This is a genomic window from Micromonospora sp. NPDC003197, from assembly GCF_053590565.1.
This window is the reverse complement of sequence record NZ_JBSFTE010000005.1, coordinates 1-56,495: the sequence shown is the minus strand read 5'-3', so window position 1 is coordinate 56,495 and position 56,495 is coordinate 1. Positions and strand designations below refer to the sequence as shown.

The following is a 56,495-nucleotide window of genomic DNA, read 5'->3' as shown; positions in this document are numbered from 1 at the left end:
GGCGGCGGTCGCCGGAGGCGATCGACTGGTGACCCACTTCTTCGAATGCCGCCTCCCCGGCTACCGGGGCTGGCGGTGGGCGGTCACCGTGACCCGGGTGCCGCGCAGCCGGAACGTCACGATCTGCGAGACGGTGCTGCTGCCCGGCTCGGATGCCCTGCTGGCCCCGGGGTGGCTGCCCTGGCAGGAGCGGCTCCAGCCCGGCGACCTCGGCCCCGGCGATCTGCTGCCGACCCCGCCGGACGACGAGCGGCTCGCCCCCGGCTACGTACTCTCGGACGACCCGGCGGTAGAGGAGACGGCCTGGGAGTTGGGCTTCGGCCGGGTCCGGGTGATGTCCCGTGAGGGACGGATCGACACCGCCCAGCGTTGGTACGACGGCGACCACGGCCCGGCCGCGCCCATCTCGGTAGCCGCGCCCGCCTCCGCCCGCTGCGGTTCGTGCGGGTTCTATCTGCCGATCGCGGGCACCCTGCGGCAGAGCTTCGGGGTCTGCGGCAACTACTACGCGCCGGACGACGGTCGGGCGGTCAGCGCCGATCACGGCTGCGGGGCGCACTCCGAGGCGTTGACGGACTCCCCGGAGACGCCGGCCGACGAGCCACCCGCGGTCTACGATGACAGCGAGGTGGAGACGGTTCCGGTGATCCGGCCGGCCGGATCGGTGGGGACCGACGAACCGGTCGAGCCCTACGGACACGGCTGACCGGACCGTACGACACCACCCCGGTCAGGTTGCATCGGACGGCACCGACGGCCGGTGCAGGATGGCCGGCCCGACGGTCAGGTCAGTCGACCGGACTGGTGTGGCCGGCCGCCCGGCGACGACGGCGGTTGGCATCGTGCCTGAGCATCACCGCCAGGCCGGGGAATCCGAGTAGGAACCCGGCCAGGCAGGTCCAGAGCCAGTTTTCGTGCCCCTGCTCGGTCAGCCAGTCCCGGAAGAAGATCAGTAGTACCAGTCCGGCAACCGCCCAGGCGGTGATACCGGCGATCGCGAACGGCACCATTGGGGGGTCGAGGGGCTGGGGGCGGGGGGGTTGCTCCTTCGGCACGTGGCCAGGGTACGGGATCAATTTTCCGGGTAGGCCCGTGATCTGCGACGATGCGCGCGGCAACGACGGATCGCCTGCGAGGATCTGATGAGCAAAACCCCGACCAAGTTCGACAAGACAGAAGAAGCGCCCAGAGCCCGTAACGGCTTCGACCGGTTCTTCGAAATCACCGCCCGTGGCTCGACGCTGGGCCGCGAGGCCCGTGGCGGCCTGGCGACCTTCTTCACGATGGCCTACATCGTGGTGCTCAACCCGCTGATCCTCGGCAACGCCGTCGACGGGGACAACAAGAAACTGGCCATTCCGGCGTTGGCTGCCGCCACCGCACTGGTGGCCGGCGTGATGACCATCCTGATGGGCGTGGTCGGGCGGTTCCCGCTCGGGCTGGCCGCCGGGCTCGGCGTCAACGCCATGGTGGCGTACGAGATCGCCCCGCAGATGACCTGGGCCGACGCGATGGGTCTGGTGGTGATCGAGGGCCTGCTCATCTCGCTGCTGGTGCTGACCGGGCTGCGTACCGCGGTCTTCCGTGCCGTGCCGACGCAGATGAAGACGGCGATCGGCGTGGGCATCGGCCTGTTTCTGACGATCATCGGCCTGGTCAACGCCGGGTTCGTCCGCCGGATCCCAGACGCCGCCAACACCACCGTGCCGGTTGGTCTGGGCATCAGCGGCAAGTTGGTGAGCTGGCCAGCGCTGGTGTTCGTGGTCGGTCTGCTGGTGACCCTGGTGCTGGTGGTCCGCAAGGTACGCGGTGCGATCCTGATCGGCATCCTGGGCTCCACCGTATTGGCGATCATCGTAGAGGCGATCACCAAGGCCGGGCCTTCGATGATCGACGGCAAGCCGAACCCCACGGGCTGGGCGCTGAACGTGCCGGAACTACCAGCGAAACTGGTCGACCTCCCCGACCTGTCGCTGCTCGGCCAGTTCAACGTCCTCAACTCGTGGGAGAAGGCCGGCCCGCTCGTCGTGCTGATGTTCATCTTCACGCTGCTGGTCACCGACTTCTTCGACACCATGGGAACGATGGTTGCGGTCGGCCAGGAGGGTGGCCTGGTGAACAAGGAGGGCATGCCGCCCCGTACCAAGCAGATTCTGCTGGTGGACTCGGTGGCGGCGGCGGCCGGCGGCGCCGCGAGCGTGTCGAGCAACACGTCGTTCGTCGAGAGCGCGGCCGGGGTGGCCGAGGGGGCCCGTACCGGGGCGGCCAACCTGTTCACCGGCGGGTTGTTCCTGCTGGCGATGTTCCTCTCACCGCTGGTTGTGGTGGTGCCCTTCGAGGCGGCATCCATCGCCCTGGTGGTCGTCGGGTTCCTGATGATGGCCGAGGTACGGACGATCGACTGGTCCGACTACGAGATCGCCGTTCCGGCGTTCCTGGCCATCGTGCTGATGCCGTTCACGTACTCGATCTCGAACGGGATCGGTGCCGGCCTCATCACGTACGTCGTGGTCAAGATCTTCAAGGGCAAGGCCCGTCAGGTGCACCCGCTGATGTACGGGGTAGCCGCCCTCTTCACCCTGTTCTTCCTGCGGGGCCCGATCGAGGCGCTGGTCTACTAGTCTGCACGCGGGATCGATGTGATCCATGGTGACTGCTGTCATAAAGAGTGGTCGTTAGCCTGGCTTATTAGTTAGGCTAACGATCGTGACGGAGCGGACGGTGATGGCGAAACGCGTACCGGCTGCGCAGCTGGCGACGATGCTGCGTGACGCCATCACCCGGCTCAACCGGCGGGTCCGGCAGGCCCGCCCGGTAGGTGACCTCACGGTGACCCAGATCTCCGCCCTGACCAGCCTGCGGCTGGCCGGTGCGCTGACTCCCCGTGAGCTCGCCGACATCGAACGGGTTCAACCACCGACGATGACCAAGATCGTGGCGAAGTTGGAGGATCGCGGCCTCGTGCAGCGCACCCCCCATCCGACCGACGGTCGGCAGGTCATCCTCGCGGCGACCGAGACGGCCCACGCGGTGCTCGCCCAGACCGAGCGTGCCCGCGACGAGTGGCTCGCCCAACGGCTCGCCGAGTTGTCCGCGGAAGACCGCGACACGCTGCTGCGTGCCGCTGATCTTCTGCAACAGGTGGCCCGCGCCTAACCGGCGCTGATCACCTCCCGGGTCTGCTTCGTCCACTGTGGATGACGCGTACCACCCGAGGAGGCGGCACACCGAGTGCGGGCAAAGCTAAACACGACGTTCCAGTCCCTACAGGTTCGCAACTACCGGCTCTTCGCCACCGGTCAGCTGATCAAACTGATCGGCGTCTGGATGATGTTCATCGCCCAGGACTGGCTCGTCCTCGAACTGTCCGGCGATTCGGCGAGCGCCCTGGGCATCGTCACCGCGTTGCAGTTCACGCCCGTATTGCTGCTGACCCTGCTCTCCGGCCGCCTCGCCGACCGGTACGACAAGCGCCTGCTGCTCTTCATCGCCAACGCGACCTGGAGCATGCTCGCCCTCGGCATGAGCCTGCTGGTGGTCACCGATCTCGTCCAACTCTGGCACGTCTACCTCTTCGCCCTGCTCCTCGGCGTCGCCAACGCCGTCGAGACCCCGGTCCGGCAGTCGTTCGTCTCCGAGCTTGTCGACACCTCGCTGCTGCCCAACGCACTCTCCCTGTCGGCGGCCACCTTCAACTCCGCGCGGATCATCGGCCCCAGCCTCGCTGGCCTGGCCATCGCCGCCTTCGGCGTCGGACCGGTCTTCGTCTTCACCGCCATCGTTTCGGTGGCCCCCCTGGTGAACGTGGTCCGGCTGAACCCGGCAGAACTGAACCGGGCCGCCCTGCCGCCCCGCGACGAACGGGACTCGGCCCGGGTGGTGGACGGACTGCGCTACGTCTTCCAGCGAGCCGACCTGCTGCTGCCGATGCTCCTGATGGCCGTGATGGGGATGGCGCTGTTCAACTTCCAGCTCACCCTGGCCGCCCTCGCCAAGACCGTCTTCAACACCGGAGCTGCCTCGTTCGGCCTCTTCTCCACCGCGTTGGCCGTAGGGGCGCTGGTCGGAGCCCTGGCCGGCAGTGGTCGGCGTAGCCGCCCCTCGGTCTGGCTGGTCCTCGGTGCCGCCATCGCCTGCGCCATCTCCGGCACGATGGTCGGCCTGGCCCCGACATACTGGCTGGTCGTCGCGGTACTGCCGGTCGCTGGCTTCTTCATGGTCTTCTTCGCCCAGGCCGCCAACCAGCGGGTCCAGCTCGGCACCGACGCCGCCTTCCGGGGACGGGTGATGGCCCTGTGGGTGCTGGTGTTCCTGGGGACCAACCCGATCGGTGCGCCGATCATCGGCTGGGTGGCCGAGAAGTACGGCGCCGGGGCGAGCATCTGGATGGGTGGTCTGATCTCGCTGGCCGCCGCCACGCTGGCCCTGGTCTGGCAACTGCGGCGCTCCGGTGCCCGGATCCGGCTACGGTTCGTCCCGCTACCCCGCTTCTACGTCGTCCCCGCCGAGAGCTGAGGTGTAAGGAAGGGCCCCTTATTATCGGTTTCTGTATAGGAAGGGGCCCTTCCTAACCCCCGAAATCGGTGGCGAGCCCCTCTGCCGCCGCCTAGCGTCGGAGGATATGGCCGTCGTGCACGCACTCGTGCTGGCGCTGGCACTCCTCGCGGTGGTGTGCCTGCCCGCTGTCATTGCCGCGATCATCTGCGCCGACGAGCTGATTGCGCGAATTGTCCGTACTCTCGTTCGACGGCGAACAGCCTGGCGGGATCGGCGTACCATCCGACGGTTGGACCGCACCGTCGAGGCCGACTCGCTCTCCCGTGACCTGGATCTGACCGCGTTCGACCAGGCGGATCGGATGTCCATCGAGCGGATCGCCGCCGACCTGCACCGCCTCGGTGGGCAGCGGCTTGGCCGGCGCCGCCCACACCTGGCCGTCGGTCGCTCGTCGTACTGGCACGAGGGGCTGTTGCGGGCGTACGACGAGCGCCTCCGGATGGCCAGCCGGGCACTGGGAGTGGCGGAACACCTGGACGACCTTGACGGCTTCGACCTGGAGATAGAGCGGATCCGGGTGGAGGGTGAACTCCAGGCGGCCGGTCTGCATCTGCCCACCGCCACCGCCGACCGGCGGCGGGAGCAACGATGAGAAATCGGCGGGAGCGGCTATGAGGCGTTGCCGGGAGCAACACTGAGACCTGGGATGGCACCTTGCGACTCTTTGTGGCGCTCTATCCCACTCCCGAGGCGTTGGACGACCTCACCGCGCAGGTAACTCGGCTGCGGATCGGAGAGCTCGCTGCCACCGGGGTGAACGTCCGGCTCACGAGCCGGGAGACGTACCACGTGACCCTGGCCTTCCTGGGGGAGGTCGACGACGCCCGCCTGCCCGACGTCGAAATGGCGCTGGGCCGGGCCGCCCGGAGCTGGCATGGCCCGGTAGGGGTACCCGTGACCGGTGGAGACACCCCACCCCGGCTGCGGTTGGCCGGTGGCGGTCGGTTCGGCCAGGACCGCTCCACCGTGCTGTGGGTGGGGCTACGTGGCGATCTCGTGGCGCTGCGCCGGCTCGGTGCCGCCGTACGGCGTGAGCTGCGGCGGGTCCGGGTGTCCTACGACATCCGGCCGTACCGCCCGCATCTGACCGTGGCCCGTCCCGGTGAGCGGGCGACCCCGGCCCTCGTCGAGGCCGACCGGGAAACCCTGGACGGCTACTTCGGACCGTCGTGGCCGATGTCCGAGATGGTGCTGGTACGTAGCCATCTCGGACATCGATCACTTCACCATCGATTGGCGTCCTGGCCGCTCTGAGGCGCGTCAGGCGTGTTCACCAGGCGTGTTCACCAGGCGTGTTCACCAGGCCCAGGCCTCGGGGCCGGGACCGCCCTGGCCGACTGGCGGGAACAGTTCGTCCAGTTTGGTCAGTACCTCGTCGGAGAGCCGTACCTGTAGCGCGCCGAGGCTCGCGTCGAGCTGTGCGACCGTACGGGGGCCGACGATCGGTGCGGTGACGCCGGGGCGGGACAGTAGCCAGCCGAGGGCCACATCCGCCGGGTCGTGGCCGAGGTCGGCACAGAGCTTCTCGTACGCCTCGATGGTCGGCCGGTGTTCGGCCAGGGCGTCCGCCGCGCGGCCGCTCTTGGCCCGCTCCGCGCCCCCCTCGGACAGTTTGCGGATGGCCCCGCCGAGCAGCCCGCCGTGCAGCGGCGACCAGGGGATGATGCCGAGGCCGTAGTGCTGCGCGGCCGGCACCACCTCAAGCTCGACGTGCCGGGTCATCAGGTTGTAGATGCACTGCTCCGATACCAGACCGAGGAAGTGTCGCCGGCTGGCTGACTCCTGGGCGGCGGCCAGGTGCCAACCGGCGAAGTTGGACGAGCCGACGTAGAGCACCTTGCCCTGGGCGACCAGGGTCTCCATGGCCTGCCAGATCTCCTCCCACGGAGTGGACCGGGAGACGTGGTGCATCTGGTAGAGGTCGATCCAGTCGGTCTGCAACCGACGGAGCGAGTCCTCACAGGCCCGAATGATGTGCCGGGCAGAAAGCCCCTGCTCGTTGGGCCAGTCGCCCATCTTGCCGTACACCTTGGTGGCCAGGACGACCTTTTCTCGCCGGCCGCCGCCCTGGGCGAACCAGCGGCCGATGATCTTCTCGGTGATGCCTTCACCGGTCTGCCAGCCGTAGACGTTGGCGGTGTCGTAGAAGTTGATCCCGTGGTCCAGCGCTCGATCCATGATCTCGAAGCTGTCCGGCTCACTGGTCTGCGGCCCGAAGTTCATCGTGCCCAGACAGAGCCGGCTGACCGACAGACCGGTACGTCCCAGGTTCGTATAGTCCATCGGTCCACCCTGCCACGAGGACCGGCCACGCGCCGGCCAGGAAGCGATGAGTACCGGTCAGGAACTCACGATAGGTGCGAACTCCCGTGTGGGTCAGGAACTCTCGCGCGCCGCCGGGCCGCCACCGAAGAGTACGTCGTCCCAGCTCGGCAGGCGCTTGCGCGGCTTGCCGGAGGCGTCACTGGACTCACCGGCCGCCGCCGCGCCAGCGGCACGACGCGGACGGAGTACCGCCAGCGAGGGCACCGCCGGAACTTCCTTGGGCGCGTCAGCGTCGTCATCGAAGGCCGAACCCTGGCCGCCGCCGAGCAGCGCGGCCGCACCGCCACTGACCGCCCGCTTGCGAGGCGTCTCCTGACCAGCGAGCGCGGCCGGTGCCGTCGGGTCCAGACCCCGCCCGGCGCTCGATCCGAGCGGCCGGTCGAGGGAGGCGAGCAGGGCGTCGCGCCCGGCCCGGATCGGGTCCCGGGTCTGCCGAGGCTCGGGGGCCGCCGTCGGCAGGCCGTGTCCACCCCGACTCGGCTCGCCACGCGATGGGCCCGGCAGCGCGTGCCCGCCGGCCCGTTCCGCCGCTGGCTCCTGACCGAGGATCGGCGCGGCTGGCCGCTCGGTGCAGAGGTATTTCGCCATGTCGTCGTGCGGCGTGACGAACTGTCGGGTCTTGTCGAGATCCCAGACCGCCTGCGCGGTGGCCTTGCCAGACGGCCAGGTGGCGACGATCCGCCAAGTGCCGTCGTCGCGGCGGAACGCGTCCCAGGAGATCTTCTCGGTGTCGATGCCGTGCTGGGCCAGCCGGCCATCCACGACCTCCGCGAGCGGGACGCTCTTGTCGGAGGTCCGCAGCCGGGTACGGCGGGCGTGCTGGGCGAGCATGGCCCGCTCCTGGAGCACCGGTCCGGCGTAACGCAGCACCCGATCGACCGGTACGCCGGCGATGCGCGCGACGTCCTCGGCGGACTCGCCGGCTCGGATCCGGGCCTGGATGTCCCGCGGAGACAGGGAAGGGGCGAAGTCGTTGGCGGTGGCCACACTGAGGGGAACCCCGCCCGGCTCGGCCTGGAGAACCGTGGCCACCCGCTCGTCGATGGGCAGCGCAAGAAGGCGACCCACCTCGTCGGTGAGCACCAAGGCCTGGCCGTCCTCGGAGAGGGCGACGAAGCGTACTGGCCGCATCTCGTTGCCTCCGTCCGCGTCGCTGGACCCACGCCGTCCGCGGGCATCACGCCACGAGTCAGCCACCCGGGCGTCCTTGACACGGTACGCCGGTGTGTCACCCGGTGGGGGGAGGCCACGCCCGCATGTCGTCGGTGAGCTGCGTGGATCGATCTCTAGCCGAGGCTCGTCCGGCGGGTATCCGACAGCTCGGACACCCGCCGGACCTGGCGTCAGAGCTGCTCGACGACGTAGTCGATGCAGCGGGTCAGCGCCTCGACGTCGGCCGGCTCCACCGCCGGGAACAGCGCGATCCGTAGCTGGTTGCGGCCCAACTTGCGGTACGGCTCGGTGTCGACGATGCCGTTGGCGCGCAGTGCCTTGGCGATCGCGGTGGCGTCGACACCGTCAGCGAAGTCGATGGTCGCCACCACGTTGGAGCGTAGTGTGGGATCGGTCACGAACGGGGTCGCCACAGCGGAGCGCTCGGCCCAGCCGTACACGATCCCGGCGCTCTCGGCCGTGCGCTTGGCCGCCCAGGCCAGCCCACCCTGCGAGTTCATCCAGTCGGTCTGCTCGGCGGCCAGGAAGATCGTGGCGAGCGCCGGCGTGTTGTAGGTCTGCTCCAACCGCGAGTTGTCGATCGCGGTGACCAGGTCGAGGAAGGCCGGGATGTAACGGCCGGACTCCTTGATCGCGGTGGCCCGGGCCAGGGCGGCCGGGGACATCAGCGCGATCCAGATGCCACCGTCGGAGCCGAAGCACTTCTGCGGGGCGAAGTAGTAGACGTCGCTCTCCCGTACGTCGACGTCGAGGCCGCCGGCGGCGGAGGTGGCGTCGACCAGCATCAGTGCGCCCTCGTCGGCCCCAGCCACCCGACGGATCGGTACGGCCACACCGGTCGAGGTCTCGTTCTGCGGCAGGGCGTAGACGTCGACCCCGGCCTCGGCGACCAGCGTCGGAGCCGAACCCGGGTCGGCCTTGTGAACGGTGGGCTCGCCGAGGAACGGTGCCTGCTTGACGGACTTGGCGAACTTCGCCCCGAACTCGCCGAAGCTGGCGAACTGGGCTCGGTCCTGGACCAGGCCGAAGGTGGCGACCTCCCAGAACGCCGTGGTGCCACCGTTACCGATGATCACCTCGTAGCCCTCGGGGAGGGAGAAGAACTCGGCGATCCCGCGCCGCAGTCGGGCAACCTGGTCCCGGACCGTCTTCTGCCGGTGTGAGGTGCCGAGGTAGGTCGTGGCCACCTCGGCGAGGGCGGAGACAGCCGCCGGACGGACCTTGGACGGGCCGCAGCCGAACCGTCCGTCGGCGGGCTTGATCTCGTCAGGAATCCGAATCGTCGGTACGTCAGCCACGGTACGAAGATCCTTCCGGGTGGGCCGGCGGGCCCGCTGAGCTGGCAGACCTGGCCTACGGTTCCACCAGCGCGGACACGCTGCGGAGCCGGGAGTCAGGCGGATGACCGGCGGCGCTGCCGGAGGGCTCCATCCTGTCATCCAGCCCCCGCCGTACACCCGTTGGTCCCACGGCGAGGGCTGAGGTGTAGCCCACAATTCGGCCGCAGATGTTAGGAAGGGCCCCTTCCCAGCGTTTTTTGCCGGGGAAGGGGCCCTTCCTAACCACTTACGGGCGACGCGCTCAATCACTTACGAGCGACGTGCTCAGACGCCGTGCGGGATGGCGTCCCAGCCCTCCACCCCGGCAGGCTTACGGGGGGCCGGCCCGATGTAGCGGGCGGACGGCCGAATCAGTCGGCTCAGCCGCTTCTGCTCCAGGATGTGCGCGCTCCAGCCGCCCATTCGGGCGCAGGTGAACATCGAGGTGAACATGTGCGCCGGCACCTCGGCGAAGTCGAGCACGACCGCCGACCAGAACTCGACGTTGGTGGCCAGCACCCGGTCGGGCTTGCGGTTGTGCAACTCCTCCAGGGCCGCCTTCTCCAGCGCCTCGGCCACCTCGAAGCGGGGCGCGCCCAGCTCCTTGGCGGTACGCCGCAGCACCCGGGCCCGGGGGTCCTCGGCCCGGTAGACCCGGTGGCCGAAGCCCATCAGCCGCTCACCCCGGTCGAGTACGCCCTTGACGTACCCCTCGGCGTCGCCACTGCGCTCGACTGCCTCGATCATGTGCAGCACCCGGGACGGCGCACCACCGTGCAGCGGGCCGGAGAGTGCCCCGATGCCGGAGGAGATGCAGGCCGCCGCGTCGGCACCGGTGGAGGCGACGATCCGGGCGGTGAAGGTGGAGGCGTTCAGGCCGTGCTCGGCAGCGGAGATGAAGTAGGCGTCGACCGCCTTGACGTGCCGAGGATCCGGCTCGCCGCGCCAGCGCTTCATGAACCGTTCGACGATGGTGGACGCCTTGTCGATCTCCTTCTGCGGTACGGCCGGCAGGCCGAGACCACGCGCCGACTGGGCGACGAAGGAGAGTGCGGTGACCGAGACCCGGGCCAGGTCCTCGCGGGCCTGCTCGTCGGAGATGTCCAGCAGCTGGGACAGCCCCCAGTACGGGGCGAGCATCGCCACCGCGGACTGGACGTCGACCCGGATGTCCCCGGAGTGCACAGGTACGGGGAACGGCTCGGCCGGAGGCAGGCCGGGGCCGAACCGGCCGTCGACGAGCAACGCCCAGACGTTGCCGAACGAGACCTGACCGATCAGATCCTCGATGTCTACACCGCGATAGCGCAGCGCGCCGCCCTCTTTATCGGGTTCGGCGATCTCGGTCTCGAAGGCGATCACGCCCTCCAGGCCCGGCTTGAAGTCGGACATTCTTCTCTCCTGGATCTGGTTGTCCGTGCACTCTGGCTCGTCCGCGTGGTTCGGAAAAGCTCCTTAGGCGACCCTCAGGGATGTATTCGTGTCATCTTGCCTGCTGAGTAACCCGGTTGCGACCCTGCCCAGGTGTGCTATGTCCAACAGTGCGGACCGTGATCCAGATCAACGTCGGTAGGTTTCTCAGCCGCCTGACTGGTCCGACAGCAGGCTCACCAGGCCATCGGGCGGTGGGACGAATCCGGGAGAGTGTGATGGGGGACACGGTGCGCCCAGCAGGCATGCGCGACGACTACACGGGGGAAACTGGGCTGTCCCGGACCGGCCTGGCCGTTGACTGGTGGACGCAGTTCGACCGGTGGTTCACCGAGGCCGTCGAATTCCGGCTGCCCGAACCGAACGCGATGGTGTTCGCCACCGCCGACGCCGCCGGGCGCCCTAGCAGCCGGACCGTCCTGCTCAAGGGGTACGACCGGCGGGGATTCGTCCTCTACACCAACCACGAGTCGCGCAAGGGTGTCGAGGCGCTTGCCAACCCGTACGCCAGTCTGGTGTTCCCCTGGTTTCCGATGCACCGGCAGGTGGTGGTCTGCGGTGGCGTGACGCCGATCGACCGGGCCGAGACCGAGGCGTACTTCGCCAGCCGGCCGCGCGGATCGCAGCTCGGTGCCTGGGCGAGTCCACAGTCCCGGGTACTGCCGGACCGGGCTGACCTGGACGCGCGTTTCCAGGCCACCATGACGCGGTTTCCGGAGGGTGAGCCGGTGCCCCCACCGCCGCACTGGGGTGGGTTGCGGGTCGAGCCGGAGACCGTGGAGTTCTGGCAGGGGCGGGCCAGCCGACTGCATGATCGATTGCGCTACCGTCGCATCGACGAAGGAGCGTGGATCATCGAGCGGCTTGCACCTTGACCAGTGTTAAAAAGGGCCCCTTGTACGACAAAAAGCGAGAAGAAGGGGCCCTTCCTTCGCGGTGGGCGATCGACGTACGTCCGCTGCGCGTGCCGCCGTACCGGCGGATGTGGCTGGGCAACGCGGTGTCGATGTTCGGGTTCCAATTTACGGCTATTGCCGTACCTGTGGAGATGTACGCCATCACCGGCGGCTCGTTCTGGGTAGGGCTGCTCGGCCTGGCCGGTCTGATACCGCTGCTGGTGTTCGGCCTCTGGGGTGGTGCGGTCGCCGACGTCGTCGACCGGCGTCGCCTGCTGCTGGCCAGCTCGACCCTGATGTGGCTTTCCACGCTCGGGCTGCTGGCCCAGGCGCTGGTCCGGGTGGAGAGTCCGGTGCTCCTGCTCGGCCTGGTCGCCGCCCAGTCCACCGCCTTCGCGGTCAGCTCGCCGGCTCGCGGTGCGATCATCCCGCGTCTGGTGCCGGCCACGCTGGTGCCGGCCGCGAACACCCTCAACTACACCACCCACCAGGCGTGTGCGGTATTCGGCCCGCTCACCGCCGGCCTGATCTTTGCGGCCTGGTCGTACGACGTGGCGTTGCCGATCGCGTACGGGATCGACGCACTGCTCTTCTCCGTCTCCATGTGGGCCACGATCCGGCTGCCGGCCATACCGCCGGAGCCGGAGCCGGAGCCTGAGAAGGAGCTGAAGCAGGAGGGCGACGCGTCGGCCAGCAGTGGGGCCGGAAAACCGACCGGACGGCGGCCCTCCGTCGGCCTGCGCGGCATCCTGGACGGGTTCCGCTATCTGGCCACCACTCCGGTGCTGCTGCTGTCGTTCGCCATCGACGTCATCGCGATGGTGCTGGCGATGCCCCGGACCCTGTTCCCTGAGGTGGCGCAGGAACGGTTCGGCGGCGGTACGGCGGTGGGCTGGCTGTACAGCGCCATCGCCATCGGTTCGGTGCTGGGTGGGTTGACCTCGGGCTGGATCGGTCGGGTACGCCGCCAGGGAGTGGCCCTGGTGGTTGCGGTGGTCGGCTGGGGCTTGGCGGTCTCACTCGCCGGACTGGCCCAGCAACTCTGGCTGGTGGTCGGGCTGCTCGCCTTGGCCGGCGCGGCGGACCTGGTCAGCGCGGTCTTCCGGCAGTCGATGTTGCTGGTCTACGTACCGGACCGGATGCGGGGGCGGCTCCAGGGCATCAACACCGTGGTGGTGGCCGGCGGGCCGCGGCTGGGTGACCTGCGGGCCGGGGCGAGCGCCGCCGCCTTCGGTGTGGGCATCGCCTGGGTGGGCGGCGGGGTGGCGGCGGCGATACTCGCCGTGCTGCTGGCGCTGGTCTTCCCCGCACTGCTGCGCTATCGGGTGGCCGCAACGGAACGGTGACCGGTCGGGCCAGCGCGGCGCGGGGTCGACCGGGAAACGTTATGGTCCAACCCATGGACAACATCGACGCGGGCTCCCGACCCCCGTCTGGTGCACAGTGGACGATCGCGGCGGACGGGCACGAGGCGGTCGTGGTGGAGGTCGGCGGCGGACTGCGCGCCTACCGGGCCGGCGGCGTCGACTATCTCGACGGCTATGCCGAGGACGAGCTGTGCGTCGGTGCTGCCGGGCAGGTGCTCGCCCCGTGGCCGAACCGGATCCGTGACGGGCAGTACAGCTTCGCCGGCCACTCGTTGCAGGTGCCACTGACCGAGCCGGCTCGGCACACGGCAATCCACGGCCTGGTCAACTGGCTGCCCTGGCGGATCGTCGCGCACGAGGCCGACTCGGTGACCGTACAGGGAGATCTGCCGGCGCAGCCGGGTTATCCCTGGCCGCTGGCACTGCGTACGGTCTGGCAGGTCGGTACGGACGGCCTGCGGGCCACCCACGAGGTGACCAACCTGGGGGATGATCCAGCCCCGTTCGGTCTCGCGGTCCACCCCTACCTGCGGCTACCCGACGTGGCCGTCGACGATCTGTGGCTCCGGGTGCCGGGTCGCCGTCGGCTGCTGGTCGACGGGCGCGGGTTGCCGATCGGCGCGGCGGCGGTGGCCGGCGACGGGTACGACTTCACCACGCCCCGACGGATCGGTGGCCTGGTGCTCGACACGACCTTCGGCGATCTCGACCGGGAGTCCTCCGGCGGATCCAGTGTCACCCTGGCCAGCGCGGACGGTGTCGCTGAGGTGAGTGTCTGGGCCGATCCGGCGTTCGGTTGGTGGCAGATGTTCACCGCCGATTCGCTGGCTGGCGAGCGACACCGTCGGTCGGTGGCGGTCGAACCGATGACCTGCCCGCCGGACGCCTTCCGTTCCGGGCAGGACGTGATCACGTTGGTGCCGGGCGAACCCTGGCGGGCCAGTTGGGGCATCCGCCCCGGCGGCCGGCGCGACTGACAATGGGCGGTATGGAGTTCACGCAGGTCGTACGGCGCCGGCGGATGGTGCGCGACTACGACCCGGATCGGCCGGTTCCGCCCGAGGTGGTGGAGCGGCTGCTGGATCACGCGGTACGTGCCCCATCGGCCGGTTTCACCCAGGGCTGGGGTTTCCTGGTGCTGGAGGCGGCGGCGGACCGGGAACGGTTCTGGGCAGCGACCAGCCCGGAGCAGGATGCCGGCAGTCGGGGCCGTGGCCGGTGGTTGGCTGGCATGCGGCGGGCCCCGTTGATCGTGGTGCCACATGCCAACCGCTCCGCCTACCTGGACCGCTACGCGGAGCCGGACAAGGGCTGGGCGGACCGGGACGAGGGGCGCTGGCCGGTGCCCTACTGGTTTGTCGACGCCGGCTTCGCCTCGCTGTTGATGCTGCTCACGGCGGTTGACACGGGGCTGGGAGCCTGCTTTTTCGGGATTCCGCCACAGCAGGTCGCGCCGTATCGGGCGGCGTTCGGCGTACCGGACGAATTCGCTCCCGTCGGTGCCATCACCGTCGGTTATCCGGCCCCGGGCCATCGATCACCGTCCTTGAAGCGGGGACGTCGGCCGGTTGAACAGGTCGTGCATCGGGGGCGGTGGAGCTGAGACCCTAACCTGGACAGGGTTCAAGCGTGGATGGTCGCAGTAACGAAACTGACATCCGGCAACAAACCGTGTTGTCGTCGGCGGTCGCTAGGCTGGCACGGGTCGCACGGTGCGGCGTGTCGGAACGGGGTCGGGTGCCGACAGCGCCAGCGACCCGGTAGGTCAGCTCGGCCAGGGGAGGGGAGCGTGCCGTCGTGATCTTCAAAGCGGTTCGGGATGGGCGTCCCTACCCCGAGCACGGGCTCACACTCAAGCAGTGGGCCGAGATTCCGCCGCGCCCGCTGCGGCTCGACCAGTTGATCACCACGAAGCGGGAGTTGGCCCTCGACAAGCTCCTCGCCGAGGACAGCACCTTCTATGGCGACCTGTTCCCGCACGTCGTGCAGTGGAGCGGGGGCCTCTACCTGGAAGACGGGCTGCATCGCGCCCTGCGCGCCGCGCTCCAGCAGCGCAACCAGATCCACGCTCGGGTGCTGCTGCTGCCCGCGTCGTGACGAGCCGCCACCTGAAGGCTCGTTAAGGTGACGATCGTGAGTGTCGCCCCGCTTGATCTGCTCGACCTTGACACCTCCCTCACCAGCGAGGAACTACAGGTCCGTGTCGTCGTACGCCAGCTCGTGGCCGACCGGGTCCGCCCCGAGGTGGCCCGCTGGTACGAGGACGGTGCCGCGCCGGTCCGCGAGTTGGCCGGCGAGTTCGGTCGCCTCGGCCTACTCGGCATGCACCTGGCCGGGGTCCGCGTTCATCTGAACCGTACTGAACTGCCTGACCCGGGTCGCGAGGTGCGCTCCGATTCGCGGGTGTCGTACCGGGGCCGTACCGTTTCCATTAGACGGTTGTCTGATGAGGACGGTGAGGGGCGATGTCCCGTAACGGAGATGTCAACGAGCCCACCCGGGAATTCCCGGAATATGCAAAAGGCCAGGCTACGCCTGGTCTCGCCAGCAGTTCTATGGTCGAGGACGAGCGTCCCGACCTGACCGGTGACCCGTCGACGGCGACGGCTCAACCGGAGTTGGTCGACTCCCCGTCGGGCGGACGCGGGCGAGGGCTGTTCTGGCTCGCCGGGATCATCGGGCTGGCGATCGTCCTGGTGCTCGGGGTGCAGGCGACCGGCTTGTGGCCGAGCTGGCGTAACCCGTTCACCCAGGAGCAGACCGATCGCAGCCAGCCGCCGCTGCTCAAGTCGATCCAGGATCTCAGCCGCTACGTGGCCGCCGAAGGCACCTTCCAGGTCGTGATCGACCTCCAGAAGGACCGCAAGTACGTGCCGGACTTCCTGCTCGGCGAGCGAACCCTCTTCGTCGGCGCGGGCCGGGTGGAGTCGTACGTCGACTTCGGAAAGATCGCGGAAGGGGCGGTGGTCGAGTCGGCCGACCGCAAGACCGTGGAGATCAAGCTTCCGGCTCCGCAGCTCGGCGAGCCCAACCTCGACCTGGCCAACAGCTACGTCTTCGCCGAGGACCGGGGCCTGATCAACCGGATCGGTGACGTCTTCAGCGGCGATCCCAACCGGCAACGCGAGGTCTACCAGCTCGCCGAGCAGCGGATCGCCGCCGCCGCCCGGGACAGTGGGCTCGGCACCCGGGCCCAGGAGAACACCCGGAAGATGCTCGAAGGTTTGCTCCGGTCCCTGGGCTACGAAACGGTCACCATCACCTACCTGGTTCCCTGAGCTTCGGCCAGCGGTTGGTGGGTCCGGCGGAGCATCCGGCCGGACCCACCATGCAGGTCAGCTTGATGTCGACCGGGCCAGCGCCTCCAGGTCGAGGCGGTACACCGTTGTCTGGCCAGCCTGGTATGCGACCTTCACGAACGGCGAGCCGACCGGAACCTGCGGGGCCTTGGCGCCCGACTTCAGCTTTGTCTCGTCGACGATCACCCAACGAACCCGCAGCGCCAACACTGAGGCGTCGACCTTCGGATTGGATCCCAGCTCGCCGAAGTGTGAGATCAGGTAGTTGCGGTCGCGCATCCGGTACACGGTGCTGCTGTATGCGACCGCTACCGGCGTCCCGTACTGTGCGTAGCCCCAGGGGCTGCCGTCACTCCACTGGTTGAGGGCCCGTTCGCCTGGCTGGGATTGATCGGCCACCCAGCGTGCGGCTTCCATTTCGGTCGGTGTCACGAGCGAGGGAGTGGTGAGCGCCGCCGTGTATGTGCGGTTTGTCGGTACGGCGACGACAGCGGCCGCGACACCGGCGACCGCCAAAACCGCGATCATGATCCGCTGGCCGGTGCCCCTGACCCGGGCCACGAGTACCGAGGCCAACCCAGCCAGCAGCAGAGCGCCGACGAAGGCGAGGATGTCGGCCAGGCGGTACCAGTCGGTGAACCAGACCCCGGTGAGGGTTCGCCGAAGTTCGTCGTTCTCAGAGCCGGCGGCTACGACGTACAGCCCCGCCGTCAGCAGCCAAGCTCCGGCCAACCAGCGGGGTATGCGACCGATCACCGCCAGGACGAGGCCGAGGACGACACCGACGCAGAGGACCCAGTTCGTCGTCCTTCCGGGGTCGGACATGAGTAGTACCCGCAGCACACTTTCGGATAGACCCATGGTCCGCGCCCGGGTGGCTTCCAACGTGTCCGAGACCTTGGCCAGGGTGACCAGTAGCCACGGCAGGGCGACCAGACCCGCGGCCATTCCCAGGAGCACCACGGCACGTATCCGTCGCCACGAGATACGGCGCTCGCCCACGGGGCGCCGCCAGAGTTGCACCAGGGCATATGGGATGAGGACGACGAACATGGAAAAAACGGAAGCCGGCTGTACGAGCCAGAGACCGGCGATCGCCACTCCGGCGAGGATGGTGCGGGTGGGGGTCCAGCCGGTCCGTTGCGCGTGTACGACGGCGGCGAACGCCCCCGGCAGCATCGCCATACCCATGTTGTAGGACGGGATGCCTGCGTTACGCACCTGCCACCAGGACATGAGCACGATGACCACCGGTGCGACCACGAGCGCGATTCGGTCACGCCCGTACACCTCCCGTGTCGCTACCAGCGTGCCGATGGTGGCAACGAATGCCGCGCCAGCGATCTGGGTGGCGTTGATTCCACTCGCGACAGAGGAGAAATCGCCCACTAGTGCGGCTACGAGGTGGAAACCGTATGGGTAAACATCGACGGGCTCGGTTATGTACGGATCCAGTGGGCTTAACTCGAATGGACTGGCGAGCCCGCGACGCATGATCGTGCCGACGAGATAGCCATGCCAGATGCCGTCCCAGTACTGGGGGATCCCGGAGACCCACCGCTGGCTGGAGGCCCAGATCGAGATGGTGAAGGCTCCGGCTGCGCCGAGGCCGAGCAACTCACTCAACCGGGGCCGAGGCCAACTGGAGTCGGACCGGATCGCCGGGTCGCGTCGCTGCCGCAACAGCCGTACGACGAGCAACAGCACCATCGGTGTTACCAGTCCAAGGGCGACCGAAAGCGGCGAGAAGCGAATGTCCACCAGGTTCAGCATGAGGCCGAGCCAGGACAGCAGGGCGAAGGACACTGGTGGTGCGATGGCGAAGTCGATCGCGCGGATAGATCCGACGGCGGCCCATCGGATAAGTAGGTACGGGCCAAATAGCAGCGATGCTGCCAAGAGGACTGCGACAGGCGCTGGCAAGTCGACCCCAATCGCGAGATCGTGCGAATCTTCGGGCTACAGTGACGCCGAGAAATGCTAGCGAACGCTCGGGCCTTTTGTGCTGCCCCGTCCAGGGCGCAGGCTGCCGGGAGTCCGGCCGGCGTCAGCGAGCCTGGGACCTATGCCGGGAGAAATCGTGGGAAACCCTGCCTTGAGGCAAGTGTTCGACGTCCCGCAGACTACGAAAGAGGCCCCCGTCGAGGATCAGGCTGCCCAGGCCGAATCCTCCGAGGGCACCAGTGAGGCGGTCGCTGGGCGCGGCAAGGGCCGCAGGCTGGGTCGATGGGTCAATGCGGGCACGGTGGCGGTGGCCACCAGCATGCTGGCCGTCCCGGTGGCCTTTGTCGTGCCCAACCTGACCCGGCTGGATCCCTTCACCACCCGCGCTGCGGCTCTCTCCATCGCAGCCGCTCTGTTGCTGGCCGCTGCGTTGTTCATCGTCGCGATTCGCTGGTCGACCGAGCTGATTGCCGGGGTAGCCGCCGGTCTGGCGACCGCGTGGTCCGTGCTGATGCTGCGGGTCGGCCTGTATGGGACGCCATTCGGGTTCGGTGGACTTACCGGGGACGCCGGGCGGGTCACCGGTTCGGCGACTCGCTACACCACCACCATTGCAAGCTCGGACACCTTGGTGCCGTCGCTGCCGTCGGAGTATCCGCCGTTCTACACCTGGTTGATCGGGCGTGCTTCGGTGCTCCTCGACGTGCCCGCATGGAAGCTGGTCGCGGACTTCCAGGTGCTTTTCATCGCTGCTGCGGTACTTGTCCCATTCCTACTGTGGCGGCGGCTGGCGGGCAGTTGGGTCGCGCTGGCGATAACCGCCGTGGCCCTGCTTACCTGGCTGGACCCGCGTAAGGGATACGAAGTGCTGACCCTCGGCATTTTCGTGCCGTGGATGCTCGATGTCTTCGCGCGACCGATCCGTAGCCGGATGCACTGGCTGCTGGCGGGCCTGATCGGCGGTTTCATCGCCATCACCTACCAGGCGTGGGTCGTGTACGGCGTCTTCGGCCTCATCGTCCTCATGGTGATCGGCTGGCGTACCGAGCCGGACCGGTGGGCTTATGTACGCCGGTTGGGGCTCATCGCGGCCGTCGCCTTCGTGGTTTCCTCCTGGTACGTCGTCCCGTTCCTCTGGGGTGTGGCGACCATCGGCGGGGAACAGGTCCATGACCTCTACGTCTTCACATCGAGCAACACCGAGCTGTTCCCGTTCCTGTCGCTGACGCCGGTCGGTTTCCTGCAACTGGTCGGGTTGGTCGGGCTGGTGTGGTTCTGGCGTTCGACCTGGTGGGCGCGGCCGATCCTGGTGATGATCGTTGCGGTCTACGGCTACCGGCTGGTGGCGATGCTCCGGTTCGTCGCGACCGGACACGAGAGCTTCCTGCACTACACCTCTCGGCTGTACGGCATCCTCCTCACCGTCGCTGGGGTGCTGGTCCTTGTCCATGCCGTCCCGATCATGCTGCGCCGGCTGCGGCTCAACCCGCCACGGATGGCCGCTGCTGCCCTGATGGCGGTGCTCCTGGCCTGGTCGGGCACCAGCATCGCCCTCCAGTGGACGCCCAGCACGCTGGCTTCGATGCCTGTGACGGCCAAGCAGGCCGCCACGGCGCACACCGAGCCGCTGCCCGGCGGTGGATACCCGCAGTACGCCCCGGACGAGGGGCGGCGTCCGTGGTTCCCGATGACCGCGATCCAGCAGGCGGTGGAGCGCGAGCTGGGACCCGATCCGCAGCCGGTCACGTTGTCGGTCGATGAACGGCTCTTCGCGTATGTGCCGTGGCCGGGCTATGCCGGCAACGACCCGGTCGTCAACAGCACCCTGTCCCATGGCAAGGAGCGGCATGCCGAGGTCAAGCGGCTGGCCGGCATCACGGACCCGGCTGCGTTCGCCACCGCCTCGGCCAACACCAAGTTCGGCCCCGTCGACGTCTTCGTCCTCTACGAGCGCGAGGATGGTTGGGCGTGGCGGGGTAACCGGTTCAAGCCGGCACAGTTCTCCTCACAGCACTGGGCGGTCGTCGATGATCTGCCGGAGGGCATCGTGGTGGCGATCCGGCGGTAATCCCCCGGAAGCGCGACCGTTCCGGCGGTAACTCGCCGGAACGGTCGGCTGGGGGCTGGTTGGCCGGAACGGTCGGCTGGCTCAGTGCGCACTAGCCAGGTAGCGGTCCTCGTTCGGCATGATGATCCACAGCGCCAGGTAGATGATCACCTGACTGCCGGGGATCAGCAGGGAGAGCAGGAAGAGCAGGCGCACCATCCCGGTGGAGATGCCAAAGCGGCGGGCCAGGCCGGCGCAGACGCCTGCGATCATTCGTCCGGCCCGGGGGCGTACCAGTTTGCGGCTCATGATGTCCTCTCCCAACCCGCGGCGGTCCGCTGCGGCTGAATTCCACGGTAGGGACGGCGGGTCGCGGGGCCCTCCGACCGGAGGTGGATTTGCCGTCCCGTCACCCGTAGGTGCCTACCCCGAATGGCGAGCGACAATGTCAGTCAGGGCACCAGCGGGGTAGGCTCGCCGGTCGGCAGCCGCTCGGCGGGTCCGGCACCCCGGCCGGAGCCGTTACCCGCGATGGCCGGGAGGGGGCATCGATGATCAGTGCTTTCGACCTGTTCACCGTCGGGATCGGGCCCTCCAGCTCGCATACGGTGGGGCCGATGCGTGCGGCTCGTACCTTCGTAGCCGGGCTGAAGGCGGACGGACTGCTCACGGACACCGCACGGGTCCGGGCCGAACTCTTCGGCTCGCTCGGGGCTACCGGGCACGGCCACGGCAGTGATCGGGCGGTGCTGCTCGGACTCGCGGGCGAATTGCCGGAGACCGTCGACACCGACCGGGTGCCGGAGCTGGTCGCCGAAGTGCGCACGACCGGACGAATTGCCCTACTCGGTACGCACGCGATCGACTTCGACGCCGGCCGCGATCTGTTGTTGCACCGCCGCCGGTCGTTGCCCTTCCATCCCAACGGCATGACCTTCGCGGCGTACGACGCGCTCGGGGGCGAGATCCGGGCCCGCACCTACTACTCCGTCGGCGGCGGGTTCGTGGTGGACGAGGCGGCGGCCGGGGCGGACCGGATCAAGTCGGACGCCACCCGGGTTCGCTACCCGTTCTCTACCGGTGCCGAGCTGTTGACGGTCGCTACCGAGGCCAACCTGTCGATCAGTGACGTAATCCTCGCCAACGAGTGTTCCTGGCGCAGCGAGGCGGATGTCCGGGCGGGCCTGCTGGAGATCTGGCGGGTGATGCGGGAGTGCGTCGAGCGGGGTTGTACGCGGGACGGCGTACTCCCCGGCGGGTTGCGGGTCCGGCGGCGCGCGGCGGAACTGCGTCGCAGCCTGGAGGCGGACGGCGGGCGGCCGGACGCCGCTGCGGCCGGCGCTGGTCCCCAGTCCGGAACCGGTGTGGCCGGCGCTGGTCTCCAGTCCGGAACCGGTGCGGTCGATCCGCTTTGGGTGATGGACTGGGTGACTCTCTTCGCGCTCGCGGTGAACGAGGAGAACGCGGCGGGCGGCCGGGTGGTGACCGCGCCGACGAACGGGGCAGCCGGTATCATTCCGGCGGTTTTGCACTACTACACGCGGTTTGTTCCATCCGCTACCTCGGAGGGAGTGATCCGGTTCCTGCTCGCGGCGGCGGGCATCGGGGTGCTCTTCAAGGAGAATGCCTCGATTTCCGGGGCCGAGGTCGGGTGCCAGGGGGAGGTCGGCTCGGCCTGCTCGATGGCGGCAGCCGGGCTGGCAGAGGCGATGGGCGGCACACCGGCACAGGTGGAGAACGCGGCGGAGATCGGAATGGAACACAATCTCGGGCTGACCTGCGACCCAGTGGGCGGCCTGGTACAGATTCCGTGTATCGAGCGCAACGCTGTGGCCAGCATAAAGGCGATTACCGCAGCCCGACTGGCGCTACGCGGCGACGGAGTGCACGCGGTCTCGCTGGACAAGGTAATCAAAACGATGCGGGAGACCGGGGCCGACATGAAGGTCAAGTACAAGGAAACCGCGCGCGGCGGGCTCGCGGTGAACGTGATCGAGTGCTGAGCGTAGCCGGGTCATGCGCTTACTTTGGCGCTTCACAGACTGCTAACCTATGGCGCGTCAGCGGCCCGCGTCGGCGAGTCAGCCGCCGCGACGCGTGTGCCGTACGGGCCACGCTTCGTCGGGGCCGTTTGCGACAGAGGTCACCGGAGTGCTGGTGGTCTGACCCAATCCTGAGCTGGAGGCGGCTGTGACGTCTGGCGTCGGTGCGTTGTGGTCCTATCGCAATTCACTACGGTTGCTGGTCAGACGAGACCTGGCGGTCAAGTATCAGCAGTCGGTTCTTGGTTACTTTTGGTCATTGATCGAGCCGCTCGGTATGGGCGCGATCTACTTCTTCGTCTTCGGGATGCTCTATCAGAACGCCACCAACAGACATCTTGGTGACGCTGCGGAGTCGTATCCGCTCTTTCTGATTACCGGCATCTTTGCCTGGATGTGGACCAACTCGGCGATCAGCGAGGCCACCAACGCCCTTACCGGGCAGGCTCGACTGATCACCACCATGCGGATGCCCCGCGAGGTGTTCCCGATCGGTCGGGTCACCGGGCGATTCGCCGAGTACATCGCCGGGCTGCCGATTCTCGCCGTCCTGGCGATCGTCTACGCCGTCCTGGGCAAGATCGAGATCGGGGTTTCCCTGCTGGCGTTGCCGCTGGCAGTGCTGCTCCAGGCGGCTCTGCTGGTCGGCATCGCCCTGTTGCTCTCCTCGCTCAACGTGCTCATGCGTGACGTGGAGCGACTGATGCGCCTGGTCACCCGGGTACTCTTCTACGCCACCCCGATCATCTACCCGCTCAGCCTGGTTCGGGACTCCTCGATGCCGGACTGGGTCAAGGTGATCTACGAGATCAACCCACTGGTCGGCATCTTCCAGCTGCACCACGCGGTGTGGTACCCGAGCGAGTTCCCCGACGCCCGGCTCCTCGCCTTCGCGTTCGCCGGCAGCCTGCTGATGCTGGTCGGGGGCTGGTGGGTGTTCCGCCGGCTCGAACCCGCCGTTCTCAAGGAGCTGTAGTGGACACGCCAATCATCGAGGCCGAGAACCTCGGCATCCGGTTCGTCCGCAACCGCCGCCGGCAGTTGCGGCTGCGGGAGATGTTCATCCACCGGGGCGGACGCCAGCCCCAGGCCAACGAGTTCTGGCCGCTGCGCAACGTCAACTTCGAGGTCCGGCCGGGCGACGCCATGGGCATCATCGGCAAGAACGGCACCGGCAAGAGCACCCTGCTGCGGCTGATTGCCGGCGTGCTGATCCCGGACGAGGGCGGGATCAAGGTACGTGGTGCCGTGGCGCCCCTGCTGGAGCTCTCCGCCGGCTTCTCCAACGACCTGACCGGCCGGGAGAACGTGCACCTGGTCGGCTCGCTGCACGGCCTCAGCGCCGCCTACCTCAAGCGGAACTTCGACGAGATCATCTCGTTCGCCGGTGAGCAGTGCGAGAAGGCCATCGACACCCCGGTCCGGCACTACTCGTCCGGCATGAAGGTCCGACTCGGCTTCTCGGTGATCTCCCACCTCCAGCACCCCATCCTGCTCATGGACGAGGTGATGGCGGTCGGCGACGCCGAGTTCCGCAAGAAGTGCTACGCCACCATCGAGCGGCTCCTTGCCGAGGGGCGCACGCTGGTGCTGGTCTCGCACAACGAGAGCGACCTGACCCGGTTCTGTACCCGGGGCCTCTACTTCAACGCCGGTCGGTTGGAGGTCGACGGAACTGTGCGCGAGGCCCTCGACGCGTACAACAACGTGGTCCGGACGTGACGCTGGCCGTACTGTTCATCGCTGCCCCCGCCTCGGCACCGATCACCCTCGCCAGCGGGGAAGCACTGGCTGACCGGCTTGGCGGCCAGCTGCGCCGGGCCGGGGCCCGGGACGTGGTGATCACCAGCGACCTGGCCGAGGTCGCCGACCTGGCCGAGGCCGGCACCGAGACACTGCTGCTGTGCGGTGCCGACCTGATCGCACACACCGCCGTACTGCGGCATCTGCTGACCAGTCCGATCGGCCCGACCGGCGCGCTGGTCCTCACCGACCCGGCCGGGCCGGGACAGGCGGTCCTGACCGAGGACCGTGGCCTGGTGGTGTCGGCCGGCCCGGCCATCGGTTACGACGGTGCTGCCACCGGTGTCTTCGGTGGCGCGCTGCGGGTCGGTCCGGAGGACCTGCCGGCGCTGGCCGGGGCCGCCCGGGTAGCGGCGGAGTCAGCCCCGGCCGATGGCGCGGAGACTCCGCTGGACCGGCTCTTCGCCGCCTTCACCCGGGCCGACACCCGGATCTTCGCTCACCGGGTACGGCTGCTCGTCGCGCACAGGGCCGCCGACCAGTCATCCGCCCTTGCCGCCGAGGCGGCGGTCGCCGCGGTGGACGAGGACCGGGCGGAACTGCGGCTGTCGGTCAAGGAGAAGGACGACTTCTTCACCACGTATGCGGTCAGCAGCTGGTCGCCGTACGTGACCCGGCTGGCCGCCCGGATCGGCCTCGGCCCGACCGGGGTGACCGCGATCTCGGTGCTCTTCGCCATCGCGGCGGCGATCCTGTTCGGCTACGGCGGCCGGGTCGCCCTGGTCGTCGGCGGCATCCTGCTCTACCTCGGCTTCGTCCTCGACTGCGTCGACGGCCAAGTGGCCCGCTACACCCGCAACTTCAGCGCCTGGGGTGGCTGGCTGGACACCATGGCCGACCGGGCCAAGGAATACCTGGTCTACGCCGGCCTCGCCGTCGGCGTCGAGCGGTCCGGACTGGCCGACGGCTGGGGCTGGCCACTGGCGATCGCGGCGATCTCCCTCCAGACCGTCCGGCACATGACCGACACCTGGTACGGCGCCCTGCACGACGAGGCGGCCCGCCGGCCGAAGCCGACTGCCGCAGCTGGTGCCGCCGGTGGCATCGGCGCCCGGCTCAGTCAGGCCTCCACCCGGGTGCAGGCCGACTCGGGCTCGCTGTCGTACTGGCTCAAGCGCACCGTGGTCTTCCCGATCGGCGAGCGCTGGGCCCTGATCGCGCTGGCCGTGGCGCTGTTCAACCCGCTGGTCGCCCTGATCGCGGTGCTGACCTGGGGGACGCTGGCATTCGCGTACACCGGTGGCCTGCGCACCCTGCGCGCCTGGTCGATGCGGGTGTCGGTGCTGGACCGGGTGGACACCCGGCTCTACCGCGACGACGGGCCGCTGGCCGGCTGGATCGGCGCGGCCGGTCGGCGGCTGCGGGTGCCGGCCCCGCTGCCCTTCGCGCTGCTCGCCGCAGCGGCGAGCGCGGCGCTGGTGGTGGCCGGGTTGGTCGGCGCCGGTGGGGGACAGCTGCGCTGGTGGCTGGTGGGCGGCGCGGTGATCGCGCTCCTGGCGGGGCTGCCCGCCGCGGCACCGCACGCCGGGCCGCTGGACTGGCTGGTGCCGGCGGCGTTGCGGGCCACGGAGTACCTGTTCGTCATCGCCGTCGGGGTGGTCTCCGACGTGACCCCGCCGGTGATCTTCGCGATGTCGTTCGTGCTGGCGCTGCACCACTACGACCTGACCGCCCGGTTGGAGAAGCGGGAACGGCCGCCACTGCTGCGCGCGTTCGGGCTGGGCTGGGACGGGCGAATCGCCTTCCTGACCGGCGCGACCGTGCTGGGGGCGGGGAGCCTGGCCGAGATCGGCATGATCGAACTCGCCGCGTACCTGGCGCTGGTCTTCATCGTGAACGCTTTGGGCGGTTGGCTCCCGGTTGGTCGCCGACAGCGCACCGACGTTAGTGTCAAACTGGCAGCAGGCCAGACAGATCCGCTGAAAGATGCCGGTCGGCCCGAGACGGTGGCAGCCCGTGGGGCCGCTGGGGAACGGAATCCATGACTCTGATCAGCTTTGTCGTGCCGGTCTACCAGGTGCAGGGTTACCTGCGCGAATGCCTGGACTCGATCCTCACCCAGTCGTTCACCGACATTGAGGTGATCGCGATCGACGACTGCTCCCCGGACAGCAGCGGCGAGATCCTCGCCGAGTACGCCGCCCGGGACGCCCGGCTGCGGGTGATCACGCTGGACCGGAACGAGGGACAGGGGCCAGCCCGGAACCGAGGCTTCGCCGAGGCGGTCGGGGAGTACATCTGGTTCATCGACAGTGACGACTGGCTTGCCGACGGGGCGATCCGGGCGGTGGCCGACCGGCTCCGGGAGACCGACGCCGAGGTGCTGATCGTCGACTACGCCCGGGTGCACTGGGACAACCGGACCGAACCGAGCCTGCCGGGTCGTACCTTTCACGAGGCCCCGCCGGTCTTCGCCCTGCGCGACTGGCCCAAGGCGATCGAGATCCTGCACGTGCCGTGGAACAAGGTCATCCGGCGGGACGTGCTGGCCAAGCTCAACTTCCACTTCCGCTCCGGCTGGTACGAGGACGTCCCGTTCACGTACGGGCTGCTGCTGACCGCCGAGCGGATCTCCCTGCTGGACCGGGTCTGCGTCTACTACCGGCAGCGCCGGGCGGGCGCGGCCACCCGGACGGTTGGCGACGGCCACTTCGCGATCTTCCCCAACTGGGCCCAGGTCTTCGACACCTTCGACGACTCCCGGCCCGGCGCAGCCGAGCTGCGCAAGCTGCTGTTCCGCCGGATGATCTGGCACTTCCTGGTCGTCCGGGGCAACGACGACCGGCTGCCGCCCGAACTGCGGGGCCGGTTCTTCACCGGGATGACCCAGCACTACCGTCGTTACCTTCCGCCGGGTGGCTATCCGATGCCCGGCGGGGTGGAAGGGCTGAAGCACCGCCTGGTCGCCGGTGGCCGGAACCGGACCTTCCAGGCGCTCCGGATCGGGTTCCGCGCTGCCGACTGGGCCCGGCAGACCATCGGTACGGTTGCTCGCAAGGGGCGGAACCTGGCCCGGTCGACGGTCCGGCTGGCTCGGGAGGCCGTCTACCGCAGCTACTACCGCCTCCAGTTGCGCCGCCCGATGGACGAGTCACTGGCCGTCTACGCCGCCTACTGGTACCGCGGCTACTCCTGCAACCCGGCCGCCATCCACGAGAAGGCCCGGCAGCTGGCCCCCGGGGTGCGCGGGGTGTTCGTGGTGCGCCGCGACAAGGCCAGCACCATCCCGCCCGGGGTCGACTACGTGGTCGCCGGATCGCTGCGCTACTACCGCACGCTGGCCCGGGCCAAGTGGCTGATCAACAACGTCAACTGGCCGAACAACGTGGTGAAGCGACCCGGTTCGGTGCACGTGATGACCCACCACGGCACCCCGCTGAAGGTGATGGGGCTGGATCAGCAGGCCTACCCGGGCGGCGTACAGGACGACGACTTCGCCGGCCAGATGCGTCGCGCCGACCGCTGGGACTACAGCATTACCTCGAACACGTTCACCACGCAGATGTGGGAGCGGGCGTACCCGTGCCGGTACGAGACCCTGGAGACCGGCTATCCCCGTAACGACCAACTCGTCACCGCCACCGCCCAGGACGTGGCCCAGATCCGGGCGAAGCTGGGTATCGAGCCCGGGGAGAAGGTCGTGCTCTACGCGCCGACCCACCGGGAACACCACCCGGGTTACCACCCGCCGTTCGACCCGGCCGAGCTGTTGGCGGCGATCGGGCCGAACGGGCGGTTGTTGATCCGCAGCCACTACTTCCACGACCGGGCCCACTCCCCGGGTAACGCGGGATTGGCCGACCGGGCCCGGGACGTGTCGGCGTACCCGAGTGTGGAGGAGCTCTACCTGGCCTCGGACGTGCTGGTCACCGACTACTCCTCAGTCATGTTCGACTACGCCGTCCTGGACCGTCCGATTGTCGTCTACGCTCCTGACTGGCAGGCTTACCGACTCGTACGGGGTGTCTACTTCGACATCACGGCCGAGCCGCCGGGAGCGGTCGTCACGTCCTTCCCGGACCTGCTCGACCTGTTCCGTACCGGGGGCGTCGACAACGACACCGCGGCGAAGGCACGTAGTCAGTTCCGGCGTAAGTTCTGCACGCCGGCTGATGGCCGGGCCGCGGAACGGGTCGTCCGAAAGGTGTTCCTCGGCGAGTCCAGCTGAGAGATGGGGGCAGGTATGGGGTCGGTCATCACCGTCGTCGTACCGATCTACAACGTCGAGCGGTACCTACCTGAGTGCCTCGCTTCGCTGGCCAGCCAGACGTACCCGGACCTGGACATCGTCCTGGTCGATGACGGGTCCACCGATGGCAGCGCCGAGGTGGCCCAGCAGCAGGCGGCCGGCGACCCTCGGTTCCGGTTGGTCCGCCAACCCAACCGAGGGCTGGGCGCGGCGCGCAATGTGGGCATCGACTTCGGCACCGGCGACTACCTGACGTTCGTGGACAGCGACGACGTGCTGCCGCCGTACGCCCTGGAGGTCCTGGTCGGTGCGCTGGAGCAGACCGGTTCGGACTTCGCCACGGGCAACGTCGCGCTGCTCACCTCGCGAGGGCTGCGCCAGTCGCCGCTGCACCGGGGCACCCATCGGAACACTCGACTGCGGATCACCCTGAAGGATCAGCGCAACCTGGTCTACGACCGGCTGGCCTGTAACAAGGTCTTTCGGCGGTCCTTCTGGGAGCGGCACGGACTGCGGTTCCCGGAAGGCGTGCGCTACGAGGACATCCCGGTCACGATCCCGGCGTACGCGCTGGCCGAGTCGGTCGACGTGATCGACCTGCCGGTCTACTACTGGCGGCAGCGGGAGGCCGGCGCCGTGGCGTCGATCAGCCAGCGGCAGACCGAGGTACGCAATCTGGTCGACCGGTTCGCCGCCGTGGACAGCGCGAGCCGGTCGTTGGCCGGGCTCGGGGACAGCAAGCTCAAGGACTGGTACGACGAGACCGTTCTACAGAGCGATCTGCGGATGTTCCTCGACCTGCTGCCCGACGTCGACCACGACTACCGGATCCAGTTCCTGGACCTGACCGCTGACTACCTGAGCCGGGTCGACGCTCGGGTGGTGGACCGGTTGGTTCCCCGGCTTCGGGTGGCGTGGCGGCTCGCCCGGGCCCGAGCCCTGTCCGAGCTGGTGACCGTGGTGGCGGCCAGCCGGAGCGGCGTGACGCCGCCGGTGGTACGCCGCGGACGTGGTTACTACGTCCAGCTTCCGTTCTTGGAGAACCCGCATCCGGCCGCGCCCCGGCATCTCTTCCGAGCGCCGGAAGGTATCCGGACCGAGGTGCACGAGGCTCGCTGGGTCGGGGATCAGCTGTATGTACGGGGGCTCGCGTACGACATGGTCCGGGGCGCGGACCGGCCCTGGCGGTCGGTACGGATGCTGTGGCTGCGGGAGGACGCCGGTCAACGGCGAAGGGTCCTGCTACCGAGCCGGGCCCACCATGTTGCCCAGGCATCCAGTCCGGTGCCGTACGGGTGGGCCGGATTTGTCGTCCGGGTGGATCCGGCCCGGTTGCGGGGTCGGGGCGACTGGGAGGTGGGGGACTGGATCTTCAACGTCGCCATCTTCGATGCCGGACGGCCGCAGCGGCGGCCCTTGGGCCTGGGTGAGGCCCGCCCGACGCTGCCCGCCCGCTGGGTCGCCGACGGTGTCCGGTTAGTGCCGTACGTGCGCTCCGGCCGGCTCCGCCTGCGGGTTGAGCGCCCAGCGGTCGGGGTAACCGCGACCCGGGTCGATGGTGACGCGTTGCTGGTGGAGGGCACGGCATTGACCCGACCCACGACTGCGGTGCTGCGACTGACCCGGGTTTCGGGCGTGATCTGGCGGACCTACCCGGTACGACCGGCCGAGGTCGGTACGGCCTGGTCGGCGCGTATTCCGCTGGCCGACCTGGTTGCCGGCAGCGGTCTACGGGACCGTCCGGTGCTGGTCGGGGAGGCGGGTGCCGGCTGGCGGGTTAGCTTCGCCGACGTGGGCGGTGGCGACGCACAGGACCTACCGGTCCCGGCCGACTTCGCCGGGGTTCGGCACACCGTCGGGGGCGTGGAGTTGGTGGCCCGGCCGTCGGACGACGAGGTGCTGTGGGTGCGGGCGCAGCCCCCCGGCCCGGTGGTGTACGACACGGATCTGACCGACGGCGTTCTGACGTTGACCGGAGAACTGCCCGGCGAGCAGTCCGGCTGGGACGACCTGCGGGTGGTGTTGCGTCGGCGGGAGGGTAGCGATCCGGCCGAGTTGCCGCCGCCCGATGTCGAGGTCCTGGCGGATGTGGCCGCGGGCCGGTGGACGGCTCGGATCTCCCTGTTCGACGAGGTCGGTCCGGCGGATGGCGACTGGCTGCCGCTCTATCGGCGGGAGGCGACCACCAGCCCGATCGACCTGCTGTTCGACACCTCGGCCCGGCGTCTGTTGCCCCGGGACGTGGCGGTACGCGGCCGACGGGTGGAGTTGTTCCCTGACCGGGGACGGGAGACGCTGCGGATCGGGCCGGCCGTATCCCGGCACTGACCGGGCGTGCCGCCGCCAGCCTGACCAGGCTTGCGACCAGGCACCCCGGTACGCCGACGGCCCGTCGAATTCAGGACCCCGGGTTCTGGACCCGGCGCTTCACCTGGCGGGCGGCTCCATCGGCGTAGCGGCGGGCCACGAAGCGGGTCGCCCGGGCAAGCGAGCGGATACCGCCTACTGGGATGGTGTCCCCGCCGGGCGTCGTCTTGCGCTTTTCGGTGATCGTGACCAGGCGTGGCCTCGGGGAGGCCAAATCCGTGACCGGCAGCGCCTCCAGGTTGACCACGTCGAAGTCGTCACCACTGACCCAGCGTTCTCCGGCCACCTCGGCGACCACCCGGTCGAGGGGCTCACCGGGCTCCTGGACCCGTAGCGCGCGACTCAGAGCCGAGGTGCGCCACAGTGCCAGCGCCTCGTTGGGCGACTTCACCCCGGGTGCCAGGAGCCGGATCAGCCCGATCTGCTTCTCGTCGGCGAGCTTCAGTAACCGTCGCACGGTGTTGGCGTGGACACCCAGGTGTGGCGGGACGTGCAGTAGGAAGGCGGAGGGGTAGGCGGTGACCGGGGCGGACCGCACCAGCTCGACCCGGGGCTCCGAGCGGTAGGTGACGGCGATCAGGCGGCGGTCCAGCACCGGGTCGTTCAGCACGGACTGGCGTCGTTCACTGATCTCGTCCCAGTCGGCTACCAGCTTGATCCGCAGATCGGTCTGGTCGCTGGCCAACAGCCGGTCGACGCACGTACGTACCAGTTCGAAACTGCCGTCGGCCGGCACGACCACGGTCACCAGTGGCACGGCCCAGGAGCGGTTGCCCACCGGGCGCAGGTAGCGAGGTTGGGGCATCAGGTCGGCGAGGTGCGGGTGGTTGTAACGCCGTAGGGCGTCGCCCTTGGTCATCATGTGCGACGCCCCCATGTGCCAGCTCCTGGCGAGCGGCTCGGGGATGAACACGGCACCAGCCTGGGCCAGGCGGTAGCCGAACTCGGTGTCCTCACCGAGTCGTAGCTCGGTGTTGAGCCCTCCGGTCGCCTCGTAGAGGGACCGGGGCAGGGCGGCGGTAGCCCCGACATGGGCCCGGAAGTTGAGGTGGTCACCGGCCCGGAGCTGCTTGGTGTCGTCGATGAGCTTCTCGACGTAGTCGTGGGGCTCAGTGTCCTCGAACCGGAAGAGTGTGTCGATGGTGCCCTTCGTGCACCGTTCGGCGACCTCCTCCGGGGTGGCCCAACCGTTACCGACGAAACGCTTGTAACCGAGGGTTACCGCCTCATCGGAGACGTGCTGCCACCGCACCTGCGCCTCGACGTGCTCGGGAAAGACGATCATGTCAGCGTCGAGCCAGTGCAGGATCTCCCCGGTGCTTACCGTCGCCCCGACGTGCAGCGCGTTGGACCTTCCCCAGCCGGCGGAATGGTCAGCCGTCCGGACGATTCGGCAGTTGAGCGGACGGATCTTGGGTAGTTCGATGGGCGGTTCGCTGCCGTCGTCGACCACGACCACTTCGAGCAGGTGGGCGGGATAGGTCTGGTGGCTCAACGAGGCGAGCGTCAGGTCGAGCGATTCCTGACAGTTGTAGGCAGGAATGACCACGGAGACCGACTTGGTGGGTAGCCATTGGCCCAACTCGCCGGGAGCCAGGGGGCTCCAGTCGTTTCGGAACAGTCTGACCTGTGGTGAGGAGGACCCCGACATCATGGTTCGTTTCCGGCTCGACACGAAGAAAGTGTATCCAGCGCCGGGACGTAGGCTGGGATCAGCACTACGACGGTCAGCACCCCGGCGTGCGTCAGCGCCAAACGTAGAGAGGGATTGGGTTGTCGAGCCAAAAACCGGCACATAGCTATCTCCGCTGGCGGATCGTCGTCGGTGACCGTAATGGCATGTGGCGTCGTAGCGGGCCCGTCAGCCTGTTGGGGGCGGGCGTGACCGAGGTGCCTGGTCGGGGCGGTGGACGCTCCGGGCCCCGCCCCGGAGACCGAGTCCATCGCATGGTGGTCTCCGCCCAGTCCGTCGAGTGGCTGCGATATCTCCTGACTGATCCCACCTCGCTCGTCGAGGTCACCCGGGTTTCGGTCATCGTCAATTCCTGGACCATCCCGCAGGGCGGCTGGTCCGGCCGGCTCGGCCCGCTCACGCACGTGCTCTCCCACCGACTCCGGCTACCCCGTAGCGGCGAGGGTCGCGCAGTCGTGGACATCGAGGTGGAGTGGCCCCGGCCGCTGCGGAAGGTGATCAGCGCAGTCCTTCCGCTGCTCACCCCGGTCCGGCCGATGCCGCACCCGGCCAGTGCGGACGTCACAGCCCAGGACGTGTTTCCGGCCTGGCTGGGTACCGGACAGAACGAGATCGCACTCTCCGGCGAGCTGCCGGACAACGAGGACATCCGGCCGTACGACATCGTGCTCACCGCTACTGGCGAAGCGCGACCACCGGTCGAGCCAGGCCAGACCGCCGCTGCGGATCCGGTCGGCAACCCTCCGGCCAGCCAGTACGGCACGATCCTCGCCGCCGACGGCGGCGGTGCTGGTGTAGGCACCCGTCCGGACGCGGTCCTGGTCGACCTGGAGCACGTCACGGTGCGTGGTCGGTACGGTCCGTTCGGCCCGACGGCTGGGCGAGCACAATTGAGCTTCACCAATGCCGTTGACGGTCGAGGTTGGCAGATCACCGGTTCCCAGGGAGTCCTCTGCACCGGTCGGGTCGACCGACCCTGGCTACCCGAGTCGACCCGGGAGGCGCTGGCCGAGATCGGTACGGTGATCTGCCCGTCCCTGCCGGCCCGCCATCCGATCGAGGAGGCCACCTTCCTGGCCCACCTGGTGCTGGCCGGGGTTCTGGTGCAGGTGCCAGACCTGCCCCCGACGGTCACCGCCTACCTGGCCGATGAGGTACGTGACCTGATCAGCGCACCACTACCCGAGCCGGACGAGGAGTTGGAGTGGGAGGCGCGCGTGGTCGGGCAACGGCGGGCGGTGATGCGTCAGCACGCGACCGGATTCGCCCTGCCGCGGCTTGCCGCCGCAACCTTCCCAGCTTTGGCCGAGCCGCCCTCGGTGAGCGCCCTGCTGGTCACCAAGCGACTGGAGTATGTGCCGGACGCGCTGGCCGCCATCGAGGCGCAGACCTACCCCAACCTGGAGATCGTGCTCTGTATGCACGGGGTCGAACTGTCGGCCGAGCTGCGGGACCGGGTCGCCCGGTCGCCCCGTCCGGTGGAATTGTTGACGCTGCCACCGGGGCACGGGTTCGGCGAGGCGATCGGGGTAGCCACCGCCCGGTCTCGGGGCACCCTGGTGACCAAGTTCGACGACGACGACACATATGGGCCGGAGCACGTCTGGGACCTGGTGCTCGCCCGACACCACTCCGGTGCGGCCATGGTCGGCAAGGGAGCCGAGTTCGTCTACCTGCAGACCATCGACACGACGGTACGGCGCGACGCCGGCCGGGCCGAGGCGTTCACCCACGTGGTGGCCGGCGGCACGATGTTGATCAGCCGAGGTGATCTGGAACAGGTCGGCGGTTGGCGGCCGGTGCCCCGTTCGATCGACAGGGGACTCATCGACCGGGTACGACGAGCCGGCGGCATGATCTACCGTACCCACCCGCTCGGCTACATCTATCAGCGTCGGTCCGATGGGCACACCTGGGACCCAGGGCTGGAGTACTTCCTGCGTGGCGGCGGAACACAGTGGTCCGGCATGCCCAAGCACTGGGAGTTCGGCACCACGGAGCGGCCCGTCTTCGGCTCCTGATCGGACATCGCCCCAGCCTGGGTTCGGAGGACCTCAGCCGTTCATCGCGGTAGATGAACCGTCACCCAGGGAACATGGCACGTTTACCCGATGGGCGAAGTCCATGATCCTGGTCACAGTCATTGCGGGTTCCGCGACCAGGCTGGGGAGGTGACGGTGGCGACCGTCGCACTCAAGGACGTCACGAAGGTGTTCCCGGACGGGACAGTGGCGGTGGACAACATCAGCCTCGACGTCAACGACGGCGAGTTCATGGTGTTGCTGGGACCTTCGGGGTGCGGCAAGTCGACCGTGCTGCGCATGGTGGCCGGGCTGGAGCAGCCGAGCAGCGGGGCCATCCTGCTCGACAGCGAGCTGGCCAACGACCTGTCCCCCCGGGACCGCCGGATTGCCATGGTCTTCCAGGACTTCGCCCTCTATCCGCACATGACCGTCGGCGAGAACATCGCCTTCCCGCTGCGACTGTCCGGAGTGGAGGAGACGATCCGCACCGAGCGGGTGGCGGACGTGGCGAGTGTGTTGGGCATCGGGGACGTGTTGGGTCGCAAACCCAGCCAGTTGTCGGGTGGCCAGCGGCAGCGGGTCGCGATGGGACGGGCGATCATACGTCGACCCAATTTCTTTCTCATGGACGAGCCCTTGTCCAACCTCGACAGTGGGCTGCGAGCCGAGTTGCGGGCGGAGATTTCCGGCCTGGTGCGCGAACTCGGTGTGACAACGATCTATGTGACCCATGATCAGGCCGAGGCGCTGACCATGGCAGATCGGGTGGCCATCATGCGGAAAGGCGTGCTCCAGGACGTCGGCACCCCGACCCAGGTCTACGGGCGGCCCGCGACACTCTATGTCGCCGCCTTCCTGGGCAGTCCCCGGATGAACCTGCTGGAGGCGTCGGTCTACGTCCACCTGGACCGGCACGTCGCGCTGCACCTCGGCGACCAGGTGCTGCGGTTGCCCTGGGAAGACATCCGGGCCCGCACCGTGGCGCGCTACCACGGTGAACGGATCGTGGTCGGGATGCGTGCCGAGGCGCTCACCCCGGTCGCCCCCGACGCCCCCGGTGAAGTGCTGCGGGGCCGGATCCGCTACCTGGAACACCACGGGCACGAGTCGCTGGCCTTCGTTGACATCGGGGCGACCGCCATCGTCGTCGACGAGTTGGGGACCCAGGCCGCTGGACGGTCCCGGCGGTCGGCCGGGTCGGGCCGGCTCAGCCGAGCGGTCCAGCGATTCATTGGTCGGGCGGCCGTACCCACCGCGGAGAACGCGGACTTGACCGGGGGTGTCCGCACCGGTGTGCTCTCCGACCCGGGCCGGCACCACCGCCGGCCGGCCGAGCTCGCGGTGCGGCTCGCGCCCTATCCCACCGTGTCGGCGGGGCATCCGCTCGCCATCTCGGTACGGATGGATGCGGTGCACTTCTTCGACGATCGCGGCGACCGCATCGACGTGGGCTGGCGCTGACCCGAGCCCTGCTGGTGCGGCCCTCTTGGGCAACGGGAGGGCCGCACCGATGTGCGTCACTACCAGGGGAGCAGTTGGTACGCGCCACCCACGGCGACGATCGCCAGCGCCGAGGCGGTGGCCGTGGCATATCCGAGTCGGCCAGCCCGCCAGTCAAGATCGATCTGGTGCGCCGGCGGATATGCGGTGGGGCTGCCCCTACCATCCCACCCAGACTCCTCGGCCGGACCGGGTGAACCGCCGGACCAGGCGAGCACTCGGACCAGGCGAGCACTCGGACCGGGCAGACACTCGGACCCTGACAGACGGCCGGAACAGGCAAACGGCCGGAACAGCGTTTCTCGGACGGACGCCCTGGATAGGTTGAGGTGATGTTGGGCCTACCTGATCAGGTGACCGTATGTCTCTTCGATCTCGATGGCGTGCTGACCCGTACCGCCCTGGTGCACAACGCCGCCTGGGCACAGACCTTTGACGCGTTTCTGCTGAAGCGGGCCGAGGCCAGTGGCGAGGTGTTCCGGCCCTTCGACCCCGGACCGGACTACCACCGGTACGTCGACGGCAAGGCCCGGGCCGACGGCGTCCGGTCGTTCCTCGCCTCCCGGGGCATCGTGCTGCCCGAGGGAGAGCCGGACGATCCGCCAGAGGTCGACACCGTCCACGGCATCGGTAACCGCAAGAACATCTTCCTGCTGGAGGTCCTGGAGCGGGACGGGGTCCAGGTCTACGAAGGCTCGGTGGCGTACCTGCTGGAAGCGCGACGGGCCGGGTTACGCCGGGCGGTAGTGTCGGCCAGCGCCAACTGCCAGGCGGTGGTCGCCGCCGCCGGCCTCGAAGATCTCCTGGAGGTACGCATCGACGGGGTGGTCGCGCGGGAGACCGGACTACGCGGTAAGCCTCACCCCGATACGTTCCTGGCCGCTTCCCAGTTGTTCGGGGTGGAGCCTGAACAGGCCGTCGTGTTCGAGGACGCCATCGCCGGCGTCGAGGCGGGCCGGGCCGGTGGGTTCGGGTACGTCGTCGGCGTGGACCGGGTTGGCCAGGCGGACGACCTGCTCGCCCACGGTGCCGACGTCGTGGTGCGCGACCTGGCCGAACTACTGCCGACATCCGGAGGCGCAATTTCATGAACGTGCGGAGAGGTCCAAGGCGGCCGAGGGTGGTCCGGTGATCCGGGAACGGGCGTACCCGGTAGAGCCGTGGTGTGTTCGGGAAACCCGTCTCGACCTTGACGTACTGGCCCAGTCGGAGTCGGTGTTCGCCCTTGCGAACGGCCACCTCGGGCTGCGTGGCAACCTGGACGAGGGTGATCCACACGGACTGCCCGGGACCTACCTCAACTCCTTCTTCGAGTTGCGGCCGCTGCCCTACGCGGAGGCAGGTTACGGCTTCCCCGAGTCCGGCCAGACGATCGTCAACGTCACCAACGGCAAGCTCATTCGGCTCTTCGTCGACGACGAGCCCTTCGACGTCCGGTATGGCGAACTGGTCTCGCATGAGCGGCGGCTCGACCTGAGGGCCGGAACGCTCACCCGAGATGTGGAGTGGCGGTCACCGGACGGCCGGGGGGTCCGGATCCACAGCACCCGGCTGGTGTCGTTCCGGCAGCGGGCGGTCGCCGCGATCAGCTACGAGGTGGAGCCGATCGACAAGCCGCTGCGCGTGATCGTGCAGTCCGAACTGGTCGCCAACGAGGAGCTACCCAAGCACGGCGGCGATCCTCGGGTGGCAGCGGCCCTGGAGCAGCCACTCCAGGCCGAGGAGCGCCTGGTCCAGGATGCGGGCGGTCTGCTGATCCACCGCACCAAGGCCAGTGGCCTGCGGGTGGCGGTGGCGATGACGCACGAAATCGAGGGGCCGGAGCGAACCCGGGTCAGCACCGAGGCGTACGAGGACTGGGCCCGAACCAGCGTCGCCTGCGAGCTGAAACCGGGCGAGCGGCTGCGGGTGGTCAAACTGATGGCGTACGGCTGGTCCAGCAGCCGGTCGTTGCCGGCGCTGCGCGACCAGGTCAGCGGCGCGCTGGCCGGCGCGCAACTCTCCGGTTGGGACGGGCTCCTGACCGAGCAGCGGGAATACCTCGACGAGTTCTGGGACAACTCCGACGTCCGGCTCGAAGGTGATCCCGAGGTACAGCAGGCGGTCCGGTTCGGTCTGTTCCACGTACTCCAGGCGGGTGCCCGGGCGGAGGCCCGGCCGATCGCGGCCAAGGGGCTGACCGGGCCGGGTTACGACGGGCACATCTTCTGGGACACCGAGTCGTTCGTGTTGCCGGTGCTCACCTACACGAACCCGGCTGCGGTCGCGCCGGCCCTGCGCTGGCGGCACTCCACCCTCAACCTGGCCCAGGAGCGGGCCCGGACCCTCGATCTGCGCGGGGCGACCTTTCCGTGGCGCACCATCCAGGGGCAGGAGTGCTCGGCGTACTGGCCGGCGGGAACGGCTGGCTTCCACATCGGCGCGGACATCGCCGACGCGGTACGCCGCTACGTCCTGGTCACCGGGGACGAAGCCTTTGAACGCGAATTCGGGCTGGAGTTGCTGGTGGAGACGGCTCGGCTGTGGCTTTCGCTCGGCCACCACGACCGGCATGGGCGGTTCCATCTGGACGGTCTGACCGGCCCGGACGAGTACACGGCGGTCAAGGACGACAACGTCTACACCAACCTGATGGCACAGCGGAACCTGTTGGCCGCCGCTGAGGCCGCCACCCGACACAGCGAGCAGGCCTGGCGGCTGGGGGTCGATGACGAGGAGATGGCCGCCTGGCGGGACGCCGCCACCGACATGTACGTCCCGTACGACGAGGAGTTGGGGGTGCACCCGCAGGTGGAGGGGTTCACCCGGCTCCAGGAGTGGGACTTCGACAGCACACCGTTGGACAAGTACCCGCTGCTGCTCAACTACCCGTACGTCGATCTGTACCGCAAGCAGGTGGTGAAGCAGTCCGACCTGGTGCTGGCGATGCACTGGCGGGGGGACGCGTTCACCGCCGAGCAGAAGGCCCGCAACTTCGCCTACTACGAGCGGCGTACGGTGCGGGACTCGTCCCTGTCGGCGTGCACCCAGGCGGTGATCGCCGCCGAGGTGGGCTTTCTCGAACTGGCCCACGACTATCTGGGCGAGGCCGCGTTGATGGACCTGCACGACCTCAACCAGAACACCCGGGACGGGGTGCACGTGGCGTCGCTGGCTGGGGCGTGGATCGCCCTGGTGGCCGGGTTCGGTGGGCTGCGCGACCACGATGGCACGCTCTCGTTCGCGCCCCGGTTGCCGAGCCGGCTCGATCGGCTGGAGTTCTCGTTACGGTGGCACGGTCACCGGTTGCACGTGGACGTACGGCCACAGGAGACGACGTACGGCATCCGGGACGGGGGCGCCGACACCAGCATCGAGCTGCGTCACCATGGTGAGACGGTACGGGTGACCAGCGAGAACCCGGTCACCTGCCCGGTGCCGCCGCTGCCGCCGGTCGGTCCGCCGCCGCAGCAGCCCCGCGGCCGGGCGCCGGTCCGCCGTACCCAGGAGTCCGGTCCGCCGGGAGGAGCAGGCTAGCGGCGGGTTCTAGCCGCGCGGGCGCGGCTAGAGCATCGACAGGTGTACGTGGTTGGTGTGGTCGCTGGACGGATCGCCGTGCGCGGCACTGTACTTGCGCCAACCGGTGGCCGGGAACCAGATCTGGCGGTACCAGATGACGTACAGGATGCCCAGTCGGTCGGCGTTGCGGACCAGGAAGGCGGCGAGATTGTTGCCGTAGATCCGGTCGTTGCCCTGGGCGTCACCGCCGAAGCCCTTCCACTGGCTGGAGAAGTCGCAGGCCCGCCCCTTGGGGTGCTCGTACGGCCCACCCGGGCGGTAGCAGGAGACGTACCGGGTGAAGCCAACACGCTGGGTCTCGGTCAGGGCGTGCAGCAGTCGGGGCGTGATGCAGCCCGAGGTGGTCGGGTCGTTGCGGTCACAGGACTCCCGGGGCCAGGAGCCGTTCCGGTCCCGGGGGGCGGGCCGGGCAACCGGGGACTTCGCGTTGACCCAGCCACCGGTGCTCTCGCCACCGACCAGGGCCAGGGCTCGTTCGGCCTCCCGCTTGCGGACCGTCATGATGGCGAGCTGCTTCTGCTTCTCGGCGAGTTCCGCGTCGATCACGATCTTTGCTCGGGTGGCCCGTTTGCGGGCCTGGTGGAGTTCGTGGAGCCGGGTGTTGTCGCGCAGCGCCAACTGGTCGAGGGCCTCGGCCCGCCGCAGGTACTTGTCGGGTGAACCGCTGTCGACCAGCACCATGACGGGTCGTAGCCGGCCGGCGCGATAGGCGTTGGCGGCGATCCGCCCCACCTCGGGGGTCAGCTCGGCGATGCGCCGTTCGATTTCGCGTAGTTCGGTGGTGAGCCGCTCGTGGCGACGGCTGGAGTTGGCGGCGGCGGTGCGTGCCTCAAGGTAGCTGCGGCCGGCGGCTTCGAGCACCTCCCGCAGCATCGGCGGGCCGCCCTCGTCACCGGGGACCGGGGTGGCCGTGGCGGGTACGGCGGCGACGACGGCCCCGGCCAACACACTCGTCACACAGAGCAGCGCCCGGGCCAATGGGGACCGGGGACGTCCGGGTACGGACATGCACGTTCCTCCTGTCGGCCGGTCCCGGCAGCTGACAGAGAGTTGCTCGGGGCGACCGCAGGTCAGCCTACCGGTCGAAGTGCACGAATCGGTGACAAACGGAGAAGTCGTGTGTCAAGCGTCTAATCGGCTCAGAGTGGCTCACCGGTCGACGGCTTCCCGGACCGGTCATGCGGAGCTACCGCACGAGGATCGTCCGCCGTACGGGCTTGGGCAGCCTCGTCGGCCCAGTCCCGCCGTTCGGCGCGTTCCTGGATCTCGTCCTTCTCCGGCTTGGTGCTGGCGCTGCTCGGTTCGGCGTTGGCGGTCTTCTTGCGCGGCATGGGCGTCCCTCACGATCGCTCGGCGGGTACGGCTGAATGGCCAAACTGCCTGTCCGGCGTTCCCGGCGAACCCTTCGGCAAACCCTGCCACCGACCATCGCCGGAACCGGGTGACTGACTTCGGTGTCGGCGGGTAGTCGGGTCCGGTCGTGACGACCGGCGGACGAGCCGGTGGAGAGAGGGGTCGAAGGCCATGGGCGCGGGGACGACCGAGACGATGATCCCGACCGCCGGGGTACGCCTGTCGGCGGAGCTGACCACCCCGCCCGGGGCGGCGGGCGTCGTGCTCTTCGCACACGGTAGCGGCAGCTCCCGGCACAGCCCACGCAACGTCGCGGTCGCCGGGGCGCTGCGACAGCACAGCCTGGGTACCGTCCTGGTCGACCTGCTCACCCCCGACGAGGAACTTGTGGACGAGCAGACCGCCGAGCTGCGCTTCGACATCGGCCTGCTCTCCGATCGGCTGGTCGGCATCGTGGACTGGCTCCGCTCTGGCCAGGCCGGCGAGCCGCTGCCGGTCGGGCTGTTCGGGGCGAGCACCGGCGCGGCGGCAGCGCTGGTGACGGCGGCGGCCCGGCCGGAGGACGTACCGGCGGTGGTGTCCCGGGGTGGCCGACCGGACCTGGCCGGCCCGGACCTGCCCGAGGTACGGGCGGCGACTCTGCTGCTGGTCGGCGGCCGGGACGAGCAGGTGCTGGAACTCAACGAGCAGGCACGTGCCGCGCTGGGCGGAGTCTCCGAGTTGCACGTGGTGCCGGGGGCGACCCACCTGTTCGAGGAACCGGGCACATTGGAGCAGGTGGCCGACGAGGCGGCGGCCTGGTTCGCCGCACACCTCTCCGGGGCAGCCCCGGCTACTCGGGTGTAGTCCTCCGGGGCATCCCCGGCTACTCGGGTGTAGTCCTCCGGGGCATCCCCGAAGAAATTATCCGGGCCGTGGTGGGCGGATTCCCCGATGCCCCATATAGGTCCCGGCCGGCAAGCTTTCGATCATGAAAACGCCGCGCCGCGCGCTCGCCGTACTGGCCGCCACCGCAGTCGCCTCCGTGAGCCTGGCCGCCCCCGCCGTCGCCGCCCCGAACACCCGCTGCACGATCGACCCGACTGAACCGACCACATTGCCCCGGCTCTCGGCCGAGAAACTGTCGGCGGCCATCGCCAACCTGCCCGACGCGGAGATCACCGGTGCGTTGGTGCAGGTACGCGGCTCGGCTGGCTGCTGGCAGGGCACCTCCGGGGTCGCCGACCTGAGCACCGGGCAGCCGGTGCCGCAGGATGGCCGGTTCCGGATCGGTTCGATGACGAAGGTCTTCACCGCCGTGGTCGCCCTGCAACTGGTCGCCGAGGGCGAGCTCGACCTGGACCAGTCGGTGCAGCACTACCTGCCCGGTTTCCTGCCCGCCGACTATCCGACGATCACGGTGGGGCAGGTCCTGAACTACACCAGCGGAATCAACGGCATCGGCGTACCGCACAAGGACCCGGACTGGTTCTTCGAGCACCGCTACGACCACTGGGAGCCGGGCAGCCAGCTCGACCTGACCAAGCCGCTGGCGTTCGCTCCCGGCACCCAGCAGCGGTACGGAAACGCCGACTACTGGCTGGCCGGCCTGCTGATCGAGAAGGTCACCGGGAACACGTGGGAGCGGGAGGTCACCAACCGGATCATCCGGCCGCTGCGTCTGACCGGCACCACCGCACCCGGCGACGACCGGCGGATCCATGGCCCACACGCCAGGGGCTACGAGGCGGTGGAGACCGCCGAGGGCACCCGCTGGGTGGACATCACCGAGGCGAACCCGTCCCTGCAGTGGTCCGCCGCGTCGATCATTTCGACCGCGGCTGACCTCGACCGGCTCATGGTGGCGCTGTTCAGCGGTCGGTTGGTGCCGGCAGCGCAGTTGGAGCTGATGTTCACCGTTCCGGACGTGCCGTTGTACGACGGGGACGACGACCCGACCAACGACCAGCCGGCCGCGTACAGCTCCGGGCTCAGCAGGATCCAGCTCGGCCCGCTGACCCTGTGGGGTAAGAGCGGTGACCGGCCGGGCTACAACAACGGCATGGGCGCCACCCGGGACCTGTCCCGGCGCCTGATCTACTCGGTCAACACGATCCACATGGGCGGTACGGAGATGCCCGCCGCCGCGCAACGGATCATCATGGCGAGCTTCTCCTGATCGACGTTCCTTGGGGGGTGGGGGTGTGCTGGCCCGCCGGCTGCTGCCGGCGGGCCAGCATCGTGTCTCGGTCCACCCCGTCAGAAGGTGTACGTTGCCGAACCGGCCGGCAGACCGGTTGCCGGGCCGATGTAGATCTGCTGAGCCAACTCGTCCGGCAGCGACATGCGGTGCGTCTCCCGGCCAGTCAGGTCGATCACCGAGAGCCTGCCCTGGAGGGCCGCACCCTGGGACGGTCCGGCGGACGCATCCGAAGAACTGGCGCCGTACACCCGGGCTGCCAGATGCCGATTGTCCCGCCAGCCGAGCAGTTCAGTGCCGCTTGGTGCCGTGAGAGTCTGGCGGACCGCGCCGGTCGCGGTGTCGACGATGGTGATCGTGAGGGGCTCTGGGCCGTAGTCGACCTCGGTCAGGGCCATCCGGGTGCCGTCCGGAGAAAACGCGGCGTCGGACGCCAATGCGGCGGTGGCCGGGATAGTACGTAGCGCCTTCCCGGTCAGGTCGTAGAAGCGGATCCCGGACACCCTATGCCCCCGCTCGTCGAACACTTCGGAGAGCGTCAGGGCGATTTCGTCACCCCCGGGAGTCCAGACGAGTCCCAGACCGGCAGCATCATGGGTGTCCAGATCTGGGAGTTCGACCTGAGTCAGCCGCAGGGAGTCGACGTCGACCAGGCCGAATCCTGGTTTGCCTGACTTGGGCTTGTGACTCAGCAGAATCTGACGCCCGTCCGGAGACCACCCACCGATACTGGAATAGCCGAAGTACCAGTCGGGTGCCTCGATCCACCGCACCACGCCGGTGGTTCGGTCCATGATTCCCAGCCGGCTCGGGTACTGCAGGCTGTTGTCGCCCGATCCCACCAGAACCCTGCTCCCGTCCGGTGAGGGAATAGCCTTGTTGTAGTTCAACCGGTCGTACTTTCCGGTGCGTGGATTCAGCAGCAGGGAGTAGTCATCGGCCGGGCCGGGGTCAGCGGTCTGGTCGTTCGCGATGCCGTTGTAGGCGGTGACGACCATCCTGCCCGACCCGCCTCCACCGGTTTCGTCGATGTCATTCGCGGCCGGCAGCAGACCCGGGAGGAGAGTGACACCCATGACGAGCGCGGCAACCAGTGCAGCGGCACCGGCAATCGGGCCGTACCAGCGCTGGCGGCGGCCGGTGCGCATCGCCCGGTCCACGTCCAGGTACCGGGATGGCGGTGCCTCGATCGATTCGATGTCGACGTGCATGAGCCGGCTGGCTTCCTGTTCTTCGATCATGTTTGGCTCCTCAGTGCGCGTTGACCGGGGAAGAGAGCAGCCGACGTAGTGTCGCGAGGCCCTTCGAGGTCTGGCTCTTGACCGTGCCCGGCGAGCAGTTCAGCGTTTGCGCAGTTTCCTCGACCGAGAGGTCGTGGAAGTAACGCAGTACCAGGACGGCGCGTTGCCGGGGGGCCACCTGCCGCAGCGCGGTCACCAGGTCCAGCCGGTCGGTGGGGTCCGCCCCGGTGGTTGCGGCGGCCCGGTCCGGCAATTCGGTGCCGAGCCGGACCCGGGCCCAGCCGAGCCGCTGTCCGTCGATGAATCGACGCAACAGCATGGTGCGGACGAGCGCGTCGATGCTGTCCGCCTTCCGCGCCCGACTCCACTTGCGGTAGAGCTCGGTCAGCACCTGCTGTAGTACGTCGTCTCCCCGGTCCCAGTCGCCCGCCATCAGGTACGCCACCCGACGCCAACGGTCCATCGTGGCGCGGACGTACTCGGTGTACTCCTCGTCGGCCGCTGCCTTGTCGCTCTTTCGGAACAGCACCCGCAGGTCATCCCTTCAGTCGGTACGCGTTGACGATCGTCTGAGGGCCTGACGGGCCGCCGGTCGGCTGGGGGGTGGCAGTGGCCGGTATGGCGCCGCCCATTGCCAGGGACAGGGCCGGACGGGAACCGACCCGCGCCGGACCGTCCGTCTCCATTTCGTCATTCGTCTCTCCCTGTTGAAGGGGTGTTCGAGAGGGAGTCGATGACGGGGCCGGGTCGCGTTGCCCGGTGCGTCGATCGATTATCTGGCGGAGCGGGTCGGATGATCTTCTAGCCGGAGCGGATCGTGCCTATGGCTTCGGCGTACTGTTTGCCACCCCGAGGGCCGGGTAAGCCGGCCCATGCGGATCGGCATCATCGGGGCGGGTCACGTTGGCGGCACCCTGGCCCGCCTGCTGGCCAAGCACGGGCACGAGATCCTGATCGCCAACTCACGTGGCCCGCAGACTCTGGTCGACCTGGTCGACGATCTCGTCGGCGCGGGTGGTTGGGCGGTCACCGCCGAGGAAGCGGCCTACGGCGGTGACCTGGTGATCGTGTCGGTGCCGTTCGGTCGCTACGCCGAGCTACCCGTGGCCGGTACGGCCGGCAAGATAGTCATCGACACCAGTAACTACTACCCGGAGCGCGACGGGCACTTTCCCGAGCTGGACCAGGACCGGACCACTTCCAGTGAGTTGGTCCAGGCCCACCTGCGCGACGCCCGGGTGGTCAAGACCTTCAACACGATGTACTGGGATCACCTGCGCGACTTTGGCCGGCAGTCCTCGGCCCAGTTCCGGTACGCGCTGCCGGTCTCCGGGGACGACGACCGGACGAAGCGTACGGTGTTCGACTTGATCGAGCAGATCGGTTTCGACCCGGTTGACGCCGGTACGCTGGCCAGCGGCGGTCGCCGCCAACAGCCCGGTACGCCTGCCTACGGCGCCGACCTGACTGCTGCCCAACTGCGTGACCGGATGGGCGTGCCGGCACCCTGAGTGCTATGCCGCTGTGCGGAGTTGGGTCAGCGCGTCGAGGATGATGTGGCGTGCCGCTTCGCCGTGCCGGGCGATCCCGTGCAGCCGGGTGAAGATGGTACGGAACCGGCTGGTGTCGGCGGGGGAGTGCAAGAGTTGATCCTCGGCCCAGGTCTCGATGGTGATGGCGTCGTCGAACATCACGAAACCGTGCAGCGGTGCCACCGGTAGCAGGACCCCGGTGGGGATGACGCCAAGGTCCACGTTGCCCATACCGATCAGTGCGACCAGCCGGTCGAGCTGTCCCCGCATCACCTCGACCGGACAGAGCAGCATCCGTAGGACGGATTCGGTGACCACGAACTGGAATTTCTTGGTCGAGTCGTAGAGCACCTGCTGCCGTTGGATCCGCAGCAGGAGGGTGTGCTCCAGGTCGTCTCCGGGTGCGTCGTGAAGTCCGACATCTTCCGCGAGTCGTACCCGGGCGTAGTCGGCGGTCTGGAGCAGACCGGGGACGACGCCGACCTCGAAGTTGCGGACCAGGGTCGCCTCGGCGGCCAGATCCATCGGTGAGCGGGGGTTACTTGGCTGGTGGGGGCTACCACCGCGGCGCCACGGGATGTAGGCGGTCCGCAGCGTCTGAAGACCCTGGAGCAGCTCGTCGATGGTGGTGTCGTCGGCCTGGGTGGCGGCGGCCCAGGCGCGGACCTCGTCGCCGGTGGGCACCTGACGGCCCGTCTCGATCCTGGACACCTTGGACTGAACCCAACCCAGCCGGGCGGCTAGCGTGACGCCGGACATGCCTTCACGTGCGCGGAGTTCCCGCAGTCTGGCCCCGAGTGTCGCTCGACCGCTGCCGGTCTGATTGCCGGACATCACCTGCTCCTAGGCCGCCTTCAGGTAGGCGTCACGGTACAGCTCTGCGGGCGTTGATTGCTGTATTGCAGTTGACTGAGTTTGCGGACAGCGTTTGCGGACAGCGGCCGATCCAATGGAATCGGGATAGATTCGATCGGCTCACCGGTCAGGAAACGATGCGTACGCCCCGAAGGGGCCGCGTACTCCTGGTCGATGAGCCGATCGTCGGTTTTTGGTCGGTCGCTACAGCGTCTTGGCGATCTCTATCAGCACGTCGGTAGGAACCTCGACCACAGTCTCGTGCGAGGGGATGTCGAGCTGCGCCAGAGCCTCCGGGTCCGACACTCGCCACCCCTGTACGACGAAGGTGTCGCGATCAGTGCGGTAGAGCGACGGGCAGTTGCTTACCTGAGACAGCACCGTCTTGCGAATAAAGGTGAGCTTCATGCTCCACCTCTCACTTTTCCGTATGTCGCTTTTGGCCCAATGCCTGGCGACCTGCGATGCAATTATGCGATCCATCACTGATTTGAGGTGAGAAAACGGTGGTCGACACGAGCATAAAATCTCTCGTATTCCGCTTTCGGTGTCGAATCGGATTCGCATTCAGATTGATGCATGATCTATGTGATTGGTGGTGCCTGTCTGGCTCTCGGATGGCGTTGGTCGGGAGGGCGGTCGGCTGGCTGGCGTTCGAACGCATGTTCGAATAAGATCCAGGGATGGGTAGCAACCAGGAGGAGACAACCACCCGACAGGCGGTCGTCGTCGCGCTTCACGCGATCGCCAACGATCACGCCGGTGGCTACCGCGAAGGCTTCCTCCGCGCTGCGGCGCTCGCCGAACTGGCCGCCATCTCCACCGATCCCGACCTGCTCGCCGAGGCCGCCGCGATGCACGTTATGGCCGACAACTGGTACGTGATAATCGCCGTCGACCTGCTCATCGAGGCCGGAGCAGACCAGTCGCTGATCGATCAGCACGTCGACGAACTCGGCCCCTGCCGGCCCGACTAGCCGGCGAGTCCGCTACCTGGACTGTCCGGTTAGGAGCGGACGCCAACGATCGGGCCGGCCTCCGGGCAAGGTCAACTCGCGATAATCGGCTCTCGGGTCGCGTGCAACCGCTCCAGCAGCGTCACCGCGCACTCCGGTCCCGGCAGGGTGGCGATTTCGTCACGCAGGCCCAACGCCGCCCGGCGGGAGTCCGGATCGGCCAGGCCGGCGGCCACCGCCTCGCGTACCCCGTCGGGGGTGACCCGTACCGCGTCCAGCACCTGGGCAACCCCGAGAGCCGCGCACCGGCCGGCGTTTGCCGGCTGGTCGGTGCCCATCGGCAGCAGGACCATCGGCAGGCCGTGGGCCAACGCGCCAAGCACGCTGCCAGAACCACCGTGCGAGACCACCAGATCGCAGTACGGCAGCACCGCGGCCTGCGGGACGTACCGCTCGATGCGGACGTGGTCCGGCTGCGGGCCGAACTCCTCAGGATCGATGTGCGCGCCGACCGTGACGAGCAGGTTCACGTCCAGCTCGCTGATCCCGGGGAGCACCCGGGAGAAGAGATCACCCGACTCCATGTTGAAAATGGTGCCGAGCGTGAAGTAGACCGTCGGAGTGCCGGCCCGGCTGGCGAGCCAGTCGATTGCCGGATGGTCGGCGGACGCCTCGGGCAGCGGCGGCTGGAGCGGATGCGCGGTGTCCGGCAGCGGGTACGCCGGATCGCGGAAGCTGACCGGGCCGGGGGCGAGGACGAGATAGCGGTGCAGCATCGCCAGGTCGGGGTCCGGGGGCAGGCCCTGCGCAGCGCGGAGTTTGTGTAGCGGTTCGGCGATGAGTTCGGGGCGGGCGAAGGAACCCGCCACCAGGACCAGGACACTGGCGTACGGAATGCCGAGGCGCTCGGCCGCGATCATGGCCCCGAAGTCGGTCTCGTCGCAGACGAGCAGGTCGGGCCGCCAGGTCTCGCACAACTCCCGTACCCCGGTGGTTCGGATCTTGGCCATTTGGTCGGCAAACCCGTCACGGAGGTCGCGGTCCTCCCGGTCCGGGTCGAGTTCCAGCAACGGTAGGCGCTTGGGCGGCACGTCGCGATCGGTCTGGGTCGAGAAGACGGTGAATCCGTCGGCCTCGATCGTCGGGATCATCGAGCTGCGGCAGCCGACTGCTACCTGGTGGCCGGCAGCTTCGGCGGCCTGCGCGATGGGGGCCAGCGGATCGAAGTGGCCACGACCGCCTGCGAAGGTGAAGAGGATGCGCACCGTGGCATGCTGGCCGGGTTGACTCAGTAGCGCAACTGGAATTGCCGCGACCGTCCTGGACATGTGGCCGGCGGTGACAGATCGGGGACGTAGCGGAAACGTAATAGCCGTAGACTCCGTCCATGGGTGTGGAACCCCGGTACGTCCGACGTCAAGCCCGCATCGGTGCCTTCGTGGCGATTGCGGTGACGATCCTGTGTGCGATCGTCACACTGCTGGTTGCCGCCGTTACGGTCTACAGCGCGGTGCTGTTTGCCGCTGATCACGAGCTGACTGGGTCCGCCTGGCTGGTCGTGCTCTTCCTCGCCCTGCTCAGCGTCATCAGTGGCGTGGCGACGACGTACCTCGGCCGGCGTGGTGTTCGCCAACTTCGCCCGCATGGCTGACGCCAGTCGGGTTTCGAGGGCCTCGCGTCGACACCCCGTACGCGTTGCGTTGCTCGGCGTGGGGGCTCAGGCGGTTTCGAGGCCGATGAGTCGGGTGAGGATGGCCACCTGGTCGGCGAAGTGCGCGATGAATTCGGGGGATCTGGCGTCGACACCGCAGACGCTTTCGATGACGTGTGGCAGCGTTGTGGTCGCCATGGCGGAGGCCATCAGCATGACCAGCAGGCAGGCCGGATCCACCTCGGCCGGAAGTCGGCCGGACTGCTGTAGTGCTTGAAGCTCCTCGACGCTGTCGGCGAGCATCCGGGTGCGGGAGGTGTGGTCGGGGTCGTCGTCCGGGCCGGTGTACTGCAGGCCGCTCCAGGCGAATACGCGTACGCCCTCCGGGCTGCGCAATGCCTCCAGGGCATACCGTCGCAACTGCTCCGGCATGGCGGTACCCGGGGGTGCCAACTCACGTTGTCGCTGCTGCCACTGCTGTGACATGGCCTGGTACAGGCCCTCTTTGTCGCCGAAGTAGTACGAGAGCAACTGCTGGTTGACGCCCGCCCGGGCGGCGATCGACCGGATCCGGGCACCCGCGTAACCGTGTGCGCTGAATTCGGCCATCGCGGCATCCAGAATCCGCTGACGGGTGCGTTCTGGATCGCGCTGCCGCTCCTGCGGCTTGGGCGACCTGCGAGCTCTCGACGACGGCACGAACTGAGTGTACGTGTGCTTGACAGAGTTAACTATACAGATGGTTGACAGAGTCAATCAGACGATTGATTCTGATGAGGTTGGCAGCGCCGTCCCATACGAGGAAGGGCAATGAGATGTCACGCAGACCACGGATCCTGATTGCCGGTGCCGGCATCGGCGGGCTGGCGCTCGCGCAGGCGCTGCACCACGGCGGGCTGGACGTTGCCGTCTACGAGCAGGACGCCACGTCGAAGACCCGCAACCAGGGCTACCGCATCCACATCGACGCGAACGGCAACGCCGCACTGCGGACCTGCCTACCGGCACACGTGCTCGACCGGGTTCGCAATACCAGCGGAGTCAACGGTGACCTGGTGGCCACGTATACCCACCAGTTCGAGCAGGTGCAGGCCCAAACCTTCCCGGGCCTGACCAGCAACGAGATCACCCACGTGGACCGGGACACGCTCCGGCAGGGGCTGCTCACAGATCTGGCCGACAATGTCCGGTTCGGACGAACCGTGGCCGGCTATCAGATCACCGGTTCGGGCCGGGTGCGGGTCAGGTTCGTCGAAGGTGGCAGCGACGAGGTCGACCTCTTGATCGGCGCGGATGGCATCGGTTCCGCAGTACGCAGGCAGTTGCTCCCGCACGCCACCGTACGAGACGTCGCCCTCCGGTGCCTCTATGGCCGGATGACAATCACCGAAACCACCGACACCCTCATCCCGGAAGATTTCAACCGGGGTTTCTGCTGGGTCGCCGACGAGAAAGGGTACGGGGCCGGGTTCGCGACGGTACGGTTCCGCTCCCGACCCGAGGGAGCGTCGGACTACCTGATGACCACCCTCGTCGCGGCCTCCGGACGTCTCGGCATAGCTGATGAGAAGCTGTTTACGCTTCCGTCCGAGGACCTGTGGCAGATCACCGTCGACGCCACTAGCGCCTGGCATCCGACGGTCCAGAAGCTTTTCGGGCACGCCGACGCCGACACGTTCTTCCCGATCATGATCCGGGCCAGCGAGCGTGTCGACGCGTGGAACACCGGTCCGGTCACGCTACTCGGGGACGCCATCCACACCATGCCGCCGACTGGCGGCGTCGGTGCCAACACCGCCCTACAGGACGCCGCGACGTTGTCCGGCGAGGTGCTCGCTGCCGCACGCGGCGAAAAGTCGCTCACCGAGGCAGTCGCCGCATACGAACGCGTCATGCTGCCGCGCGGCTTCGACACCATCGACCACTCGCTCCGGATGGCTGACCAGATGTTCGCCAAGATCGACTAATGGTCGACTGGCAGTGCGGCACGGATCTCCTCGTCTGGGCAAGCTGGTAGCCCCGACAGCACCCGGCCAGATCTGGTTGTGCGGAGATGCGTGACGGTACGGCTCGCCGCGTCGGTCGATGCTGGCGCAGGATCGCCAGCCAGCCAGCCAGCCGAGCGCGGGCGAGCCGCGGCGCCGCCGCGTGCGGCACCTCGAGTCACCAGGGGATGACGCCGTCGTCGTTGAAGAATGAGCCGGTCGGGCCGCCGTCCGGCAGTGTGGCGAGCCGGATCGGGGTGGCTGCGGCCTCCTGTGGAGGCCGCCCCTGGAAGCCGGTGAAATCAGTCGCGACCAGGCCCGGGCAGGCGGCGTTGACAAGAATGCCCGTGCCGGCGAACTGCCGTGCATAGTGCACAGTGACGGCATTGAGGTACGACTTCGTCGGCGAGTAGGCCGCCATGATCGGGCCCACTTCGATGTTCGGGTCCGCCTGCCAGGTCACCGACCCGACGCTGCTGGAGATGTTGACGATGCGCGGGGAGGTCGAGCGTCGCAACAACGGCAGCATCGCGTTGGTTACCCGGACCACCCCGTAGACGTTGGTGTCCACGACCTTACGGACAACGTCGAGGTCGAGGGCGGTGGGATCCTGCACCCATCCCGGTCCGGCCTCTCCCGAGATGCCAGCGTTGTTGACGAGGACGTCCAGGCGTCCGCCCTGGCGTTCGATCAGCTCGGCGGCCTCGGCGGCGCTTCGGTCACTGGTGACGTCCAGCGGCACCGCAAACGCGTCCACTCCAGTGGCGTGCAGCGTCTTCACGGCCGCCTCGCCCCGGGCCTTGTCGCGGGCCCCCACCGCTACCCGGTAGCCCTGTGCACCCAGCCCTGCCGCGATCTTGTATCCGAGTCCCTTGTTCGCGCCGGTTACCAGCGCGGTCTTTCTGTCGCTCATGATGCCGATGTTGGCTCGCCGGCGAGCGGTGTCCTTACACCGCTTGGGTGGGCTGTCATACCCGTCCGGTATCACCGCAGTATCGTCGGCCGATGGACACGCTGGAGAGCCGCGAGCTCAGGTACTTCATCGCCGTCGCAGAGGAACTGCACTTCAGCCGGGCAGCCGAGCGCCTCGGCATCGCCCAACCCCCGCTGTCCCGGGCGATTCAGCAGCTCGAACGGCGCCTAGGTGTCACCCTGCTCGAACGCAACCGCCGCAGCGTCACCCTCACCGGCGCGGGGCAGGTGCTGCTCGTCGAGGCCCGCGCCGTCCTCGACGGAATCGCCGCAGCCGGCCGCCGTACCCGACGCGCCGCATCGTCCACGAACCGGCTGACGCTGGCGACGAAGGCCGGCGCGAATCACGAACTGCTACAAAAACTTCTCGACGCACACGCCGCCCAACCTGATGCGGCCGAAATCGAGGTGCTGCTGTGTGGGATGGGAGACCAGGCGCGGATGTTGCGTGATGGCCGGGCCGACGTAGCGCTCATGCAACGGCCCTTCGATGCCCTTGCCGGGTTCGACACCGAAGACCTGCTGACCGAGCAGCAGGTTGCCATCCTGCCCGCCGGGCATGCTCTCGCCACGCGTACGTCTCTGACCATGGCGGAGATCAGCGACGTGCCCGATCTGCCGGTCGCCCGCTGGCCCCGTCAGGACGGCACCTACGAACCCGGCCCGGGGCCCGAGATCCACGACCAGTCGCAGCTGGCCCAACTGATCGCCCTCGGACACGCCATGGCCGTCCTCTGCGCCTCTTCCCGATCCTGGCTGTGGAGCGCGCATTCTGCTGTTCACCTGACCGACGCGCCCCACGTCACCACCGTTCTCGCCTGGCCCCCACACAGCCGCTCCCGGGCCGTCGCCGGGCTCGTCCGTACGGCAGCCCAGCTTTAACAAGGGCGCTGCTGCCAGCGTCAGGGAAGCATCGTCAGCCTGAGGCCTCCCTGACGCCGGCACGTTCGCGCGCAGCGAGGATGTCCGGGACGTGCGTCTCGGCCCACTGTCGTACGGCACGCAGCGGAACCAGCAGGGAACGGCCGAGCTCGGTCAGGGCGTATTCGACGTGCGGAGGGTTGCCGCCCAGGTCGGTACGGGTGAGCAGGCCGTCAGCCTCCATGGCGCGCAGCGTCTCGGTGAGGGCCTTGGGGGTGATCCCGCGGATGTGCGCTTTGAGCTCGGTGAACCGCATCGGTCCGTCCTCCAGTGCGTTGACGGCGAACACCGTCCAACGCGCACCGATGCGGTGCAGCACGGTGCGACTCGGGCACGTCGCCGCCATGACGTTGTACGCCTTGCCCATGGAGGTCCTCTCGGTAGCGTTGAAGATACCGGTAGCAAATCTATACCGTCGCGATTATGAGCGAGAACCTGACAGGCAAGCGGATCCTGGTCGTCGGCGGGGCCCGCGGTATCGGCGCTGAGATCGTCCGGCGCACCGGGCAGGCCGGCGCCGACGTCGTCGTCGCCACACGGTCTGGCCCCGAGGTCCAGATCGACGTCACCGACGAGACCACCATCGCGCAGGTCGCGGAGTCGCTCGGCGCCTTCGACCACGTGATCTCCACCGCGTCGGCTCACCATGACGTGCCAGTGCCCGACCTGGAGCACGACAAGATTCAGGCCGCGTTCTCCGCCAAGGTCGTCGGCCCGCTGCTGCTGGCCAAGCACTTCGCCCCACGGATGCCTGCCGCCGGATCGTTCCTGTTCTTCTCCGGCATTGTGGGCTGGCAGCCCAAGCCCGGCACCGTCGTCAAAGGTACTGCGAATGCTGCCCTGGCCGCGCTGGTCACCCACCTGGCCGTCGAGCTCGCGCCGCTGCGTGTCAACGCCATCGCGCCCGGTATCACCGACTCTGGCACCTGGGACCGGCTTCCGAACGAGCGTCGCCGTACCTTGTACGACAGAGCCGCCGCAGCCTCCCTCGCAGGCAGGGTGGGGACGCTCGAGGACGTCACGGACACCGTCCTGTGGCTCCTGGGTGCGGGATGGGTGACGGGCGAGACGGTCCATGTCGACGGCGGCGCCCGGCACCGCTGATCCCAGCGCCACCAATACCATGGCAACCACCACCAAGATCCGAGCGCGTGCCCTCGTCCGTGCCTCCGGAGGCCCCCGCTATGCCGTCGCCCTGGCCGTGGACGCGCTCGGCACCGGACTGCTGCGGCCCTTCCTGCTGCTCTACGGGGTAACGGTACTCAGGCTGTCCGCGCCGACCACCGGCATCGCCATGACCGTCGGCATCGTCGTTGGTCTCGTGTGTATGCCCGCAGTCGGCAAATGGCTGGACCGGGGCGCACGCAGCACGGTCGTGGCAGCGTCGATGCTGGTACGGGTGCTGGGCGTGGCGCTGCTGCTGGCCACCCCGACGGGGAACGTCTGGCTGTTCGCCACGGCAGCGCTCTTCCTCGGCATCGGCAACCAGGCATGGCCGGCCGCCCACGCCGCCCTCGTGGCCACGGTCGCCCACGGCCGGGAACGCGACGCCGCCCTCGCAGGGGGCCGCGCCCTGCGCAACGCAGGCCTGGGCGCCGGTGCACTCCTCGCCACCGCATGCCTGGCGGGCGGCACCAACGCATTGCAGGCGCTGGCAGTCGTCACCGGGCTCGCCTACCTCGCCGCGGCGGCCTTGGCGTGGTCGGTCCACGTGCACGCTCATCCGGCCGCTGATGCGGCCAAGGACAGGGACGACGAGCCCGCACCCCGGATGCGCGCGCTGCTCGCTGCCAACGTGATCTACGCCTTCTGCCTCAACGTCCCCGAAATCGCGCTCCCTCTGGTCCTGGTGACCCAGATGCACGCCTCCCCGGTGTGGTCGGCAGCCATCTTCGTGGCGAACACGGTGCTGGTGGTCACCCTGCAGGTTCCGGTCACCGTTCTGATGTCCCGCTTCTCCCGGCGGGCGGTGCTGGCCCTTGCCGGTGTGGTACTCGCCGCGTCCTACCTCGGCTTCCTCGTGGCCACCTCCCTGGGACACGGCTGGGGTGCCCCGGCCATCGTCACGGTGTCCGTGGTCTGCACGATCGGCGAGATCATCTATGCCGGCAGCGCCACCGCGCTCGTCACCGCGCTCGCCCCGGCCCATCTCCTGGGACGCACCCTCGCCCGCTTCCAACTCTCCACGGGCTTCGGCCTCGCCGTCTCCCCGGCGGTCATCACCGCTCTCGCCTCCCGCGGCTCGGCCGCCCTCTGGGGCAGCCTCGCCGCTGCGACGCTCCTCTCCGCCTCCGCCGTTGCCACCGAGAAGGATCAAGGAGCACGGCCCAGTCGGGCGCGAATAGGCTCGCGAGCCCGGCAATCGCCTCGGGGGACGGCTCGAAGTAGCGGCGGACGTTCTCCGGCTTCTTGCGCCGGGACATCGCCACCAGCATCAACAGCAAGGCGCCCTGTTCGCCGAGATAGGTCAGGGCGGAGTGGCGGTACTCGTGCAGATCCCATCCCGTGCCCATCCCGCCGGAGTTGGTGGCAATTTTGCGGGAGCACATCGACCGGTTTGGCGTCGGCGCGGATGGGCGGCTGTTCCGTAGCGGGCGGGGGAACGTGGTGGCTTCGTCGACGTACTCCCGAGTGCGGGATGAGGCGCGGGCGTTGAGCCTGCCCCCGGATCGGGTGGCTTCTCCGTTGGCGGGGCGGCCGTACGACCTGCGGCATGCGGGCGTCTTGCTCTGGCTGAACGCGGGCGTGCCAGCACCGGACGTCGCTGAACGGGCGGGGCATTCGGTCGGTGTCCTGCTCAAGGTGTACGCGAAGTGCCTCGACGGAGACCGTAGCCGAATGAACGAGCGGATCGAGGCGGCGCTGAGTCGATGATGGCGCACCGCTCCCGGAACTCCGTCAGCCAGCCGCGAACCTGCTCGTCGTCATGCAGGTACGGCTCTCCCGGCCCGTGCTGTAGGTCGATGCCGGCAAGAACGCCGAGTGCCCACCGCACCGCCTCATCGACCTCGACCCCGTCAAGGTCGAACATGATCCGGCTAGCCCATCGGTCAATCCCATCCCGTGACTGGCTGCCGTCAAGGAGAGCTATGAAGCGGGCCTCAACGGCAAGACGGCTTGGCGGGCTCGGCTCCGGGGCGGTCACGGCTGTGATCCTGCCAGACATCCAGTGCCTGTTTTCGCTTGGCGAGAAGCTGTTGAGCTGGGCAAACGTGCCTCGTTAGCCTCGGTCTTTCACTTGAGCGTCGACTCATAGTTGGCGCTCGATGAACGGCGATTCGGGTGTTTAGAGAGGTTCTACCGGTATGCCGAGGGC

The 56,495-nt window shown here is 68.4% G+C and carries 51 protein-coding genes and 3 pseudogenes (1 of these 54 running past the window's edge); 34 read left to right on the top strand and 20 right to left on the bottom strand.

Annotated features, from left to right (window positions below; all coding sequences use genetic code 11):
- Positions 1-706: the 3' portion of a DUF3027 domain-containing protein gene (locus ACWDV4_RS07180; RefSeq protein WP_449975894.1), read on the top strand. The gene continues 134 nt to the left of window position 1, outside the view; only the last 706 of its 840 coding nucleotides appear in the window; the start codon falls outside the window, past its left edge; the stop codon is at positions 704-706.
- An 82-nt stretch (positions 707-788) separates the two neighbouring features.
- Here the strand turns inward: ACWDV4_RS07180 and ACWDV4_RS07175 are convergent, their stop codons facing one another.
- Complete coding sequence (locus ACWDV4_RS07175; RefSeq protein ID WP_449975569.1) at positions 789-1,055, bottom strand: DUF2530 domain-containing protein; 267 nt, start codon at positions 1,053-1,055, stop codon at positions 789-791.
- Positions 1,056-1,142: 87 nt separating this feature from the next.
- Between ACWDV4_RS07175 and ACWDV4_RS07170 the strand changes: the two genes are divergently transcribed.
- The 5 genes from ACWDV4_RS07170 to thpR all read left to right on the top strand — a co-directional run bounded on the left by ACWDV4_RS07170 (position 1,143) and on the right by thpR (position 5,811).
- Positions 1,143-2,621 carry an NCS2 family permease gene (locus ACWDV4_RS07170; RefSeq protein WP_449975568.1) on the top strand — a complete coding sequence of 493 codons (1,479 nt, stop codon included), beginning with the start codon at positions 1,143-1,145 and terminating at the stop codon, positions 2,619-2,621.
- A gap of 85 nt (positions 2,622-2,706) precedes the next feature.
- The gene (locus ACWDV4_RS07165) at positions 2,707-3,156 is read left to right on the top strand and encodes a MarR family winged helix-turn-helix transcriptional regulator (RefSeq protein WP_449975567.1); all 450 of its coding nucleotides are present in this window, start codon (positions 2,707-2,709) and stop codon (positions 3,154-3,156) included.
- A 75-nt stretch (positions 3,157-3,231) separates the two neighbouring features.
- Positions 3,232-4,515, top strand: coding sequence for an MFS transporter (locus ACWDV4_RS07160; RefSeq protein ID WP_449975566.1), 1,284 nt, complete (start codon positions 3,232-3,234; stop codon positions 4,513-4,515).
- Positions 4,516-4,621: 106 nt separating this feature from the next.
- A complete protein-coding gene (locus ACWDV4_RS07155) occupies positions 4,622-5,149 on the top strand; it encodes a hypothetical protein (RefSeq protein ID WP_449975565.1) in 528 nt (175 codons plus the stop codon).
- 62 nt (positions 5,150-5,211) lie between these two features.
- Positions 5,212-5,811, top strand: a complete 600-nt coding sequence (gene thpR, locus ACWDV4_RS07150) for an RNA 2',3'-cyclic phosphodiesterase (RefSeq protein WP_449975564.1) — start codon at positions 5,212-5,214, stop codon at positions 5,809-5,811.
- Positions 5,812-5,853: 42 nt separating this feature from the next.
- On the opposite strand, the gene ACWDV4_RS07145 is transcribed toward thpR, so the two are convergent.
- The 4 genes from ACWDV4_RS07145 to ACWDV4_RS07130 all read right to left on the bottom strand — a co-directional run bounded on the left by ACWDV4_RS07145 (position 5,854) and on the right by ACWDV4_RS07130 (position 10,766).
- Positions 5,854-6,840 (bottom strand): aldo/keto reductase, encoded by a 987-nt coding sequence (locus tag ACWDV4_RS07145; protein WP_449975563.1) that lies wholly within the window; start codon positions 6,838-6,840, stop codon positions 5,854-5,856.
- 93 nt (positions 6,841-6,933) lie between these two features.
- The gene (sepH, locus tag ACWDV4_RS07140; protein WP_449975561.1) at positions 6,934-8,013 is read right to left on the bottom strand and encodes a septation protein SepH; all 1,080 of its coding nucleotides are present in this window, start codon (positions 8,011-8,013) and stop codon (positions 6,934-6,936) included.
- A 212-nt stretch (positions 8,014-8,225) separates the two neighbouring features.
- Positions 8,226-9,353, bottom strand: a complete 1,128-nt coding sequence (gene serC, locus ACWDV4_RS07135) for a phosphoserine transaminase (RefSeq protein WP_449975560.1) — start codon at positions 9,351-9,353, stop codon at positions 8,226-8,228.
- Between the two features lie 306 nt (positions 9,354-9,659).
- On the bottom strand, positions 9,660-10,766 hold the full coding sequence (locus ACWDV4_RS07130) for a citrate synthase 2 (RefSeq protein WP_449975559.1): 1,107 nt from the start codon (positions 10,764-10,766) through the stop codon (positions 9,660-9,662).
- 257 nt (positions 10,767-11,023) lie between these two features.
- On the opposite strand from ACWDV4_RS07130, the gene pdxH reads away from it, so the two are divergent.
- The 7 genes and pseudogenes from pdxH (at position 11,024) to ACWDV4_RS07095 (ending at position 16,346) form a co-directional block, all read left to right on the top strand.
- The gene (pdxH, locus tag ACWDV4_RS07125; protein WP_449975557.1) at positions 11,024-11,680 is read left to right on the top strand and encodes a pyridoxamine 5'-phosphate oxidase; all 657 of its coding nucleotides are present in this window, start codon (positions 11,024-11,026) and stop codon (positions 11,678-11,680) included.
- A gap of 20 nt (positions 11,681-11,700) precedes the next feature.
- Positions 11,701-13,047: an MFS transporter gene (locus tag ACWDV4_RS07120; protein WP_449975556.1), complete on the top strand. Its 1,347-nt coding sequence runs from the start codon at positions 11,701-11,703 to the stop codon at positions 13,045-13,047.
- A gap of 53 nt (positions 13,048-13,100) precedes the next feature.
- Entirely contained in the window at positions 13,101-14,045 is a 945-nt protein-coding gene (locus ACWDV4_RS07115) for an aldose 1-epimerase family protein (protein WP_449975555.1), read from the top strand.
- Between the two features lie 11 nt (positions 14,046-14,056).
- Positions 14,057-14,671 (top strand): nitroreductase family protein, encoded by a 615-nt coding sequence (locus ACWDV4_RS07110; RefSeq protein ID WP_449975554.1) that lies wholly within the window; start codon positions 14,057-14,059, stop codon positions 14,669-14,671.
- Positions 14,672-14,865: 194 nt separating this feature from the next.
- Positions 14,866-15,165, top strand: a complete 300-nt coding sequence (locus tag ACWDV4_RS07105) for a type II toxin-antitoxin system VapB family antitoxin (protein WP_449975553.1) — start codon at positions 14,866-14,868, stop codon at positions 15,163-15,165.
- Between the two features lie 36 nt (positions 15,166-15,201).
- Positions 15,202-15,405 (top strand): annotated as a pseudogene (locus ACWDV4_RS07100) (acyl-CoA dehydrogenase family protein); the annotation flags it as partial.
- A gap of 218 nt (positions 15,406-15,623) precedes the next feature.
- On the top strand, positions 15,624-16,346 hold the full coding sequence (locus ACWDV4_RS07095; RefSeq protein WP_449975552.1) for a DUF4230 domain-containing protein: 723 nt from the start codon (positions 15,624-15,626) through the stop codon (positions 16,344-16,346).
- A 57-nt stretch (positions 16,347-16,403) separates the two neighbouring features.
- On the opposite strand, the gene ACWDV4_RS07090 is transcribed toward ACWDV4_RS07095, so the two are convergent.
- Positions 16,404-18,266 (bottom strand): DUF6541 family protein, encoded by a 1,863-nt coding sequence (locus ACWDV4_RS07090; protein WP_449975550.1) that lies wholly within the window; start codon positions 18,264-18,266, stop codon positions 16,404-16,406.
- A 205-nt stretch (positions 18,267-18,471) separates the two neighbouring features.
- On the opposite strand from ACWDV4_RS07090, the gene ACWDV4_RS07085 reads away from it, so the two are divergent.
- On the top strand, positions 18,472-20,379 hold the full coding sequence (locus tag ACWDV4_RS07085) for an arabinofuranosyltransferase (RefSeq protein WP_449975892.1): 1,908 nt from the start codon (positions 18,472-18,474) through the stop codon (positions 20,377-20,379).
- A gap of 81 nt (positions 20,380-20,460) precedes the next feature.
- Here the strand turns inward: ACWDV4_RS07085 and ACWDV4_RS07080 are convergent, their stop codons facing one another.
- Positions 20,461-20,667, bottom strand: coding sequence for a PspC domain-containing protein (locus ACWDV4_RS07080; protein ID WP_449975549.1), 207 nt, complete (start codon positions 20,665-20,667; stop codon positions 20,461-20,463).
- Between the two features lie 242 nt (positions 20,668-20,909).
- Here ACWDV4_RS07080 and ACWDV4_RS07075 point away from each other — a divergent pair, with 242 nt between their 5' ends.
- From ACWDV4_RS07075 to ACWDV4_RS07050, 6 genes and pseudogenes are all read left to right on the top strand, one after another.
- A complete protein-coding gene (locus tag ACWDV4_RS07075) occupies positions 20,910-22,361 on the top strand; it encodes an L-serine ammonia-lyase (RefSeq protein ID WP_449975547.1) in 1,452 nt (483 codons plus the stop codon).
- Positions 22,362-22,548: 187 nt separating this feature from the next.
- Positions 22,549-23,376 (top strand): ABC transporter permease, encoded by an 828-nt coding sequence (locus ACWDV4_RS07070; RefSeq protein WP_449975546.1) that lies wholly within the window; start codon positions 22,549-22,551, stop codon positions 23,374-23,376.
- A complete protein-coding gene (locus ACWDV4_RS07065) occupies positions 23,376-24,122 on the top strand; it encodes an ABC transporter ATP-binding protein (RefSeq protein WP_449975545.1) in 747 nt (248 codons plus the stop codon). The genes ACWDV4_RS07070 and ACWDV4_RS07065 overlap by 1 nt, the downstream gene beginning before the upstream one ends.
- Positions 24,119-26,059: pseudogene (locus ACWDV4_RS07060) on the top strand (DUF5941 domain-containing protein); the annotation flags it as partial. The gene ACWDV4_RS07065 and the pseudogene ACWDV4_RS07060, both read left to right, overlap by 4 nt.
- Positions 26,060-26,184: 125 nt before the next feature.
- Entirely contained in the window at positions 26,185-28,371 is a 2,187-nt protein-coding gene (locus ACWDV4_RS07055) for a bifunctional glycosyltransferase/CDP-glycerol:glycerophosphate glycerophosphotransferase (protein ID WP_449975544.1), read from the top strand.
- Positions 28,372-28,386: 15 nt separating this feature from the next.
- Entirely contained in the window at positions 28,387-30,720 is a 2,334-nt protein-coding gene (locus ACWDV4_RS07050; protein WP_449975543.1) for a glycosyltransferase, read from the top strand.
- A gap of 70 nt (positions 30,721-30,790) precedes the next feature.
- On the opposite strand, the gene ACWDV4_RS07045 is transcribed toward ACWDV4_RS07050, so the two are convergent.
- Complete coding sequence (locus ACWDV4_RS07045) at positions 30,791-32,434, bottom strand: glycosyltransferase (RefSeq protein ID WP_449975541.1); 1,644 nt, start codon at positions 32,432-32,434, stop codon at positions 30,791-30,793.
- A 164-nt stretch (positions 32,435-32,598) separates the two neighbouring features.
- Between ACWDV4_RS07045 and ACWDV4_RS07040 the strand changes: the two genes are divergently transcribed.
- Both ACWDV4_RS07040 and ACWDV4_RS07035 read left to right on the top strand, forming a co-directional pair.
- On the top strand, positions 32,599-34,473 hold the full coding sequence (locus ACWDV4_RS07040) for a glycosyltransferase (RefSeq protein ID WP_449975540.1): 1,875 nt from the start codon (positions 32,599-32,601) through the stop codon (positions 34,471-34,473).
- A 156-nt stretch (positions 34,474-34,629) separates the two neighbouring features.
- Positions 34,630-35,937, top strand: a complete 1,308-nt coding sequence (locus tag ACWDV4_RS07035) for an ABC transporter ATP-binding protein (protein ID WP_449975539.1) — start codon at positions 34,630-34,632, stop codon at positions 35,935-35,937.
- A gap of 59 nt (positions 35,938-35,996) precedes the next feature.
- Here ACWDV4_RS07035 and ACWDV4_RS07030 read toward each other — a convergent pair whose 3' ends face one another.
- Positions 35,997-36,194, bottom strand: coding sequence for a hypothetical protein (locus ACWDV4_RS07030; protein ID WP_449975538.1), 198 nt, complete (start codon positions 36,192-36,194; stop codon positions 35,997-35,999).
- Between the two features lie 114 nt (positions 36,195-36,308).
- Here ACWDV4_RS07030 and ACWDV4_RS07025 point away from each other — a divergent pair, with 114 nt between their 5' ends.
- Both ACWDV4_RS07025 and ACWDV4_RS07020 read left to right on the top strand, forming a co-directional pair.
- The gene (locus ACWDV4_RS07025) at positions 36,309-37,067 is read left to right on the top strand and encodes an HAD family hydrolase (protein ID WP_449975536.1); all 759 of its coding nucleotides are present in this window, start codon (positions 36,309-36,311) and stop codon (positions 37,065-37,067) included.
- Between the two features lie 37 nt (positions 37,068-37,104).
- The gene (locus ACWDV4_RS07020; protein WP_449975535.1) at positions 37,105-39,492 is read left to right on the top strand and encodes a glycoside hydrolase family 65 protein; all 2,388 of its coding nucleotides are present in this window, start codon (positions 37,105-37,107) and stop codon (positions 39,490-39,492) included.
- A 27-nt stretch (positions 39,493-39,519) separates the two neighbouring features.
- Here the strand turns inward: ACWDV4_RS07020 and ACWDV4_RS07015 are convergent, their stop codons facing one another.
- Together ACWDV4_RS07015 and ACWDV4_RS07010 are read right to left on the bottom strand one after the other, a co-directional pair.
- Positions 39,520-40,542 carry a coiled-coil domain-containing protein gene (locus tag ACWDV4_RS07015; RefSeq protein WP_449975534.1) on the bottom strand — a complete coding sequence of 341 codons (1,023 nt, stop codon included), beginning with the start codon at positions 40,540-40,542 and terminating at the stop codon, positions 39,520-39,522.
- A 131-nt stretch (positions 40,543-40,673) separates the two neighbouring features.
- Positions 40,674-40,865, bottom strand: coding sequence for a hypothetical protein (locus tag ACWDV4_RS07010; RefSeq protein WP_449975532.1), 192 nt, complete (start codon positions 40,863-40,865; stop codon positions 40,674-40,676).
- A gap of 193 nt (positions 40,866-41,058) precedes the next feature.
- Between ACWDV4_RS07010 and ACWDV4_RS07005 the strand changes: the two genes are divergently transcribed.
- On the top strand, positions 41,059-41,733 hold the full coding sequence (locus ACWDV4_RS07005; RefSeq protein WP_449975531.1) for a dienelactone hydrolase family protein: 675 nt from the start codon (positions 41,059-41,061) through the stop codon (positions 41,731-41,733).
- 124 nt (positions 41,734-41,857) lie between these two features.
- On the top strand, positions 41,858-43,045 hold the full coding sequence (locus ACWDV4_RS07000; RefSeq protein WP_449975530.1) for a serine hydrolase domain-containing protein: 1,188 nt from the start codon (positions 41,858-41,860) through the stop codon (positions 43,043-43,045).
- An 80-nt stretch (positions 43,046-43,125) separates the two neighbouring features.
- Here the strand turns inward: ACWDV4_RS07000 and ACWDV4_RS06995 are convergent, their stop codons facing one another.
- Positions 43,126-44,307 (bottom strand): WD40 repeat domain-containing protein, encoded by a 1,182-nt coding sequence (locus tag ACWDV4_RS06995; protein ID WP_449975529.1) that lies wholly within the window; start codon positions 44,305-44,307, stop codon positions 43,126-43,128.
- Positions 44,308-44,317: 10 nt separating this feature from the next.
- Positions 44,318-44,836, bottom strand: coding sequence for a SigE family RNA polymerase sigma factor (locus ACWDV4_RS06990; protein ID WP_449975528.1), 519 nt, complete (start codon positions 44,834-44,836; stop codon positions 44,318-44,320).
- A gap of 343 nt (positions 44,837-45,179) precedes the next feature.
- On the opposite strand from ACWDV4_RS06990, the gene ACWDV4_RS06985 reads away from it, so the two are divergent.
- Positions 45,180-45,818 carry an NADPH-dependent F420 reductase gene (locus ACWDV4_RS06985; protein WP_449975527.1) on the top strand — a complete coding sequence of 213 codons (639 nt, stop codon included), beginning with the start codon at positions 45,180-45,182 and terminating at the stop codon, positions 45,816-45,818.
- A 3-nt stretch (positions 45,819-45,821) separates the two neighbouring features.
- On the opposite strand, the gene ACWDV4_RS06980 is transcribed toward ACWDV4_RS06985, so the two are convergent.
- Positions 45,822-46,673, bottom strand: a complete 852-nt coding sequence (locus tag ACWDV4_RS06980; RefSeq protein ID WP_449975525.1) for a helix-turn-helix domain-containing protein — start codon at positions 46,671-46,673, stop codon at positions 45,822-45,824.
- 225 nt (positions 46,674-46,898) lie between these two features.
- Positions 46,899-47,102 carry a hypothetical protein gene (locus ACWDV4_RS06975; RefSeq protein ID WP_449975523.1) on the bottom strand — a complete coding sequence of 68 codons (204 nt, stop codon included), beginning with the start codon at positions 47,100-47,102 and terminating at the stop codon, positions 46,899-46,901.
- A gap of 275 nt (positions 47,103-47,377) precedes the next feature.
- Here ACWDV4_RS06975 and ACWDV4_RS06970 point away from each other — a divergent pair, with 275 nt between their 5' ends.
- The gene (locus ACWDV4_RS06970; RefSeq protein ID WP_449975522.1) at positions 47,378-47,671 is read left to right on the top strand and encodes a hypothetical protein; all 294 of its coding nucleotides are present in this window, start codon (positions 47,378-47,380) and stop codon (positions 47,669-47,671) included.
- A 71-nt stretch (positions 47,672-47,742) separates the two neighbouring features.
- Here the strand turns inward: ACWDV4_RS06970 and ACWDV4_RS06965 are convergent, their stop codons facing one another.
- Positions 47,743-48,915, bottom strand: a complete 1,173-nt coding sequence (locus ACWDV4_RS06965) for a glycosyltransferase (protein ID WP_449975521.1) — start codon at positions 48,913-48,915, stop codon at positions 47,743-47,745.
- 122 nt (positions 48,916-49,037) lie between these two features.
- On the opposite strand from ACWDV4_RS06965, the gene ACWDV4_RS06960 reads away from it, so the two are divergent.
- Positions 49,038-49,301, top strand: a complete 264-nt coding sequence (locus tag ACWDV4_RS06960) for a hypothetical protein (protein ID WP_449975519.1) — start codon at positions 49,038-49,040, stop codon at positions 49,299-49,301.
- 66 nt (positions 49,302-49,367) lie between these two features.
- Here the strand turns inward: ACWDV4_RS06960 and ACWDV4_RS06955 are convergent, their stop codons facing one another.
- The gene (locus tag ACWDV4_RS06955) at positions 49,368-50,000 is read right to left on the bottom strand and encodes a TetR/AcrR family transcriptional regulator (RefSeq protein ID WP_449975517.1); all 633 of its coding nucleotides are present in this window, start codon (positions 49,998-50,000) and stop codon (positions 49,368-49,370) included.
- A 116-nt stretch (positions 50,001-50,116) separates the two neighbouring features.
- Here ACWDV4_RS06955 and ACWDV4_RS06950 point away from each other — a divergent pair, with 116 nt between their 5' ends.
- The gene (locus tag ACWDV4_RS06950; protein ID WP_449975515.1) at positions 50,117-51,268 is read left to right on the top strand and encodes an FAD-dependent oxidoreductase; all 1,152 of its coding nucleotides are present in this window, start codon (positions 50,117-50,119) and stop codon (positions 51,266-51,268) included.
- A 196-nt stretch (positions 51,269-51,464) separates the two neighbouring features.
- On the opposite strand, the gene ACWDV4_RS06945 is transcribed toward ACWDV4_RS06950, so the two are convergent.
- Positions 51,465-52,199, bottom strand: a complete 735-nt coding sequence (locus ACWDV4_RS06945) for an SDR family oxidoreductase (protein ID WP_449975513.1) — start codon at positions 52,197-52,199, stop codon at positions 51,465-51,467.
- Positions 52,200-52,291: 92 nt separating this feature from the next.
- Here ACWDV4_RS06945 and ACWDV4_RS06940 point away from each other — a divergent pair, with 92 nt between their 5' ends.
- Complete coding sequence (locus ACWDV4_RS06940; RefSeq protein ID WP_449975512.1) at positions 52,292-53,140, top strand: LysR family transcriptional regulator; 849 nt, start codon at positions 52,292-52,294, stop codon at positions 53,138-53,140.
- A 34-nt stretch (positions 53,141-53,174) separates the two neighbouring features.
- Here the strand turns inward: ACWDV4_RS06940 and ACWDV4_RS06935 are convergent, their stop codons facing one another.
- Positions 53,175-53,546: a winged helix-turn-helix transcriptional regulator gene (locus tag ACWDV4_RS06935; RefSeq protein ID WP_449975511.1), complete on the bottom strand. Its 372-nt coding sequence runs from the start codon at positions 53,544-53,546 to the stop codon at positions 53,175-53,177.
- A 56-nt stretch (positions 53,547-53,602) separates the two neighbouring features.
- Here ACWDV4_RS06935 and ACWDV4_RS06930 point away from each other — a divergent pair, with 56 nt between their 5' ends.
- Genes ACWDV4_RS06930 through ACWDV4_RS06920 form a run of 3 tightly spaced genes read left to right on the top strand, consistent with a single transcriptional unit; the run spans position 53,603 to position 56,053 of the window.
- On the top strand, positions 53,603-54,283 hold the full coding sequence (locus ACWDV4_RS06930) for an SDR family oxidoreductase (protein WP_449975509.1): 681 nt from the start codon (positions 53,603-53,605) through the stop codon (positions 54,281-54,283).
- Entirely contained in the window at positions 54,255-55,835 is a 1,581-nt protein-coding gene (locus ACWDV4_RS06925) for an MFS transporter (RefSeq protein ID WP_449975508.1), read from the top strand. The genes ACWDV4_RS06930 and ACWDV4_RS06925 overlap by 29 nt, the downstream gene beginning before the upstream one ends.
- Positions 55,832-56,053, top strand: coding sequence for a hypothetical protein (locus tag ACWDV4_RS06920; RefSeq protein WP_449975923.1), 222 nt, complete (start codon positions 55,832-55,834; stop codon positions 56,051-56,053). The genes ACWDV4_RS06925 and ACWDV4_RS06920 overlap by 4 nt, the downstream gene beginning before the upstream one ends.
- On the opposite strand, the pseudogene ACWDV4_RS06915 reads toward ACWDV4_RS06920, so the two are convergent.
- A pseudogene (locus ACWDV4_RS06915) lies at positions 56,049-56,345 on the bottom strand (hypothetical protein); the annotation flags it as partial. The gene ACWDV4_RS06920 and the pseudogene ACWDV4_RS06915 sit on opposite strands and share 5 nt — an antisense overlap.
- Between the last annotated feature and the right edge of the window lie 150 nt (positions 56,346-56,495).

Excerpts from the sequence above, each read along its gene's own strand:
- ACWDV4_RS07170 (WP_449975568.1), top strand. The coding sequence starts at position 1,143 with ATGAGCAAAACCCCGACCAAGTTCGACAAGACAGAAGAAGCGCCCAGA.
- ACWDV4_RS07155 (WP_449975565.1), top strand. The coding sequence starts at position 4,622 with ATGGCCGTCGTGCACGCACTCGTGCTGGCGCTGGCACTCCTCGCGGTG.
- ACWDV4_RS07145 (WP_449975563.1), bottom strand. The coding sequence starts at position 6,840 with ATGGACTATACGAACCTGGGACGTACCGGTCTGTCGGTCAGCCGGCTC.
- sepH (WP_449975561.1), bottom strand. The coding sequence starts at position 8,013 with ATGCGGCCAGTACGCTTCGTCGCCCTCTCCGAGGACGGCCAGGCCTTG.
- ACWDV4_RS07130 (WP_449975559.1), bottom strand. The coding sequence starts at position 10,766 with ATGTCCGACTTCAAGCCGGGCCTGGAGGGCGTGATCGCCTTCGAGACC.
- pdxH (WP_449975557.1), top strand. The coding sequence starts at position 11,024 with ATGGGGGACACGGTGCGCCCAGCAGGCATGCGCGACGACTACACGGGG.
- ACWDV4_RS07115 (WP_449975555.1), top strand. The coding sequence starts at position 13,101 with ATGGACAACATCGACGCGGGCTCCCGACCCCCGTCTGGTGCACAGTGG.
- ACWDV4_RS07110 (WP_449975554.1), top strand. The coding sequence starts at position 14,057 with ATGGAGTTCACGCAGGTCGTACGGCGCCGGCGGATGGTGCGCGACTAC.
- ACWDV4_RS07095 (WP_449975552.1), top strand. The coding sequence starts at position 15,624 with ATGGTCGAGGACGAGCGTCCCGACCTGACCGGTGACCCGTCGACGGCG.
- ACWDV4_RS07080 (WP_449975549.1), bottom strand. The coding sequence starts at position 20,667 with ATGAGCCGCAAACTGGTACGCCCCCGGGCCGGACGAATGATCGCAGGC.
- ACWDV4_RS07075 (WP_449975547.1), top strand. The coding sequence starts at position 20,910 with ATGATCAGTGCTTTCGACCTGTTCACCGTCGGGATCGGGCCCTCCAGC.
- ACWDV4_RS07055 (WP_449975544.1), top strand. The coding sequence starts at position 26,185 with ATGACTCTGATCAGCTTTGTCGTGCCGGTCTACCAGGTGCAGGGTTAC.
- ACWDV4_RS07050 (WP_449975543.1), top strand. The coding sequence starts at position 28,387 with ATGGGGTCGGTCATCACCGTCGTCGTACCGATCTACAACGTCGAGCGG.
- ACWDV4_RS07040 (WP_449975540.1), top strand. The coding sequence starts at position 32,599 with ATGTGGCGTCGTAGCGGGCCCGTCAGCCTGTTGGGGGCGGGCGTGACC.
- ACWDV4_RS07025 (WP_449975536.1), top strand. The coding sequence starts at position 36,309 with ATGTTGGGCCTACCTGATCAGGTGACCGTATGTCTCTTCGATCTCGAT.
- ACWDV4_RS07015 (WP_449975534.1), bottom strand. The coding sequence starts at position 40,542 with ATGTCCGTACCCGGACGTCCCCGGTCCCCATTGGCCCGGGCGCTGCTC.
- ACWDV4_RS07010 (WP_449975532.1), bottom strand. The coding sequence starts at position 40,865 with ATGCCGCGCAAGAAGACCGCCAACGCCGAACCGAGCAGCGCCAGCACC.
- ACWDV4_RS07005 (WP_449975531.1), top strand. The coding sequence starts at position 41,059 with ATGGGCGCGGGGACGACCGAGACGATGATCCCGACCGCCGGGGTACGC.
- ACWDV4_RS07000 (WP_449975530.1), top strand. The coding sequence starts at position 41,858 with ATGAAAACGCCGCGCCGCGCGCTCGCCGTACTGGCCGCCACCGCAGTC.
- ACWDV4_RS06995 (WP_449975529.1), bottom strand. The coding sequence starts at position 44,307 with ATGATCGAAGAACAGGAAGCCAGCCGGCTCATGCACGTCGACATCGAA.
- ACWDV4_RS06985 (WP_449975527.1), top strand. The coding sequence starts at position 45,180 with ATGCGGATCGGCATCATCGGGGCGGGTCACGTTGGCGGCACCCTGGCC.
- ACWDV4_RS06980 (WP_449975525.1), bottom strand. The coding sequence starts at position 46,673 with ATGTCCGGCAATCAGACCGGCAGCGGTCGAGCGACACTCGGGGCCAGA.
- ACWDV4_RS06975 (WP_449975523.1), bottom strand. The coding sequence starts at position 47,102 with ATGAAGCTCACCTTTATTCGCAAGACGGTGCTGTCTCAGGTAAGCAAC.
- ACWDV4_RS06970 (WP_449975522.1), top strand. The coding sequence starts at position 47,378 with ATGGGTAGCAACCAGGAGGAGACAACCACCCGACAGGCGGTCGTCGTC.
- ACWDV4_RS06960 (WP_449975519.1), top strand. The coding sequence starts at position 49,038 with ATGGGTGTGGAACCCCGGTACGTCCGACGTCAAGCCCGCATCGGTGCC.
- ACWDV4_RS06950 (WP_449975515.1), top strand. The coding sequence starts at position 50,117 with ATGTCACGCAGACCACGGATCCTGATTGCCGGTGCCGGCATCGGCGGG.
- ACWDV4_RS06945 (WP_449975513.1), bottom strand. The coding sequence starts at position 52,199 with ATGAGCGACAGAAAGACCGCGCTGGTAACCGGCGCGAACAAGGGACTC.
- ACWDV4_RS06940 (WP_449975512.1), top strand. The coding sequence starts at position 52,292 with ATGGACACGCTGGAGAGCCGCGAGCTCAGGTACTTCATCGCCGTCGCA.
- ACWDV4_RS06935 (WP_449975511.1), bottom strand. The coding sequence starts at position 53,546 with ATGGGCAAGGCGTACAACGTCATGGCGGCGACGTGCCCGAGTCGCACC.
- ACWDV4_RS06930 (WP_449975509.1), top strand. The coding sequence starts at position 53,603 with ATGAGCGAGAACCTGACAGGCAAGCGGATCCTGGTCGTCGGCGGGGCC.
- ACWDV4_RS06925 (WP_449975508.1), top strand. The coding sequence starts at position 54,255 with ATGTCGACGGCGGCGCCCGGCACCGCTGATCCCAGCGCCACCAATACC.